Origin of the sequence: Robiginitalea sediminis, from assembly GCF_002198115.1 — a bacterium.
In the GTDB taxonomy this organism is placed as follows: domain Bacteria; phylum Bacteroidota; class Bacteroidia; order Flavobacteriales; family Flavobacteriaceae; genus Robiginitalea; species Robiginitalea sediminis.
Genome location: NZ_NGNR01000003.1, coordinates 1 through 57,305, shown reverse-complemented (window position 1 = coordinate 57,305; position 57,305 = coordinate 1). Strand labels below are relative to the sequence as shown.

Sequence of the window (57,305 nt, the reverse complement as noted above, 5' to 3'; positions counted from 1 at the left end):
CTTCCGGAAAACGTGAAGGAAGAAGCCATCAAAGCCCGTTACAACGACGGCATCCTTCGCTTCAAACTGCTCAAAAAAGCAGAGGTTGAAAAGAAAAAACCCAAAGTCATTGAGGTGGGTTAGAATTAAGCTGCTAGAGGGACTCCTTGTAAATCAGATTCCATTGTTCTTAAGCCCTCAATGTTAGGAGTCCCGGCCCGACCCCCTTCCAAGCCCTAACCGGCCCGGAAGGGGGTTGTTTATGATACTTGTCATACTTTCCGACGAAGGGGAAAGCTACCTTTAATAGATTAGGATAAAGCCATATACTGATGGGCACCCTTACCAAATACAGGTTCAGCAGGGAGGTAGACCACCTCTCCGGGCATGGGTTGGTCCTGTTGGACCCCAAGGGCTGCATCGTACAGATGAACGGGATAGCCGAGGAACTCTTTGGGTTCATGGCTTCCGAAATCAGAGGGCGGGACCTTTGGTCTTTTATAGCGGAAAAGCCCGGACAATCCCGGGGAGGCCTCAACGAGGCCCTCCACATCCTGCACACCAAGGAGGACGGGGATATCCCCGTAATCCTGCGTTTCAGTCCCTTATTGGAAACCCTGGAACACCAGTTGGTCTTTGTACGACCCCTAAAGGCCGTCTCGGATACCGACCTGCGACTTAAGGCGCAGCAAACCAAACTCAATGCCCTTCTGGAGGCTATCCCGGACAGTATCTTCATCCAGGACTACCAGGGCAATTTTCTGGGATATTACCCCCCGGTAAGCGGCGGCCTTTTCGAGGCCGGGCAAAAGATCCAGGGACAACATATGGGCGAACTTTTCCCCGAAGCCCTAACCGGACAGTTCCTGGAAGCCTTTGAGGGTATCCGGAAAGACAGGCGGGCCCGGCACCTGGAATTCAGCCTGAACGCCGGGGCCACCCATTACGAAGCCCGGCTGGTCCCCATGAACAACCACAAAATCTTATCTATTGTCCGGGAGGTGACCCATGCCAAGGAAGTCCAGAATATACTGAACCTGCGCAACAGGGCCCTGGAAGCCGCCGGAAACGGGTTTGTGATTTCGGATGCCCGGGCCCCGGACCAGCCTGTGAGCTATATCAACTCCGCCTTTACCGAAATTACCGGGTATGCCGCAGAGGAGGTTCTTGGCCGGAATTGCCGGTTCCTGCAGGGCTCCGACCGCAAACAACCGGGTATCGCCAAGATCCGCAAAAGCCTGGAACGAAACCAGCCCTGTAGTGAGGTCTTGCGGAATTACCGCAAGGACGGGAGCCTGTTCTGGAACGAGCTCACCCTGACCCCCATCCTGGACAATTCCGGGGAGGCCACACATTTCATCGGCGTTATCCGGGATGTCTCCGAAAGGGTAAACCAGGTGAGACGGAAAGACCGGATCCACCGGATCCTGGAGGAAATCACGGCAGATAAGACGCTGGGGGAAATTGCCCCGCTACTTTGCGACCTGCTACTGATGCCCCTGGGTCGGGGTACCGTACACATGCACTTGTTGCATACCCAAAAGAAGTTCCTGGAAACCCTGGCTACCCGGAGCGATGGCATTAAGGGCCCGAAATTGCCAGCGGAAATCCCCCTGGACCAGTGCCCTTACCCCGAAATCTGCGATACGGTGCTCAAAAACTGTGAAATCATCCGACGCATCCCGGATCGCAATACCCAACAGAACAGCTTTGGAAAACCGCAGCACCAGGAGGGCTTTCGGTCGCTCTGGACCTTCCCCATCCGCTCTTCCCATCAGGATGTCCTGGGCACCTTTACCCTATTGCTGTCTGCAGAGGGAAAGCCAAACAAAAAACAGCGGGAAAATATCCGGGAAGTGTTGCAATTGGCCCGGGTGGCCATTGAGCGTTATAAATCCAGGGAACGCCTGCAAAAAAGCCACAACAAACTAGAGGCCTATGCGCGGCTGCTGGAAGAACGGGTAGCAGACAGGACCCGCAGGCTGGAAGATACCGTAAGCCAGCTACGTCGTTCCAATACGAGTCTGGAAGAGCAGATAGAGTGGACCCGCGAGGCCGAACGCAAGGCCATGGCCAGTCATGCCCTGTTTGCGGCCATGGCCCGGAATTTCCCGAAAGGGGTCATTATGGTGTTTAACCCGGCCATGCAGCTGGTCCACCTGGAAGGGGAAGAACTCGAAACCATGGGGCTCTCCGGGTGGGCCTTCCAGGACCAAAACCCATCGGCCCTGCCCGGTTTCGGGGAAGCCCAGCTTGTATTGCTGGAGCGCCAAGTAACCGCTACCCTCCACGGGGGGCATATGAGTTTTGAGTTGGAACACCATGGGCAAACCTATAACGTGAATACTACCCCCCTGACCTTCAACGACCAGATTCAATGGGCCTTGCTTGTCTTTAGCAATACCACCGCACAGAAACAAACACAGCAGGAGCTCATGCGTGCCCTTAGAATAGAACAAGAACTCAACGACCTGAAATCGAGGTTTATTTCCATGGCCTCCCACGAGTTCCGGACCCCGCTGAGCGCTATCCTTTCCTCCGCAATCCTCATCGAAAAACAGAATGACCAGGGGAAGGAGTCCAAACGGGAACGCTACGTGAACCAAATCAAGAACAACGTCCGCAACCTGGTTGTTATCCTGGAGGATTTCCTATCGCTCAGCCGGGTGGAAGAAGGGGACATTGCATGCCAGGCCACATCCTTCGACCTGCTGGCACTGCTGCGCTCAGTCCTTGAAGAACTCGAGACCAGCCTGAAGGTAGGCCAGTACTTCGTGGAACATTTTTCACATGGGGACCACCAGGTGGTCCTCGACCCGAAACTCACCCGCCATATCCTGATCAATCTGCTTTCCAATGCGATCAAATACTCCCCGGAAAACGCCCCCATCCACATAGATCTGGACACGGACGACCACGGGGTAGGACTCACCATCCGCGACCGGGGGATGGGTATCCCCGAGGAGGAACAGGACCAGCTCTTCAACCGGTTTTTCAGGGCCAGGAATGCCATGAACATCCCCGGGACGGGCCTCGGCCTGCATATCGTAAAGAAATACACCGAGCTTATGTGCGGCGACATCACCTTTGAAAGTACCCCCGGCAGGGGTAGTTCCTTCCGGATCCGCCTGCCGCGGAAATTTAAATCTGTACCCGATGAAACGCATCCTGATCATTGAAGACCACGAAGATGTCCGCGAAAACACAGCGGACCTGCTCCAGCTGGCAGGCTATGCCACCCAAACCAGCCCGGACGGACGCTCCGGCCTGGACCGGGCCCGCCAATTCCGGCCGGACCTGGTCCTGTGTGATATTATGATGCCCGGGATGGACGGGTATGAAGTCCTGGAGCGCATGCAGAAAGACCCGGCAACGGCCCGGATCCCCTTTATATTCCTCACCGCCAAAACCGAAAAGGCCGATGTGCGCAAGGGGATGAACCTGGGGGCAGACGACTACCTCACCAAACCCTTCGACGAGGAGGACTTACTGAGCGCCGTGCGGTCCCGGCTGGAAAAACACGCCTTCCTGCAGCGGGAATTCACACGCGACGTGGAAGGGGTTCAGGCCTTTATGCAGGAAGCCTCGGCCTACCTGGACCTGGACCACATAGAGCGGGATTATTTCGCCCGGACCTACCAGGCCCAGGATTACCTCTTTAGGGAGGGGGATGCCGCCCACAACCTGCATTATGTAACATCCGGGCGGCTTAAATGCTACAAGACCGCCGAATCCGGGAAAGAACTGGTAAGCGGTATTTACGGAGGCGGGCAGTTTTTGGGGCAGCTTTCCCTGCTTAACCCCTCGGGCACCTATCTGGAATCTGCCTGGGTTATGGAACCGGCAGAGGTCTACTCAATACCAAAAGCAGATTTCATTCATTTGCTGGAGCACCGCCCGGAGGTTGCCCACCGCTTTATGGACCTGATCTCCGGAGACCTGATTGCCCTCAAGGAACAGCTCATCCAAATGGCCTACTGGCCGGTTAAGAACCGGGTGGCCCGGGCCCTGCTGCGGCTGAAAGAGAGCGGGGTGGCTGCACGCCCCACCAGGGACGGGATCGACATTGCCCGGGAAGACCTGGCTGGCATGGTGGGCACCGCTACCGAGACCGCCATCCGCGCCCTCTCCGAACTGCGGACCGAAGGCATTATCCGGATGGGCCGGGCGAGGGAAATCATCATTACGGACCCCACCCGCCTCAGCCGGATTGCGGAATCCTGCTGATTGCAAGTGACAAAGATCATTTTATATCCCTGGAGATTTCCAGACCTTACCTATGGTAATCCCAAAATAAGGGTGTTATGAAAACAACGGTACGCTACGACAAACGCCAGGCCGAATTCAACCAATTCGTGGCCACATGTTACCCCATCCTGGTAGAACTGCGGGAAAAGGACGACCGCAAAACCTTCAATGAGATCCTGCTCAAGGTGCTGCCGGAGGTAAAACGCTACATTACGCGGGGCCTTCGCCTGGCCCTGGCTAAAGGGGTTATATCGCACAATAAATACGACACCTACGATTTCTTCGACCAACTGATCATTGATGTCTTCGACCACCTGGAAGAGGTGCCTTCCGCAGGGCAATTCCACGCCTGGCTCTTCAAAAGGGCCGAAAAACTCCTGGAGGATATGGAGGTGGAAGAGGTCTTTGACGCCGTCTTTTACGACAACCTGGACGACTACTCCAAAGCCGAACTCGCCGAGCTGGATGAATCCTTCAGTACAGACGGCGATGGGGACCTGGTCCTGATGGGGGAAATGGACGACATTTCCTATAAAGATCACCACCACCTGCTTCGCAACATCTTCCTGGACGACGCCCATGAGGACCTGATGGCCCTCACAGAAGCGGAAAACACCCATGCCGCAGCCCAGGAACACTTGGAGAACCTACTATTCCGAATGCCCCCCCAAATGCGTTCTGTATTCGAACTGGCGCATGAGCAGGGCTTTGGCACGGCGGAAATTGCCGCCATCAAAATGCAATCCGAACACGAGGTGGAAAAACTTCTGGAGCGCACCCGCGAAATCCTGCACCTGTCCCTCAGGCGCTGGCTGGACGAACCTTAAAACCCCGAGAGCATGACCGCGACTAAAAAACTGATTGCCCGCACGGACTACCTCCTGGCTTCCGGCCTGGAAGACCTCCACCGCCAAAGCGTGGAATGGCTGGAGACCGTGGCGTTCTGGAAAGATGAAACCCGGTTTTTTGAACATATCCTGACCCAACGCAGGAAGGAAGTGTCAGAGCAACTAGCATACACGGAACTCCTGGGCAACCTGGACCGCCTCCACCAGATGTTGTACGAGTACCTCTGGGATGAAATCCGGGAACACGAACGCTTCCTAAGTCGCATTCAGAAAGGGGAAACCCGGGCAGCCGATGCCGAATTCCGGGAAGCGCACAGGAGGCTGACCGGAAAAATGGAGGTGTTCGGATCCGATTTCCGGGAATTCAAAAAAATGGTCTTTGGCTATGCCCGAAAGTGGTAAGCCTGCTCAGGCGGTTTCCTTCCCCTGCAACAAGCTGTAGGTCTGCCGCGCAATCTCCAGTTCCTCATTGGTAGGTACAATCCAAATGGAAACCCGGGAATCCGCAGCGTGTATCGCTTGCTTGCCAGAGCCAGGTGCCCGGTTGCGTTCCACATCCAGGGAAACCCCCAGAAAGGACAACCCCCGGCAGACGCGCTCCCGCATTTCTGCTGAGTGCTCCCCTATCCCCGCCGTAAAGGCCAGGGCGTCCAGGCCATCCATAGCAGCGGCATAGGCGCCAATGTATTTGCGGATGCGGTAAGCAGCCATCTCCAGGGCCAAGTCGCAGTCCGGATTCCCTTTGGCGGCGCCCTTTTCGATATCCCTCAAATCGCTGTAGCCCGTAAGCCCCTTCATCCCGCTCTCGGAATTGAGCAGCCGGCGGATGCGGGCCATATCGTACCCGAGGCCTTCCGCCAGGTACAGCACCACCCCGTGGTCGATATCCCCGCTTCTCGAGCCCATAATAAGGCCGTTGGAAGGGGTAAACCCGAGGCTGTGGTCCACGCTCCTGCCTCCCTTAATGGCCGTGGCGCTGCAACCATTGCCCAGGTGCAGGCATACGAGTTTCCCGCCTTCCGGGAGCTCAGGGGCCATTTCCCCGGCTACATACTGGTGGGAGGTGCCATGGAAACCAAATACCTGGATCTCGTGCTCCTCGAAGAGGTACTGCGGCAGGGCATAACGACGGGCATGGGGCGGGATGCTCCTGTGGAAGGCGGTATCGAAAACCGCAATCTGCAGGGCCTTCGGAAACTGGGCAGAAGCCTTGCGGATGCCTTCCAGGTTGGGCGGGTTGTGGAGGGGTGCCAGCCGGGACAGTCCTTCTATGGCTTCTGTTACCTCCTGGTCGATTACCGTAGTGCTGTTGTACCGGGTGCCCCCGTGGACCACGCGGTGCCCGACAGCTGCCACTTCGGAGGCATCGGCCAGAAACCGGTTATCCGCGTCCGTGAGCACCCCGGTGATTGCTGCGAGGGCAGCCCCATGGTCCAGGGCCTCCAGGACGCTCTTTGCTTTACGGCCTCCGGCTTCCCAGTGCAGGATGGCATCCACGGACCCGATACGCTCCACCTGACCTCTGCAGATAACCGCTTCGGAGGGCATTTGCAGGAGCTGGAACTTCAGGGAGGAACTCCCGGAATTCAGGATAAGGATTTTCTGTTCCATGGGCAGGTGCTTTGATTTAACGGTTATCGCCCTGGGCCTGGATGGCCGTAATGACCACCGTATTAAACACGTCGTCTTCCGTACACCCGCGGCTCAGGTCGTTTACGGGTTTGTTGAGTCCCTGCAGCATAGGTCCTATTGCCAGGGCACCGGTTTCCCGTTGTACGGCCTTGTAGGTATTGTTGCCCGTATTCAGGTCCGGGAACACAAAGACGGTTGCCCGCCCTGCCACCTCGGAGTTAGGGAGCTTGCTGCGCCCGACTTCCGGACTTACGGCGGCATCGTACTGGATGGGGCCTTCGATCTTCAGGTCGGGGCGCTCCCGGCGCACGATATCCGTAGCCGTACGCACCCGTTCCACATCGGCTCCCTGCCCGGAACTTCCGGAAGAATAGGAGAGCATGGCCACCCGGGGTTCGATGCCAAAGGCACTGGAGGTATCGGCAGAGGAGATGGCAATGGCCGCCAGTTCTTCGGCCGTCGGGTTGGGGTTGATGGCACAATCTCCAAAAACCACCACCCGGTCCGGGAGGCACATAAAGAAGACGGAGGAGACCAGGGAAACCCCGGGTTTAGTCTTCACGAACTGCAGGGCAGGCCGGATGGTATGCTGGGTGGTATGCACGGCCCCGGAGACCATCCCGTCCGCATCTCCCTTATAAACCATCATGGTGCCGAAATAGGAGACATCGGCCATCAGGTCCATGGCCATGGTAAGATCTACATTTTTGTGCTTTCTGAGCTCGTAGAGGGTTTGGGCGTACTCCTCAAACTGCGGGGCGTGGCGGGGGTCCAGGATCTGGATGGAATCGGGATCCAGGTCCAGCTTCATAGACCGGATCTGCTCGCGGATCTGGGCCGGGTCGCCCAGGAGGGTAAGCCGGGCCGCCCCATGGTGGATCAGGTCCCGGCTGGCCCTTAGGATACGGGGGTCGGTCCCTTCCGGCAGGACGATGTGCTTCAGATCGGACTGGGCCGTTTTCAGCAAATTGTACTGGAACATCCGGGGGGTGATCCCCTCGGCCTGGAAGGTCACCAGGCGCTGTGCCAGTTCCTCTTCCGGAACATAGGTGGCAAAATCCTTGAGAGACTGCTCAATGCGGCGGGTATTTCCGGGGTAAATACGCGGGTGGATGGACCCCACCTGGTTGGCCACGGCAAAGGTCCCCCCGGATGCCGAGACAATCGGCACCACTTCGGACAAGCCCTCGATGAGTTTGATGATGGAATCCTCCGGCAGCAGCCCCCCGGTCAGGACAATACCCGATATGTGCGGGTAATTGGCGGATTGGTGGGCCTGCAGCGCCCCCAGGATCAGGTCTGCCCGGTCTCCCGGGGTGATGACCAGGGTATGGTCGCGCAGGTGGGTCAGGTAATTGCGCAATTGCATGGCCCCTACCCCGTAATGGGCCACCTGCCGCTCCATGCCTTCCGCTCCGAAGAGGACCTTCCCTTCCACGGCCTCCACGATTTCCCGCATACTGGGGTTACCCAGGGCAGGGTTCATAGGGATGGCCGCGGTCAGCACACCTTCCGGGAGGTGTTTGGCCATGCTCTCCAGGACCAGGCCCTGGTTCTCGGGCTGTATCTTATTGGCCACCGCCATAAGGACTTCGACCCCTTTGTCCTTGAATGAGTCGCAGGCCAGGGCAAAGGAATTGGTGAATTCCTCCAGGTTTTTACCCACCCCGCTGGAGATGATAATGGTGGGGATCCCGAGGTTTTTGGCGATCAGCACATTAAAATCCCATTCGATGATCACCCCCTCGCCGGTAAAATCGGTTCCCTCCACCAACACGAAATCGAAACGCGATTCGATGCGTTTGTATTTCTCGATAATGGCGTCTACCACCTCATCCTCCTCGTTGCGGCTGCTTTTGAGGACCACCTGGCTGCGGGTACAGGCAAAGGCCTCCTCATAGGCCATAGGGATTTTGAAATGGTGGAGGATGGTCTCTATGTGGTTGTCCTTCTGCCCTTCCGGATAATCGTCAATAATCGGCCTGAAATACCCCACCCGGGCCATCCGGCCCAGAAGGAGGCGCATCAGCCCCAGGGAGACTATAGATTTGCCGCTGAAGGGCTCTATGGTAGCAATGTAAATGGCTTTGTTCATGGCAGCGGGAACAAACGGTTTTTCCGGGCACAAAGGTAGGGCATAACGCAAGGGAATAAAAGCCCGGGGGCTTCTTTGTTTCTGCGGACTACAAAGGCTTTGGCCTGATGCAGATCATTTACTCCCCCTGGCCCGGATTGTACCTTTAACACCCTAAACACCCGTAGTCATGAAATCCATCTTATACGCCACCGATTATTCCAAAGCTTCTGTTTCGGCCCTGCATTGTGCCCAGTCCCTGAGCGAAATGCTCGGTATGCGACTGGTGCTGACCCATGTCTTTGACGTCCCCAGCATCCTGGGAACCGAGTTGCAGGCGCCTTACCCGCAGTTGCATGCCGATGCCCTGATCTCAGAGCGCAAGCGACTGGAACAGTTCTACGAAGAAAACCGCAAGGAGGGTGTCAGCCCCCCCAGGTTGCATTTCGAACCCGTCGAAAACATGTCGGTGTTGTCCGGTATTATTTCCAAGGCATCCGAATGGCATGCCCGCATTATTGCCGTGGGCATGAAGGGGGAAACCCGATTGATGGAGGCCATTATGGGCGGCACAACCACGAAACTCATCGACAAAGCTCCCTGCCCGGTTCTGGCTATCCCGTCGGATTACCGGTTCGAGAAACCGGGTCGCATGGTCTATGCCACCGATTTTGAGGTGGAAGACCTCCGCGCCCTCGAAAAAGTAGTCGCCCTGGCAAGAGCCCTGGGCTCCGAAGTCCGTGTCGTACATGTCACCTCCGATATGGACGCAGGGGCTTCCCAGATGGCATGGTTCCGCTCCATGCTGCAGGAACGTACCGATTACGATAACCTGTATTTTGAATTACTGGAATCCGACAACGTGGCCCACACTCTGCAGGACTACTCCGAACACCTGCACGCCGGGCTCATCGGGATGCTGGAACGCGAACACAAAGGCGGGGTAAAACGCTGGTTCCGCAAGGACCTGGTCAAACAAATGGCCTCTGAAAGCCATATCCCCCTGCTGAGCTTCAACGAACAAAACCTGCAGACGCTTTTCTTCTGAAAACGACTGCAGGTCCTGCAGGAATCAAATCCCCTTCAGGGTGGTGCCGTGGAAAGGCCTATCCGGCTGAATGGTCGGGCATCACCAGGAAGGGGGTTTGTACATGGAACCCGACCTGGTCTATTTTCTGCCGGTGCAACACGCGTTCCAGGAAGGAGTGCCTACGGTTCATCATCACCAGCAGGTCAATGGGGTGGGTCCGGACATATTCCAGGATGGCTTCCGGGATATTCGCCGCTTCCCTTGACACAGTGCTATAGGGCAATTCTTCCAGACAGCGCTCCAGGTGTGCTTTATTGTCTTTCTGCGTATCGGTCAGCCCCCCGGGCTCGTCTATGTGAAGCAGCAGCAGGCGCGAATCCTGCAGGCGTGCCAACCGCAGCAGGGGTTTGAGGTCCTCCCGCCTGTACCGGCTCAGGTAATCGCTGGGAAACAAGATATTCCGCAGGGGGTGGAACCGGGCCTTCTCCGGGACTACCAGTACCGGGATTTCTGCCTTCCTGAGGACAAAGACCGTATTGGACCCCAAAAAGAACTGTTTGGCACCACTTGCGCCGCGGGTGCCCATAACGATAAGATCCAGGTTTTTTTGCCGGGTGAGTTCCCGGACTTCGTCCGTTAGGGTGTTGAATTCCGACAGCAATTCAAACCGGTGCCTGGGGTTGGGGAATTCCCGCCGGGCATCTTCCAGGACTTTTTCAAGCCCGGCCACGGAAAGGTCTACCCCCGCGTCCGGGATAGCACTCATTTCGGGCCCGCCCATAGCGTAATCCATGCGGTAGATGGCCGGGGAATACACATGGAGCAGGTAAAAGGTGCAGGTCTCTTCCTTGAGCAGGTGCAGGGCATAGGTTAGGGCATGCCAGGCATTATCCGAAAAATCCGTGGGAACCAGTATGTTTTTCATCGCCTTAGGTTTAGGTGCTTCAAGGTAAGACCTCCTTACGCGGTTTCCCATGACTTCCGTCAGCCCGGGTGCACAGGGTGGGATACAGACGGATTCCCTACCTTTAGGGGATGGAATTACCCACTGACCCCGGGGCACTTGCCCCCTATTTTGACCACACCCTGTTAAAGCCGGCAGCAACTGAAGCCGAGATCGAAACCCTGTGCAGGGAAGCCCTGGATTACAATTTTGGGGCGGTATGCGTTCATGGAAGCCGCGTAGAAGTTGCCGCCTCCTTCCTGGAGGGGGCCGGGCAACACCTGGCTGCCGTGGTTGGGTTCCCCCTTGGGGCCACATGCCCCGACGTAAAAGCCTATGAAGCCAGGGCCTGTCTGGCTGCGGGGGCTTCGGAGCTGGATGTGGTGGTCAACCTCGGGTGGGTTAAAGACGGGCAATGGGGACGCATTGGGGCAGAACTCGACCTGCTCCGGGAGGCAGCCGACGGCTCCTGCCTGAAACTGATCCTGGAAACCTGCTACCTGACCCGGGAGGAAAAAATCCGCCTCTGCCAGATGGCTCAAGGCTCCGGATGGGACTACGTGAAGACCTCCACGGGCTTTGGCAGTGGAGGGGCCACCCTGGCCGATGTAACGCTCATGCGTGAAACCGTGGGAGGCCACCTGGGCGTGAAAGCCTCAGGGGGGATCCGCTCCCTGGATGATGCCCTGGCATTTATTGGGGCCGGAGCTACCCGGATCGGGGCCTCGGCAGGGGTAAGCATCCTGCAGGAAGCCCGGCAGCGTATGGGGCAGGGCAGGTAAGCGGCATGACCCAAGTCATTTCAGGGTTGGCAGGAAAACTGGACCTTTCCGGCATAACCTTTAATACCCGAGTCATGGCCTTACATTTTGAACAATACGCAGCCGAAGGCAATACCTTTGTAAAGGATTACGCGAAGCATATGGGCTTCGGGAAGGATACGGATAAGGCAGGAAGAATCCTGTCTGCCATCCTGCACGCCCTCCGGGATGTAATCCCGGTAAATGAATCCCTTCAACTCATTGCCCAGTTTCCCATGTTCCTGAAAGCCGTTTATGTCAATGGCTGGTCTACCCGGAGAAAACCCGACGACATCCGCCGGATGGAAGATTTTATTGAACGGGTACGCCACCATTGCGGGGTCTCGGCCCCCGGCGACCTTGGGGAGGATGACGACCTGGTGGAGCGCTATATCGAACTTACCTTCCTCTACCTGCGCAAGTATGTCTCCCTGGGCGAACTGGAAGATGTACGGGATACCCTGCCAAAGGACCTCAAGTTCATGATCTATTCGAAAATCATGTTCTGATGGGCCGTTCAAGGCTGCAACAGTGACGAATATCATTTCGGGTTGCCCCGTAAATGACGACCTTGAACATCCGATTCTAAACCCTTCCGATCATGAAACGAACCCTCATTTTAGCCGCAGCACTCCTGGCCCTGCCCCTGGCAGCTGCCGGGCAATCCGTAAAGGAGATCAACAAACCTGTATTGGAAAATATCGACCAGGTTACCCCCTTCCATGAAGGCATGGCCGCCGTACGACAGGGGAACCGCTGGGGATTTATTAACGAACAGGGGGTGCTGGCCATTCCCTTCCGCAACGACCTGGTCTGGAATGAAAGCCCAAACCCGGGGGCGCAGGGCGTTACCTCTATTGAGTATCCCCGGTTCCGGGACGGCAGATGCCCCGTTAAGGTGGTGAAGGAAGACGGGATCCCGTTTTACGGCTATATCGATAAAACGGGAAAGATGGCCATTGAAGCCGAATACCTCAACCTGACCGAATTCAACGGGGGTATGGCCGTTGGGATTTATTTCAGGAAAACCTTCCGCGGGAAGAACAATTTCCAGCTCAACATCTACGATTACTCCTTCACGGAAGTCATCCTCAACCCCCGGGGAGACATGATCTGGCCGCTGAGCGAACGCACCAATATTATGATGGATGCCCGCCGGTACGAAAGGCCTGAGCTGCAAACCCGTATCCTGCAGCCCAACCTGGTAGCCGTTAAAACCGGGTCCCGCCAATGGGAAATCCGGAAACTGGATTTATAGAGACATGCGGCTCCATCACACCAAACACCCGGAAGCGTTTCCGGGTGTTTTTTTATGGGGTCAGGGCTAACCCGGTTGTCCTTTCCAGCAGGGCACAAAGGGCGGGTATATTGGAGGGATCAAGAAGGTTGAGGGTGCGTACCTGGCAGAGTTTTTCGACCAGGGCAGTACCTGCAAGGGTGTTGGAGGCCACTCCGGTTACCAGGTCCGGCCGCAGCCCGAAAGCCTGGATAACCCCCAGGACGGCATAGGGGTCGGAGGCACTCAGGATGGCGCATTTCACATGGTCTCGCAGAGCCTCATAGGCCAGGGAACCGTTATAGGGTTCCAGGGGCGATGCCCCGATTTCCACCACGGCCACATCTGCCGGGACCGCGGCCATCCGGCTGAGCAGTTGGACGAGCTTTTCCCTGTAAACCGCTTCCGGGCAAATGGAAGAAGGGAGTCCAACATCCACGAAATCGAATATGGCCCGGGCCCCGACATCCTTCATTGCCAGGATATCTTTGTACCTCCCGGCACCGGTTACCTTGGCAGCCACCACCCGGTAACCCGCCTGGGTAAAAAGGTGGGTTACAATCCGGGCCGATGTGGTCTTACCCGCAGACATGGAAGTCCCGTAGAACAGTACGACCGGGGTAGTAAAGGTGCGGGGCTGCACCGGCAAAACAAAATCGTCCATGGTCAGTTTGCGACCATTGCGCACCGGGTGGCCCCGGTAGACCCCCTGCATCATGGCAGGGAGGAAGACAGACTTTGAAGTGAGCTTCCCCAGCAGTCCCGCACCGGTGAGTACGTGCATCCGGCCGTCGGCCGCTATGCCCTCCCAGCTTCCGGTAGCCTCCAGGGTGGCAAACCGCTCGCCCAGGACACCTATGAGGTGTTCCCCACCTATGATGCCGCGCATCCGGCCGCTGGTAAGTTCCAGTTGCAGCTCGGTTCCGCCCGCCTCCTGGATTTCGCATACCACATAGTCGCCCCGGCCCCAATCCTCACGGGGGAGTTGGCGCACCTCAAAGGGCGAGGTTTGCAAGTCGGAAATCCGGGTAAGGGAGGTATAGATGTAGGAAGGGGTTTTCATGGGGCATGGTGGTTTTGGGGTTCCAGCAGCAACAGCATGGTGAGCAGGGCCGTCCGGACCGCCAGATCCGGGATCCGGATATGCTCGTGCAGGGCATGGGCTCCGTCTCCCGGGGTCCCCAGGCCGTCGAGGGTAGCGGTAAACTGGCTGGCCGTATTGGCATCGGACCCCCCTCCTGCAGCAGCCTGCTGCAGTTCCAGGCCCAGTTGCCCGCCGATTTCCCGGGCGCTCAGCCAAAGCCTCTGATTCCGCGGGGTGGCCTCCATGGGAGGACGGCCAAACCCGCCTTCAATCTCCAGGCGCAAGGCCGGGGCGGAGGGCCTGAGGCTCCGGATCGCAGTCTCCACTGCCCTGGCCTCCACTACAGTGGGGGCCCGGACATCCACAACTACCCGGCTTACAGGAGCTACTGTATTCGGGGATACCCCCCCTTCTATTAGGCCCACGTTTACCGTGGTCCCGCTTTGGAAATCATTCAGAGCATAGAGCTGTTGCACCAGCCCCGCCATTTCCACGATAGCATTGACCCCTTTATCCGGGTCCAGGCCCGCATGCGCCGCCCGGCCATAAACGGTAAGGGTAAACCGGGCCAGCCCCTTGCGTTGGGTTTTCAGGCGGCCTTCCGGCCCCAAAGGGGGTTCCATCACATAGGCTCGGGAAGCCAGGCGGCTAAGCCTACGGATGGCAGGGGTAGACTCCCGGCTTCCGATTTCCTCATCGGAGTTTACCAGCACCAAAGGGACAACCGCGATGGGCGCCTTGAGATCCCTGAGGCAGCGAAGGGAAAAAATCACCTGGGTAATGCCGGCCTTCATATCGTAGATCCCAGGTCCGACAAGGGTTTCCCCTTGCATCCCAATCGGCATTTCCCGCAGGGTGTCCAGGGGCCATACGGTGTCGCAGTGGCCCAGCAGCAACTGGACCGGGGCGTGCAGGCGCCTGGCCGGGTAGCGGGCATAAAGGTACCCGCCGGTTGTTCTTCCCGGGTTCCGGATAGTATAACAACCCAGTTCCCTGAAGTGACCTTCCAGCCATTCCAGGATGTGGTGCTGGGAGGGCCTGTGGGAGGAAGGGGACTCCATGCGTGCCAGCTCCGTGAGAAATGCAAGCATCTCCCCTTCCCGACTGCGTAGCCAACCGGAAACCATTTCGGCTATGGTAGAAGTCCTGTTCATCTCTTAAAGTTTTTGGGAAAGGGGAAGGCATAGGTGTCCCCGACTATGGCGAACCGGCCTTCGGCCACATAGGCCAGCAAGGGGTGCTCCCGAAGCATGGCCTGCTCATCGGCTTCGGAGATCCGAAGGTATTCGTTTCGCACATAGGCCTTGCGGATAGTACCCGTAATGAGGCTGTTGCGGCCAAACCCGTCGATGGTTTTAAAATGGTCGCATTCCAGAAGCAGGTAAGAATCCTGAAGGAAAGGGGCATCTGTCTGAGGGGCAGTCACGGTGGGCAACCAATCCAGGACCTGCTCCGATTTGGGAATCTCCCCCGAACGCCGGGTTGCGCTCAGGGATGTGATAAGGGTCTGCTCCGGGAGGGGGAAGCTTACAGTAAACACCCCATGTTGCCGGATATTGTGGTAGGTGCTGTGGTCCGGGGTACACACAAAGCCGATATAATTTCCAAAGCCCATGGGGGTAACCATGTGCTTGGGTGCCAGGTCATAGCCCTCCCCTTCCCGGGTCCCGATGACTACCAGGGGGGCTACCATATAAAAGCGCGACCAGACCGGGAGGCGGGTATCGAGCGTTTCAAAACCGGCAAGCGGGAAATCTTCCATTGTTCACGAGGGTTTCCCCAGAAGGTACAACCCAGAAGTCAGGCGCTCAATGACCTGTATCAGGGCATTAGCGGTCCCCAGGCCAACCCTTAAAGCCAATGTGCTGATACCCTTGCCCTTATAGGATTTCAATGCCCTTTTGCAATCGGGATGGCCCCTCCCGGCCGGAAAGCGGGGTACTGATTCAGGTCATTGTACCACCAGGGGGTTACTCTTACCTTTTGTCATGCCCTTGAGAAGATTACGGGCACCAATAACCCTAAAAAATCACATCATGAAAAGGTTCATTTTAGGTCTCATGTGTATCGGGTTGACCAGCCCGGCCCTGGCCCAGATTGTAAAAACGGAAGAATTATCCGAAGTAACCGTTTACGCTACCAATTACAAGTACCTCAACAGCGTGGCTTCTGATGAGCCCGCTGCCGTACCAGTCGAAATGCTGGAACGCAAAGTTGCTGCGTTCGACCTGGAGAACTCCGAATACTATGTAGACGAGTATGATTACTACCAAATTCGCTTCTACATTCCGGAAGGTAAAATCCTGGCCGCCTACGATAAAGACGGTCGTATTATCCGAACCATCGAGCGCTTTAGCGACATTGCCCTTCCGAATTCCGTGAAGGCAGCCGTCCTGGACCGATTCCCGGGGTGGGAGATTACCAAAGACCTCTACCGCGTGAATTACCACGAAGACAAAGGCGCTGTTAAAACCTACAAACTGACGCTCGAAAACGGGGATAAAAAAATCCGCGTGAAAGTAGACGACAAAGGTAACTTCCTGTAAAAAGGGTAGCTCAAAGGGCCACTCCCATCGCAAGGACCTGACTTCGGAAGGTCCCGGGGGGTATCACAAAAGGCCCCGGCCGCAAGCGGCCGGGGCCTTTTCTATGGAGCCTCTTCCCAGGAAGTGGACAGGGCGTGCACCTGACCCTCCGAAAGCACGAGCTCCCCGTCCTCCGCCCAGAACTCCAGGGTATCGAAAGGTTCTTCGGGGAAGAAGATATCCGTGAAATTAAGACGCCCGCCATTTGCAAAAATCTCAATGGAGGAAACGTCCAGAAAGACCCTCAGGTCCACACTACCCCCTTCCAGGTGCAGGGGCGCCCGGTGCGGGCCTTCGAAAAAGGCATCGGAAAAGCCCTTGGGACCACTTTCGGTCCGGTCTACGACCAGGGTATTGGTCCGAGGATCCATCCTGATCTCCAGGCGGTTCCCTTTTGTGTTTTTGAGGGTAAAACCAAAGGCCTTAGCCGTGGTGGCTTCCAGGTCTACCCGGAATTCGAGTTCGCAACGGGATGGGCGGAAATCCCCCTGAATGCTTTGAAACCCGCTTATGCGGCCGGGAAGGGCAAAACCGGAACGCCTGAGGCCGGTAACCGAAGGTACAGGTTGGGCTGCAAGTACATAGGAGCTGTCTTCCTGTACCAGTTCCAGGACGCGCGGCAGGGTCATGGCTGAACGCCATTTTTCCGTAGGGACCTGCTGGGCGTACTGCCAGTTGGACATCCACCCGATGCCCAACCTGCGACCCCATCCTACCGGGGCATTGTCCCAGGTCACAAAGGCGTAATTGTCCGCCCCGTAGTCCAGCCATTGCTGCTCCTGCGGGTCGGCCGTAAAGCGGGTGCCATCGAAATCCCCGATAAAGTAGGAGGTACCCGTTCCCCCATTGGGCCCTTGCTGCTGGATACTGACGAGCAAAACCCATTTTTCCTCCTGCTGGCCGGGGATACGCATAGGAAAAAGGTCCGGGCACTCCCACAGGCGGGTATCCCCGGGAATGCCGAATTCGGAGAGGTATGCCCAATCTTTGAGGTTATCCGAACCGTAGAACCGTACCCGGTCGTAGACGGCCAGGGCCATGATCCATTTCTCGCTTTGCCCGTGCCAGACGATTTTGGGATCCCGGAAATCTCGGATTCCGGTATCGTTTCGCAATACCGGGTTGCCGCTATACTTGGTCCAGGTGCGTCCATTGTCCAGGCTGTAGGCCAGGCTTTGGTTCTGGAAATCGCTACGCCCGGCCCGCTCCCCTTCCGGGTCGTGGTGGGTAAAGGCTGCCACCACGGGCGGGGTATCTTCCTGCCCGAAGCCCGAGGTGTTGTCGTAATCCACCACGGCGCTGCCCGAAAATATGTACCCCAGGGAATCCGGGTAGAGGGATACCGGGAGATGCTCCCACCGGATCAGGTCCGAGGAAACGGCATGCCCCCAGTGCATGGGCCCCCAAACGGTGCTGTCCGGGTAGTACTGGTAGTGCAGGTGGTATTCCCCGTCCTGGTAATACATCCCGTTCGGGTCGTTCATCCAGTGGGCCGGGGGGGTGAAATGATACCGGGGGCGGTGGGGTTCCTCCAATGGCCCGGGAGATTCTCCGGTTTCCCCGCAGGAGGATAGCAGGCTAATGCCCGCAAGGGTCCATAAAACAACTTTTTTCATTGGGCTTCTAATTGTGAGAGATGCTGGTCAATTGCCCCGAGCAGGCGTTCGGTTCGCCCGAGGATATTCTCCCAGGCAGGCATTATCCCAATCACCACCAATACGATTTCGCCCATGGCGTAAATCAGGTAGCGGCTTATCCGGTTTCCGGAAAGCAGGCGCCTGCGGATGGAACGGAAAATTCGAAGCATGGCTGGGTCGATTCTGCCTAAATGTACAGCATTTTTACAGTGTATGTCGCAAGGGACCCTGCTTCGAATCGGAAAAATCAAAAAGGGCGGGCGGTCATTTCTATTGTGACCGCCCGCCCGCATAGCTCCAATTGGGGAAGGATCGCACGGATCAGGGCCGCTGCCAGAGCAGGGGCCTGAGGACCTTCCATTCCTTCAGGACCAGGATCATATTGATCAGCAACAACCCCCCGGTCTGCAGGAGCTCCCCCTTGGCCTCCGGTTCCAGGAATACGTGGAAGAGGAAGATATGCAGGGTAATAGGGAGCAGTAGTACCGCCCCCGCAAAGGCCGGGTATTGCAACACCAGGAGGATGCCGAACATCAGTTCGCAAACCCCCAGGACCTGCCAGAAGTAGCCGGTTTGCTTGGCCCCGCTGATGTAGAGGATTTTCTGGAGCGTACTTTCCTGGCCTGGAGCTGTAAACCGGGCCGCCTTCTCCACCACCTCTACCGGTTGTGGCATGGGCTGGCCGAATTTGTCGAGGCCGCCGTAAATCATCATCCCACCCAATACCAGACGCAGGACGATAAAGAGCAATCGGGCCACGCTCATTGGGCCAGGGTCATTTCCCCCTGGTTGGGGTTATAGACATAACGGAAGGTATACACCCGCGACTCATCCGTAAACGGGTCGGGCTGGGCCGGAGCGTCCCGGTAGTAGCTGAGGATTTCCACCTTGGCATACCGGCCGTCGTGGGTGCGGAATACCAGGATCTTACCCGGGATGGGGTTGATGGTAAAGGTGGCCGGGTTGTAATTGTACCAGCCGTTGCCGCTCCCGGTGGGGATGGCATAGGCGCCCGGGGCATCCTGCGCAAATGTCAGGCCCTCAGCCGAGGTGATTTCGGCAAAGGTCCCGTCCTGGATGGCTGCCCCGCCATTGCCGTTTCGCTCGGGTTCGTCTGCCGTACCGGTAGGGGCGCCACCGTTAACCGCCAGGGTGGTCCCCCTGAAGGCAATATCCCATTCCGTTTCACTCTCGGTTACCTGCCCTGTGGCAAAACTGAATTTGGTGAACGGGCCACCCTCAGGTTCTCCCTGGCTCCCGGTCTGAGGGGCTTCCAGGTTGGAAAAGGTCTCGGCCACCAGTTGGGAGAGCACCGTAAAGCCCCCGGAGGAGGTCCGGGTGACCCCGTTTGCCGTTACCCGGATTTCCCCGGAAGCGGCACCCGCGGGAACCGATACCACGATCCGGGTTTCCGAAACGGAAACCACGGGGGCCGCTACCCCGCCAATGGTCACGCTTACTTCGGATGGGTCGGAAGGGAAACCGCTACCGGTTAACGTTACCTCCGTACCCGGGGCTCCGGTTTCCGGGCTATAGGCTAACAGGGCAAATTCCGGCGCATCTGCATCGTCGCTGCAGGAGGCCAGGGTCAGCAGGGAAAGGAATAAGAAAAAGAGAGTTCTTGGGGTTTTCATAGTTGCTTGTTTTAAGAATTATAGTTGAATAGATAGTCTCGTAAAAAGCTGGATGCCCGGGTTGAGGAAAACTTCCGTGTCCTGCGCCGCCAGGGGGTTGGTGCCGCGGAAATCCAGGAGGTTATTGGCCCCCACCTGCCATTGGTACCTTTTCAGGAAGGTCTTGCCCAGTGCCAGGTTGACCAGGGCATAGCCGCGGACAAAGCTGCCATCTGTGATATCGAGCAGGTCATTTCCGTTGAGGTCTGCCAACCCGAACCGGCTTCGGTAGGTCACCCGTAGGTTGGCAAAGGCGTCCCACCGGGGAACTTCCCCGAAGGCCCTGAAATTAAGGGTGTGGCGGGAGCGGTTTTCCAGGCCGAAATAGTCCCCTTCCTCCAGGCGAACAGCCTCGAGGGTCCCGGGGTCCCGGGCAAAGACGCGGCCCTGTTCCACGGCATCCCTTTTGTCCTTGTCGAAGGCCAACAGGTACTGGTAACCGGCGTTTAACCGGAGCCCGGGCCATGGGCGGAGCTGCAGGTCCACCTCGGCCCCCTGGGTATAGACCCGGTCCCGATTGAGATAGCCAAAGACGTTCTGGCCGTTGGTCTTGGAGGCCAGGATCCGCGTGTCGATCAGGTTGCGGAAATCGTTGCGGAACAGGTTTACCTCCCCGGTAAGGATCCCTTTCCGGTATCGGAACCCCGCATTGTAGCCCACCGAGCGTTCGGCCTGGAGCGGAATCCCCAGTTCGGAGCGGGCTACCGCCAGGCTGGCCAGTTCGCCCCGGTCCTCGAGGCGCTGGATGCCGCGCACCTCGGCCTCCTTCCCCAAGACCGAATACCCACCCCCGGAAGCGTTGGTAAAATCCAGAAACAGCTGGCGAAAATCCGGGGCTTTAAAACCACTGCCAACAGAGGCCTTCAGAGCCAGGTGATCGGTGATATCATACCGGGCAGAAAACTTGGGGCTCAGCTGGGAGGCGTACACGCTGTGGTGGTCGAAGCGGGCTCCGGCAATGAGATTCAGCCGGGGTACCGGCCTGAAGTCGAGCTGTGAAAAAAGGTATTGGGAGTTAAAGGATACCTGCCCGTCGAACAGGCTGCGGTCCAGGCGCTCAAAGGCATATCCCGCCCCGGCAATGAGTTGGAACGGGCCTTTAAAATCGTAGGTAAACCGGATTTCCGGGCGCAACAGGCGTTGGTCGAAGTCGTTGTCCAGGCGCTGGGTTTCGTCTATGGGGTCCACCGTTTCTTCGGTGGTGGTATACCGGGTATAATAGAGCTCATACTGCCATTCGGACCGCTCCCCAACATGATGAGTAGCGCGGAGCAGGCTATTGAAATCCGTTTCTTCGCTGGTACCGGGGTCCACGTCGAACTCCTGGGCAAAGTACCGGGTGGAAACCAAAAGGTCCAGGGTTTTCCCGATCTCCGACCTGACCCTCCCGCCCAGGGTATAATTATAGAAGGGATTAACCGTCTGCTGCTGGTCTGCGGGGGCTAGGTCGTAGCCGTCGGTACTGAGGCGGTCCGCAAAGAAGGAGACCCCGGTTTTTCCGTATTTCCGCCCCAGGTTAACGCTGGTATTCTGGTTGTTGAAGGTAGCTGCACGATGGGAAATGCTACCCCGTATGCGCTCCAAATCGGGCTCCTCAGTAATAATATTGATGACCCCGCCGAGGGCCTCGGATCCGAATAAACTGGAAGAAGGTCCCTTAACCACCTCAATCTGCGCCACGTTGCCCAGGGCGAAACGGCTTAAATCCAGGTTCCCGGAACTTCGGCCCACCGCAGGGACCCCGTCTATGAGGATCAGGACGTAATCGGAGGCGACCCCCTGGATCTGCACCCCCTCCCCCCCGCCAATAGTGGCGTCCGGAGTCATGACAATACCGGTTTGTTCGGCCATGATTTCGTTGAGGCGGGTGACCCCCGTGCGTTCGATCTGCGCCTTGGGGATAAGGGTAACGGGCAGTGGCAGGGAGGACAGTTGCCGGTAGGTGCGCGTCGCGCTGATAACCACCTCTTCCAGGTCCTGCGTTGGGAAGGAGTCCGATACCTGCCGGGGTAGCTCCTGACCCGAAAGGGGCAACAGGAATAAGCCGGCAAAAAATAAGGCGATTTTATTTTTATTTAGACTCATTCTAATTAGTTTTGTGCAAATATATATTCTTTTTATTTAGTCCAATTAAGTTTAACACAAACCTTTTAACAGCAATGAGACCATCGTTTTTTACCCTTGCACTGCTCCTGGGGACCTGCGCGGCCACAGCCCAGGACCTCAAGGATCAGGACCGTTCCGCCATCCTCGACATGTGCGGTTGCTACGAAGTGGATTTCCGGTACACCGAAACCTTTTCCCCGGACCCCGACTACGAAAAACACCCGGACTACCAGGCCAGCGGCCTGGAGTGGGTTACCCCGATTGAAGCAAGGGATAACTACATCTCCCTCCAACACCTCCTCCTGGTGGGCGGGCAAAACGTAATCAAACACTGGCGGCAGGATTGGGAATACGAAAGCCTGGCTCCTTTTGAATATACCGGCCCTTCTACCTGGCAGGTCCCCCAGCCGGCAGCAACGCCTGTCCGCGGGAGCTGGACCCAGAAAGTATACCAGGTAGACGACAGCCCCCGGTACGCCGGTACCGCCACGTGGATCCACGAAGACGGACGCCATTATTGGGAAGACAAGGCCCCTTCCCCCCTCCCCCGCCGGGAGTACACCAAGCGGTCCGATTACGACCTGATGGTACGGGGCAACCGGCACGAAATCACCGATTCCGGGTGGGTACACGAACAGGACAATGAAAAAATCCGCCAGGACACTGAGACCGGCCGCACCCTTATTGCAGAGGAAAAAGGGCGCAATACCTACCGGAAGGTGGACGATACCCGTTGCCTGGCCGCTGCCCAATGGTGGGAAGACCATAAGGCCTTCTGGGCCGGGGTGCGCCAGGCTTGGGACCAGGTACTTCGCCAGCCCGGGCAGCTCGTTCTACGCCGCCAGGTGGACGGGAAGCCCCTGCATGAGCATATGGGAGCCCTCGAGGCGCGCAATGCCTCCCAAACCGAAATAGAAGCCGTTATACGGTCCTTTGTGGATTCCCGTACCGATGGCGGGCAAACCGGCCGTTAGCCCCCAGGGCCTCCCTCCTCGGAAATAAACCTTGAAAAACAGGCTGCCTGACCCAGATCATGGTGCAGGTGGCCTGTTCTTTTTTCCTTTGCCCAAAACCGTAAACATGGCCTGGTTGGTTGTTTTGGCGCTCCTGTTGGCACTGTTGGGATATCTCCTGCTGATGCCCCTGGATCTCAAGGCAGATACGGCCACCCACAGGTTGGAACTCCGGGTCGGACATCTGGCCCGGGCGTGTCTGGAAGACGATGCAGAGGAAATCGTTCACGTTAAACTCCACGTACCCTTTGCGAGCTTTTGCTGGCGCCCGACAGACCTGATGCGGATGCGGATGAGACGCCGGCGACAAAAATCCAAAAAAAAGGCCCATGGCTCCAGAATTACCCTGAACTGGATCCGGTTGCTCCGGAGTTTCCGGGTGCGGTATTTCAGCTGGGACCTCGATACGGGTGATCCGGTCTGGAACGCCAAACTCTACCCGGTGGCCTTCCTGCTCCAGACAAGGGGGATGGGGGTCCGGGTGAATTTCTGGCACTACAACCGCCTGGCCTTTCGCATCACGAACCGACCTGTATACCTATTAAAATCAATTGTTAACCCATAAACCTTTTATCATGGAAATGCACTATGAAGAACTCCTTGGAAAGGTTACCGATTTCCTGAAATCGGAAGCCAAAACGGAAACGGTAGTGGGTGAACCCTTTAAACTGGGTGAATTCACCTGCGTACCGGTCATTAAAGTAGGCCTCGGATTCGGCTCCGGAGGCGGAGAGGGCAATGCGCCCAAAAAAGGCATGGGCCAGGGCCTTGGCGCTGGCGGTGGTGTGGGCATAGAGCCCATGGGATTCCTGGTAACCCACAAGGAGAACATCTCCTTCCTGGAAGCCGGAAAAGCCCACGGTTTGTCCGCAGCCTTTGAAAAAGTTCCGGAATTGATCGACAAATGGGCCGATATCCGCCGGAAAGAAAAAGAAGCCGAATTGGTTTAAACCCCGGCTCTTGTGAAAGTGGGCGGCCCCGGTCGGGGCCGCCCCCCGTTTAATCCCCATCAGAACACCTATGAAAACGGCCATTTACTTCTCAGGAAAATACGGGAGTACGCGCCAATACGCCACCTGGTTGCATCAGGCCACCGGGTATCCCGTATTCGATGTTGCCGCACCAGCCCCGGATCATTCCGGGTTTGAGCGGCTCATCCTGGGCACTTCCATTATAGTGGGTGCCCCTACCGTAAAAAAGTGGCTTGCGTCCCATTGGGAAACCATCCGGGAAAAACCCATCCTGCTGTTTACCGTTTCGGGAACGCCCCCCGGGCACCCCGACCTGGATACCTGGCTCGAGCGGCACCTGCCCCATGAGATGCGCAGTGCTATGGATGTGGTGGCCCTCAGGGGCAGGCTGGACCTCTCTGCGCTGCCCTTCTGGCTGCGGTGGATGCTCCGGCTGGCCGGCAAAGCCAACCAGGACCCCGAAGCCGGCAGGCGCATGCGGGAAGGCTTCGATTATATGGACAAGGCCAGCCTGGAACCCATACTCCAGTGGGCGGGCATAGAGGCGCAAACCAGCTAAGCGCATACAACGCAAGGGTTTGCCGGGCCCGGAGGAAAACACTACCTTGGAAGGAGCACAATCCTATAACCGTCCTTCCACCATGAAAAAATTGCGCAAAGAAGACATCCGTCAGGAGGTATTCGACCTCTATGACGCCTATGCACATAACCAGATCAGCCGCCGGCAGTTTATGGACAAACTGTCCACTTACGCCGTAGGCGGGATTACCGTAATGTCCCTGATGAGTTTTATCATGCCGGACTATGTGAACAAGTTACAGGTCCGCCAGGACGACCCCAGGCTACACACGGAGTACATCACGTACGAATCTGCCAAGGGCGGGGGCTCCATAAAAGGATTGCTGGCGCGTCCGGCTGCCGCGGAAGGCCCCCTTCCCGGGATTGTGGTTGTCCACGAAAACCGCGGGCTCAACCCCCATATCGAAGATGTCTGCCGCCGGGCAGCCCTGGCCGGCTACATGGCCCTGGCACCTGATGCCCTTACGCCACTGGGCGGGTACCCTGGCAATGACGACGACGGTCGTACCCTGCAACGCGAACGGGACCGGGATGAGATGCTCGAAGACTTTATCGCTGCCTTCCGGTACCTGGACACCCACCCGGGCTGTACCGGGAAGGTGGGCGTGGTCGGGTTCTGTTTTGGGGGGTGGATCTCCAATATGATGGCCGCCCGCCTGCCGGAACTCGACGCTGCCGTCCCCTTTTACGGGGGGCAGGCCCCGGAGGAAATGGTTCCTGGCATCCAGGCGCCCCTGCTTTTGCAGTATGCAGGGCTGGATGAACGGGTCAACGCCGGGTGGCCGGCCTACGAGGCAGCCCTCAAAGCCAATAACAAGGTGTACACCGCCCATATCTACCCGGACGTCAACCACGGCTTCCACAACGATACCACCCCGCGCTACGACGAGGCGGCAGCCAAGCTGGCGTGGGAACGGACCATTGCTTTCTTCGATACACATCTGAAATAAGGGGCATTGGAAGAGATCCCAATGAACACCGGGCCCATGCCGGGTATCTTCCTGCCAGCCGATCCCTTCCTAAAGACGATCGTCCGGTTTGTTGCGTTTTTGGAATTTCCCGCAGCAGACCCGGGGCTGCATATTAGCCTGTTTCCGAATTGCACCACAAACCTCAGCATCACTTTAAAGGGGGGTGTGGTCCTGGGAAACCGCCAGGCCAAGGGCAATTTTGCCTCCACTTCCTGCCTGAGTCCCATGGTGCTGGACCGGAGCCAATCTATAAGCATGTTAAACGTGCAGTTCGAGCCCTTTGGCCTACATGCCCTTCTTGGGCTACCCATGGATGAATTTGCCGACAAGCTCCCTGACCTGGACATCCTTTTTAAGGCATCCCACCTGGAGTCCCTGTACAACCAGGTTGCGGATGCCCCGAATCCTGCCGTAGCGGTCAGGGCTGTGGAAGAATTCCTGGTTAAAGCGTCCCGGGGCGTGTTGCCGGACACCCGGATCACCACAGGGGTGCGTTTGCTGCAGGGTGAGTCACGACCGGCCATGGACCGGTTGAGCCATACGCTATGCCTCAGCAACCGGGGGGTGCGAAAGCTTTTCAACAAAACCCTGGGCACATCCCCAAAACAGTACGCCAACCTGGCCCGCTTTAACCAGGCCATCCGAAAGATTGCCCTACAGCCCCGGATGCCGCTGACACAAATTGCGTACGACCTGGGGTATTTCGACCAGTCGCATTTCAATCGGGAATTCAAAAGATACTCGGGCATAACCCCAAAGGCCTTTAACAAACTCCCCGCCAAGAGTACCGAATTTTACAATTTTATCCCGGAAGGTCCCATTACCTTTGGTATGACATAAACTTCAGCTATATGAAAGCTTTAAGCCACTTCCCAATGAGATGCGCCTTGCTAATTGGGCTGTCCCTCTTGCCATTTGTTCGGGCAACAAGCCAGTCGGAGCCCTATACGGGGCCCATCATCGATATGCATGTCCATGCTTACCAGGAGCCTTCTCCCATTCTCGGAAAGCAGTTCACCAACTCGCTTACCGGCATTACCTATTCTGCCGTCCCCAGCCTGGAAGCTCACAAAGCCTGGACCTTCGCCAAGATGGCGGAACACCGTATTGTAAAGGCTGTTGTAAACTACGACCCGGAGTGGGAAGCGGAGGACCCCGAGCGCATCCTTTTAGGTAGGGGTTCCGGGGACCTGGAAACCCTCAGGCGCGGCTTTATGTCCGGAGAACTCCAGGTGATGGCAGAAATGACCGCCTACTATAGCGGGGTGCAGGCAGACGATGCCGAACTGGACCCGTATTTTGAACTGGCCGAAACCCTGGAGGTGCCGGTGGGCTACCATATTTATCCGGGTGGACCTCCCGGGGCGCTGTATGCAGGCTATTCCGGGGTGCGGGCCGAAAACGCCCACCCCATGCAAATCGAGCGGGTGCTGGTGGCCCACCCGAAATTGAAAATCTACATCATGCATGCCGGGTGGCCCTACCTGGAAGACATGAAGGCTCTGATGTACGCCCACCCGCAGCTCTATGTGGACCTGGGGGTCATCAACTGGGGGTTGCCGAAGGCAGAATTCCACAGCTTCCTCAAAGGGCTTATGGACGCCGGTTTCGGCAAGCGCATTATGTATGGGACCGACCAGATGGTCTTCCAGGGCGCCTTCGACCAGGCCATTGCCAACATCAACAGCGCGCCATTTCTGTCCCTGGAACAAAAAGCTGATATCTTCTACAACAATGCAGCCACATTCCTCGGGCTGAGTCCGGAGGAGATCGAAAAGCACCACTTGCAGGCAGGGAAAAAGTAGAGAAGCAGAGGTTAAAGCTTGAAAGAGAAGCCCTCTTCCACCTTTCTGTCGTACTTGTCCTTGTCGAAGGTATACAGGTAAGCGCCTTTGCGCGCCACGGTCATGTCCTTCTCGTCGAGACGGATAAGCACGTCCAGGGATTTGAACTTGTTGATAAAGTTGCGCTTGTCCAGCTCCTTGTCCAGGATGCATTCATAGAGGGTTTGAAGCTGCCGCATGGTAAATTTGTCCGGCAGGAGCTCAAAACCAATTGGCATGGTCAGGGCCCTGCGGCGCAGGCGGGCCACTGCCTTGGCCACCATCTTGTTGTGGTCGAATATCAGGTCCGGGGCATCGCTGAGGGGAAACCACCTGGCTGTTTCGAGCTGTACGCCTTCAAACTGATGAGATGCCACATCTATCAGGGCAAAATAGGCAACCGAAATCGTACGCTGCCCGGGGTCCCTGTCTACCTTGCTGTAGGTGTAGAGCTGTTCCATATAGATGTCGCCCAGCCCGGTGAGGTTCTGCAAAACGCGGGTGGCCGCCTGGTCCAGGTCCTCGGCCTTCTTCATGAACCCGCCTATGAGCGACCATTTGCCCATTTCAGGTTCCATGTTGCGGCGTACCAGCAGTATCTTAAGTTCCCCGTTGTCGAAACCGAAAATAATACAGTCTACTGCCAGCAGTACCTTATCCTCAGACTTATAGTATTTTAATCCCATGCGATGGTCGTATACAAGGTATGGGTGGCACCAGGGTAACCTCCCATGACCTTTACGGCCAATATAGCAAAATGATCCTGCATCCGCACTTTCGCGCAGGAAAATTTGGAGGGAACCCATTCTTTGCTTACATTTAAAATGTATCAAATACACTTAAGGAGAGACTTGTTCAGCTTTCTGAATCCGTAGCTCATTTTGAATTAGTATTTTTCAGTTTAGTTAACTTCCTGAAGCCGTGGTCTTTCCACGGCTTCTACCTTCAAAAAACCTCCACTTATGGGCATACGAAAATGGGGTTATACCCTGGGGGCCACCCTATCCATATTAATGGCTTCCGGCCAGGAAACGACCCGGATAACCCTGTCGGACGGGCCCGGGAAAACCGTCATCAGCCGGCATATCTACGGCCACTTCGCCGAACACCTTGGCCGGTGCATCTACGGAGGGTTTTATGTGGGGGAGCAAAGCCCCATCCCCAATACGGCAGGGGTGCGAAACGACATCGTGCAGGCCCTGCGGGACCTGGACATCCCCAACCTCCGCTGGCCCGGGGGCTGTTTTGCAGACACCTACCACTGGAAGGATGGCATCGGTCCCAAAGCCGGGCGCCCCACAATTGTGAATACCTGGTGGGGCGGGGTCACGGAAGACAACAGCTTTGGTACCCACGAATTCCTCAACCTTTGCGAACTACTGGAGACGGAACCCTATATTTCCGGGAACGTGGGCAGTGGCACGGTACAGGAACTGGCAGACTGGGTGCAATACACCAATTTTAACGGCACCAGCCCCATGTCGGACCTCCGGGCTAAAAATGGACGCGAAACCCCGTGGGGGGTGAAATACTGGGGTATTGGCAACGAGGCCTGGGGCTGTGGCGGGCATATGCGCCCCGAATACTATGCCGACATCTACCGGCAATACGCCACCTTTATGTCCGATGCCGGGATGGAAGGCGGTATTTATAAAATCGCCTCTGGCGCTAGCGATGCAGACTACAACTGGACGGAGGTCCTGATGCGGGACATCCCGCACCGCATGCTCAATGCCGTAGCCCTGCACCACTATTCGGTGATCGACTGGTCGGCCAAAAGTTCCTCCACCCGGTTTACAGAAACCGACTACTTCAAAACCATGCAGAAATCCTGGCTCATGGATGAACTTATCCGCGAGCATTCCGCCATCATGGACCGGTACGATCCGGAGGGGAAGGTAGATCTGATCGTCGATGAATGGGGAGGCTGGTACGACGTGGTAGACGGGACCAACCCCGGGTTCCTTTTCCAGCAAAACACCATGCGCGATGCCATGATTGCCGGGATGGTGCTCAACATTTTCAACAACCACGCACGGCGCGTTAAAATGGCCAACCTGGCCCAGACGGTCAATGTCCTGCAGGCGGTTATCCTGACCGAAGAGGAAAAAATGCTCCTGACCCCAACCTACCATGTGATGCGCATGTATAAGGTGCACCAGGATGCCACCTTGCTCCCGGTGGAGTTTGATGCCCCCTCCTATAGCATGGGGGAGGAATCCTTGCCCGCCCTGTCGGTTTCGGCTTCCAGGTCTGAGAACGGGGCCATGAGTCTCTCCTTGGTGAACATCCACGCCTCCGAGGCCCAGAAGGTGGAAATAGACCTCTCCGGGCAAGGGGTTTCAGGTTTTACTGCCGAAATCCTGTCGTCTGACAACCTCCAGGACCACAATACCTTTGAGGACCCCGAAAACATAAAACCAAAAGCCTTTACGGATTTCAAGCTCCAAAATGGGGTGCTCCGGATGGAACTCCCGCCGTTTTCCGTAATAGTCCTGACTTCCGAATAGGCATGAAAACGTATACCCTCGGCCTGGACTTTGGTACCGACTCGGTTCGGGCCGTATTGGTGGATACCGATACGGGCACCGAACAGGCGGCCGCTGTATTTCATTACCCCAGGTGGGCCAAAGGACTCTATTGCCATGCGCCTTCCAACCGCTATCGGCAGCACCCCCTGGACCACCTGGAAGGGATGGAAGCGACCGTCCGCAGCGTTATGGAGCAAAGCGGGGTCCCGAAAGCCAGCGTTAAAGGGCTATGCGTGGATACCACCGGCTCCTCCCCCCTCCCCGTTACCCGGGAAGGAACCCCCCTGGCTTTGACCGAGACGTTTTCGGAAAACCCGAATGCCATGGTCGTCCTGTGGAAAGACCATACGGCCCTGGCCGAGGCAGAAGCCATCAACAACCTGGCGAGGGTGTGGGATGGCCCGGACTTCACGCAGTTTGTGGGCGGGATTTATTCCTCGGAATGGTTCTGGGCCAAAATCATGCATATCACGGCTACAGACCCGGATGTTGGGGAAGCCGCCTGGAGTTGGATGGAACACTGCGACCTGATGACCTACCTCCTGGTAGGCGGTGGCGACCTGCAATCCTTTAAACACAGCCGCTGCGCTGCCGGCCACAAGGCGATGTGGCACGAGTCCTGGGGCGGGCTCCCGTCCAAGGCCTTCCTGGATGCCCTGCACCCCGGCCTGGGCAGCCTCCGGGATCGCCTTTACACCCATTCCCATACTTCCGATGAAAGCGCCGGCGGATTGTGCCCCGAGTGGGCCGGGAGGCTGGGGCTGAACCCCGGCATCGCCGTGGCCGTGGGTACCTTCGATGCCCATGCGGGGGCTGTGGGAGCCGGAATCGGGCCGCATGCGCTGGTGCGGGTCATGGGCACCTCCACCTGCGATATCATGGTAAGCGATGCCCCGGAACTGGCGACGAAAGCCGTCCGCGGTATTTGCGGACAGGTTAACGGGTCGGTCATCCCCGGGAAAATTGGGCTGGAAGCCGGGCAGTCGGCCTTTGGCGACCTTTTGGCCTGGTTCGGGGGCGTGGTGGCCTGGCCCCTGGAACACCTGGTGTATAACCACCCTGTACTGGATGAATCCCAACGCCTCGCCCTGAGGGAAGACCTGGAGCATAACCTGTTGGAGGAGCTCTCCCGCGCTGCCGAAGCAATCCCATTGGAGGAAGCCATCCCCATTGCCCTGGACTGGATCAACGGGCGCCGCAGCCCGGATGCCCACCAGGGGCTCCAAAGTGCCATGGCCTGCCTCAGCCTGGGCAGTTCGGCCCCCCATATTTTCCTGGCTCTGGTGCACGCCATTTGTTTCGGTTCCAAAAAGATTGTAGACCGCTTCGAGGAGGAAGGGGTCCGGATAGACCAGGTCATCGGCATTGGAGGGGTGGCCCGCAAATCGTCTCTGATCATGCAGACCCTGGCCGACGTCCTGGACCGGCCCATCCGGGTAGCCGCCTCCGACCATGCACCTGCCCTGGGGGCTGCCATTTACGCTGCCGTGGCGGCAGGTATATACCCCGATGTGGGCACTGCAGCAGCGCGGATGGGTAGCCCCATCGAAAAACAATACAGCCCAAGGCCGAAGGCCGCGGCCACCCTCAAAGACCGCATGAAGCACTACGAGCAACTGGGGGCGCTTGCCGCCTCCCTGACCCAAAATTCCTGAATGATGGCATTTCCCTATTCCGAACTGCGCGAAGCCTGTTACCAGGCCAATATGGAACTCCAGGCCAGGGGGCTTGTGCTTCGCACTTTTGGAAACGTAAGCGCGGCGGACCGCGACAAAGGGGTCTTTGCCATTAAACCCAGTGGGGTACCCTATCCGGAGCTCAGGCCTTCGGACATGGTGGTGGTGGATTTCGACAATACGGTGGTAGACGGGCACCTGAGGCCTTCCTCGGATACCCCCACCCACAGCCTCTTGTACAAAAGCTGGGAAGACCTGGGCGGGATTGCACACTGCCACGCCACCTATTCAGTGGCCTGGGCGCAAGCCCTGAAAGACATCCCTATTTTGGGGACCACCCATGCAGACCATCTTACGACGGACATCCCATGTACCCCGCCTATGGAAGACCGGCTGATCCGGGGAGACTACGAACACAATACCGGGGTTCAGATCCTGGAGTGTTTCCGGGACCGAAACCTGGACCCGCGGGAAGTGGAAATGGTCCTCGTGGGCAGCCATGGGCCCTTCGCCTGGGGAGAAGACCCCCTGAAGGCCGTCTACAACAGTGAGGTCCTGGAGGCCATTGCCCGTATGGCGAGCCTTACCCTGCAACTCAACCCGGGGGTTCCCCGGTTGAAAGAAACCCTGATCCAAAAACACTACGACCGCAAACACGGCCCGGGCGCCTATTACGGTCAGCAAAAACCCAATTCATGATACCCGAAACACCCGAAATCTGGTGGGTAACCGGCAGCCAGCACCTTTACGGACCAGAAACCCTGGAAAAAGTAAAGGCGCACTCCGAAACCATGGTGAAACAGTGGAACGCCAGTGGGCGGTTCCCCTTCCGGATTGTTTTTAAAGGCGTCCTGACCCATACGGAAGCCATTACGGAAAGGTGCCAACAGGCTAACGCAACCCCATCCTGCGTGGGCCTGCTGGCGTGGATGCACACCTTCTCCCCGTCCAAGATGTGGATGCAGGGCATCCGCCTGCTGGATAAACCCCTCTGCCATTTACACACGCAGTTCCACACGGAAATCCCCTGGGGGGAGATCGATATGGATTTTATGAACCTCAACCAGGCAGCACACGGGGACCGCGAATTCGGCTATATGCTGACTCACCTGAACAAGGCCCGGAAAACCGTTGTGGGCCACTGGGAAGACCCTGAGGTCATGGGCAGGGTGGCGGTCTGGAGCCGGGCGGCCTATGGTTGCGAAGCGCTGCGCGGCCTGAAAGTGGCCCGGATCGGAGACAATATGCGGCAGGTTGCCGTGACCGAAGGCGACAAGGTTGCCGCCCAGTTGAAATTCGGGATGTCCGTGGAAGCCTACGACACTGACGACCTGCTGGGGTGTATGCCAGGGGAGGGATCTTCGGCAATTGAAGACCTGGCGGCCCTTTATGAGGCCGAATATGAGGTGTCTCCCGAACTGAAACGCGGGGGTGCGCGCCATGACGCCCTGCTTGAAGCGGCCCGTATAGAGCTGGGCATCAGACAGTTTATGCAGACCGGTGGCTTTGGCGCCATCACCGACACCTTCGAGAACCTTGGCGGTTTGAGGCAGCTCCCGGGAATAGCGGTGCAGCGGCTTATGGCAGATGGTTACGGGTTCGCAGCCGAAGGGGACTGGAAAACAGCCGGGCTGCTCTATGCCATGAAAACCATGGCAAGGGGCCTGGAAGGCGGGACCTCTTTTATGGAAGATTACACCTACCACTTCGAAGGGGGCAAAGGCTATGTGCTGGGCTCCCATATGCTTGAAATCTGCCCGAGTATCGCGGCGGGAAAACCGAGTTGTGAAATCCACCCCCTGGCCATCGGAAACAGGGAAGACCCGGTGCGCCTGGTCTTTACTGCCGGGGCCGGCCCGGCCCTGAATGCCAGTTTGGTGGACCTGGGCGGGCGATTCCGCCTGCTGGCCAACCAGGTCATGGCCCTTCCCCCAAGGGAAGCCCTCCCCAACCTGCCCACCCCCAGGGCTTTCTGGGAGCCCCTGCCGGACCTGAAGACATCTGCCGGTTGCTGGCTGGCGGGTGGGGGTTCGCACCATACGGTATATACCCAGGCCCTAACCCTGGAGTATTTGGAGGATTTCGCCGATTTTTTCGATATTGAACTCCTGTGCATCGATGCACAGACCCGGCTTGCGGATTTTAATACCCGCCTGAGGGCCAACGCGGCCTATTTCGGCAGGAAACAACCTTAATGGCAATGACCCGGAACATGAGAAGAATCGCATCCCCTGGAATCCTCCTGCTGCTTTTGTTGGGCGGCCTGGCTTTGGGTTGCCAGGGCAAGCAAAAAAAGGCAGATACGGAAAATTCAATGGCTAAGAAACAACCGCCCCCCGGTATAGAAACATCCTTTTTCGGACACTTCCCTGCAGGCGGGCAGGTAATGCGTTACCGCCTGCGAAACGCCAACGGCATGGAGGTGGATATCCTCAATTACGGCGGGATCATTACCCGGTGGACCGCCCCGGACCGGAACGGGAACTACCAGGATGTGGTCATCGGCTTCGACCGTATGGCCCCGTACCTGCAGCGGCATCCTTACTTCGGGGCTCTCATAGGAAGGTACGGGAACCGCATTGCAAAGGGTACCTTTACCCTGGAGGGGAACACCTATTCCCTGGCACGCAACAACGGGGAGAACCACCTCCACGGTGGGGAAAACGGTTTCGACCGCGTCCTGTGGGAAGCCCAGAACGAAACCCGGGGGGATACCCTGATACTTCACCTGGACTATCTGAGCCCGGACGGGGAGGAAGGCTACCCCGGCAACCTCAAAACCCGGGTCACCTACCGCCTGGCTCCGGACAATACCCTTGTAGTGGACTACCAGGCGACTACAGATGCGCCCACCGTGGTTAACCTGACCCAGCACACCTATTTCAACCTTTCCGGCGATTTTACCCGGGATATCACCGACCACGAACTCACCCTCGATGCCCCGGCCTATTTGCCTGTGGACGACGGCCTGATCCCCACCGGAGAGCAACGCCCGGTGGTCGGGACGCCTTTTGACTTTACCGCTGCCAAGGCCATCGGGAGGGATATCGATGCCGAAGACCCTCAGTTGGGCGTTGGCGGCGGGTACGACCACTGCTGGGTCCTGCGTGAGGACCGGGATATAAGTAACGCAGCTGCTACGGCTTACCACCCGGAAAGCGGAAGGGTCCTGGAGGTCCTAACAGAAGAACCGGGCATCCAGGTCTACACCTCTAATTTCCTGGATGGCAGCCTGCCTGCCAAGGGCGGGGGCTACTACCCCTTCCGTGCCGGGCTGTGCCTGGAAACCCAGCACTTCCCGGACTCACCCAACCGCCCGGAGTTCCCCTCCACACGGTTGGACCCGGGGCAAACCTACCATACGCGTACCTCATTCCGGTTTTCAACCCGATAACAACCCCTGCCCATGCAAATGCTCGATTCCCTCGACTGGATTACCATCTCGGTTTATTTCCTGATCCTGCTCGGTATAGCCATATGGGTTATCCGGCGTAAGAAGGAAAATACCGAGGACTATTTCCTGGCCGGCCGCAATGTGGGGTGGTTTGTAGTAGGCGCCTCCATTTTTGCCTCCAACATCGGCTCCGAACACGTGGTGGGACTGGCGGGGACAGGCGCCAGCAATAAACTCCCCATGCTGATCTATGAAATCCATGCCTGGATCGTACTGCTGCTGGGATGGGTGTTCCTGCCCTTTTATTCCCGGGCCGGGGTCTTTACCATGCCGGAATTCCTCGAAAAGCGCTTCGATGCCCGCAGCCGGTGGATCCTCTCCATCTTTTCCATAGCAGCCTACGTTCTGACCAAAATCTCGGTTACCATCTACGCCGGGGGGGTAGTGGTTTCTGCCCTGCTGGGAATCGATTTCTGGACCGGTGCCATCGCTACCGTAATCCTAACAGGCATCTACACCGTCCTGGGCGGGATGCGGGCCGTTGTTTATACCGAAACCCTACAGGCCGTTGTCCTGGTTCTCGGGGCGGCCGCCCTGACCGCCATTGGCCTGGACCACGTGGGCGGGTGGGAGAGCATGAAACAGACCGTTACCCCGGAATACCTTAACATGTGGCGCAGCGCCCAGGACCCGGACTTTCCCTGGCCCTGGCTGGTCATTGCCAGTACGGTAGTGGGTATCTGGTACTGGTGTACGGACCAGTATATCGTACAGCGTGCCCTGACGGCCAGGAACCTAAAGGAGGCCCGCAGGGGTACGATCTTCGGGGCCCTGCTGAAACTCATGCCCGTTTTCCTGTTCCTGATTCCCGGGGTCATTGCCCTGACCCTGAAGATGCGGGGCGAGCTCCATTGGGACAGCCCGGACCAGGCTTTTCCCGTTTTAATGAGCAATTTGCTTCCCTCAGGCCTCAGGGGGCTGGTAGCCGCAGGCCTCCTGGCTGCCCTGATGAGTAGTCTGGCCTCGGTCTTCAATTCGTGTTCCACGCTGTTCACGGTGGATATTTATAAGAAATTACGGCCAAATGCCCCCGAAAAGAAACTGGTGCGTACCGGGCAGATTGCCACGGGTATCGTGGTACTTATCGGCATTGTCTGGATCCCGATCATGGCCAATATCTCCGGGGTTTTATACGAGTACCTGCAGAGTGTGCAATCCTATATCTCCCCCCCTATTGCCGCGGTATTCCTGCTTGGGATTTTCTATAAGCGCATCAATGCCCAGGGGGCTTTTGTGACCCTTATTTCCGGGTTTGTTATCGCCGCCCTTCGCATTGGCCTGGAACTGGCTAAGGATTCTTTTGCGCCCGGCAGCCTGCTCCACACCCTGGGGGACACCAACTTCCTAATCTTCGCCTCCTGGTTTTTCCTGTTCTGCATGGCCTTGCTGGTGGTGGTGAGCCTGCTGACCCCTGCCCCCTCGGAAGCCCAGGTCCGGAACCTTACCTATGCCACCATTACCCCGGAGGAGCGGCAGCGCAACAAAAGCAGCTATAACTGGAAGGATATCGTGGTCTCCGCTATCATCGTGGCCATTGTGATCGGGGTAATGGTGACCTTTAACGGGGAATAAACCAAGATTGAGTGAGGCCTGAAAGGGTCTTGCAGGGAGGCCGTTTATCTTGTACCCGGGTGGGAGGGATTCCACCCCCCCAATTTTATCCCTGCTCAAGCCGTTTTCCTCCTAAACGAAGGCGAGGGAACAACTAATTATACCACACCGCATACTTCTGCCGCCGGAGTTGCAGGGCCAGTCGGGCTTCCATGGCCAGGGCTTCTTCCCGCGTTTTCATCGGGGGGATGTGGTTGTAAAGCGAAGGCCTGAGGTACATCCCATAGCGTTCCACCAGCTTTGCCGACAATTTGTGCCCTTTCCGGTTCACATACCCCGTTTTATGCTGGGCAAACCGCTCCCTGGGGTCCTTGCTGGTCATCCCCACGTACAGGCATTGCAACACCCCGTTAAACTGGGGGTTGGCCTCCCGGAAACGCCGGTCTTCGGTGTACACCCGTTTGGAGAGTTCAATGACGTAGACGCGGTACATGCTTCAGGTGGATTTGTGGCCAGGAGTCTCTCGGCACTGGCAAGATACTATACGTTGATAAAATGACCCGCAGCCCTATTGCACTGTTTCGGGGAATTCCCTAATATCAGGATCGCAAAACCTAACCAACCCTTTTTCGTTTAACAATAAAAACCAAGAACACGATGAAAAAACCAAAATTATTATTGTTGGCTGCAGCTGCCCTGTTGGTGGCGTGCCAGTCCGAGGACGTCAACGAGAACCCCACGGCCACCTATGCGTTGGGGGAACTTAAAATGGTAGAGGTAGACATCCCTGGCGTGGACGGATTGAAAGGCAACGGTTTCCAGGCAAGCAAGGGCAAGAATCTGAAAGGCGCTGCCACCCAGATCAATCAGATGCTGGAACCTTATGGGGTGCAACTGGAGAAAATGGAGTATTATTCCATAGATGGTGCCGGGAAAACGGTTTTCTTTTCGGACCGTGGCAACAAGCAACTATCCTCAGACTATGTGCCCAATGACCCCAGGAACCTGGGAGGGCTTGCCGTACCGTATCTTATAGACGGCACCCAACTCAACACCGCATCCGGATTTAATACGCTGCAGCCCATTGTGGATGTCATGGACACCTGGGCCAATGTAACCTGTTCCAGTGGTCTGGATATCCCCTTTGGAGGGGTTTCAGGGGCAGACATTGGGTTTGTTTCGAATGTTTTCTTTGGTTTTGGCGGAAGCAACGGGTTCTTCCCCGGGGTAATCGTGCATGCCGGAACCCTGCCCAAAGCGTTTTTTGATGCCATCGCACCGGGAGGAGGTAATGGTATCCTCGGGGTTACCTTCACCCTGACCTGGACAGATGATATCAACGGCGACGGCAAAGGCGATGTGGCCATAAAAGAAATCTACTATAATGACGCCTTTAACTGGCAGGATCGGGTGGCTACCGGCACCGGGATAGACTTCCAGACCGTGGCCCTGCACGAGGTGGGCCATGCCCTGAGCCAGGCACACTTCGGAAAACTCTCGCGTACAGAGGCCAACGGCAAACTACACTTCTCCCCCCGTGCCCTCATGAACGCCGGGTACACCGGGGTTAATCGGGTGGTGGAAAAAACCGACCAGGCCGGCCACTGCAGCAATTGGAGTAACTGGCCCAACAACTAATCCGGAAACGGCACCAACACCAAGCCCCTCAATTGAGGGGCTTTTTTTAGGTCCATTCCGCATCCAGCCCGCGCAAGGCCTCTTCCAGCTGTTCCCTGCCCTGGGGGTCCAGGATCTCCCCGTTGATTTTGAATTTTCCGCCCGGATGGTGCAGGATGAAGTCTCCCGCAAATTTCCGGATATGGGTGATCTTAGAAAGGGTTACCGATTTGCCAAACGGCCCGTTTATCTTCAGAATCCCCTCTGCCAAAGTTAAATACTTGAAATGCCACATGTAGAGGAAGGTGAGCAGGTACGCGCCAGAAATCACGAACCAGCCATAGTCGATCCAATTCACCTTCTCGCTAAACCAGACCTGGCCGAAACCCCACAGTAGCCAAAGCACTCCTGTGCCGAGGTTGACGTAAAGCATTCGTTTGCGATACGGAAATGTCAAAGCTTCCCTTTCCATTATGACGTAATATATCCATAAACCTGGTAAACAAACAACGCCACCCCTGCAACCACCAGATAGGTGTTCGCCGCCTTGTAAAAGGACTCATAAGTCTTGTGCCCCTGCCATTGCCGGATGAGGAACACAATCGGGATTAGGGCTGCTACCTGCCCCAGCTCCACCCCGAGGTTAAAGCACAGGATTTTGGCCAGGAACCCATCGGCGCCTATATCGAAGGACTGCAGGCGGGTGGACAGGCCAAAGCCATGGATAAGGCCAAAGAGGAATACCATGGCCAGTAAATTGGGCGACTTGCTCCCAAAGCCGCCCAGGTTTTCGAACCCCTTATAGCATACGCTCAGGGCAATCACAGCATCCACAAGGTGCTCATCGGCCCGGATTCCCAAATAGGTGGCCCCGGTAAGGGTGATGCTGTGTCCTATGGTGAAAACAGTGATGAAGAGCAGGATATCCCGGTACCCCTTCAGGTAAAAAATAACCCCGGCCAGAAATAGTAGGTGGTCGTATCCGGTTACCATGTGCTTGGCCCCTACCCAGATATAGGCCAGCAGGCCTCCCGCATCCAGTACAGCCTGGTCCGAGGCATCCACTCCGTGTGCCAGCAGGGTGAGGGGCACAAATACAAGGAAAAGGGTCAGAAGCGCTTTCAAACTGTCAGCGGGTTATTTCTTGCGTCGGAACCAAAAAAACAGCACTACCAACAACACCAGGCTGCCAATCCAAAAGACGGTAGCCGGGAAGCCATCTGAGTCCGCGTGCTCGTGCCCGCCATCGTCGTGGCTGTGCCCCTGGCCCACCCCAAAGGCGAGGGTGGCCCAATTGGAAATATGTGTGTAGCCCTCCTGCTGGGTGGTAACCATCCGGATGGTGCGCAAGTACCAGGCCCCTTCTTCGGAAAGGGTAAAACGGATAATCCCCTGTTCATCGGTACGGTGCTCTTCAATGCCGGCATGCGAATGGGTTTCCCCTCCCTCGGAGGGGTGCTCGTGGTCTGCAGCCTCCCCGTGGGAATGCGCCTCGGACTGGTATCCGACGTAAACCAACTGGTTGGCCAGGGGTTCCCCCTCCCACAGCAGGCGAACCGCCAGTTCATGGCCCGGGTGCAGGTCGTATGGGTTTTCCAGGGGGATAAACTCCAACGGATACCCCAGGGGGGTATTCCAGTCCTTCGTACGCTCGTCCCCTACCTGAAACAGCACTTTAACATGCTTGCTGTACTCCTCTACGGCATCCTCCTCCAGGAGGCCTCCTTCCCTGCGCTGCTCCAGCATATCCAACACCCCGTCATGCTCCAGATAATCGTTAAAAGCCTCCGCTTCCAATTCGATCTTCCGGGGGTGGATGGAAACCCCCGCCACCCAGGTACCCGGGGCACCTGTGGTCAGGTGGAGCAGGGTTGCTCCATCCTTCTCGCTCCACTGGGCAGAATCCACAGCAGTTCGCACCCCATTCCCCAAAAGGCTTGCATCCCGCATGCGGGAACGGTCAATGGCATTCTCACTTTTGTCGTAGGTACCGTTGAACAGCTGAATGGTCGCCTCCGTGTTGGGCTCCAGGAAGTAGGTATCGAGCTTGAGGAACATGTCGTGGCTGCAAAACAGCAACAACCCCAGCAGGGGAAATATGTACTTTCTCATCTTTGTAGGTCTCTTTGCTGCAATATCGGAATATCACCCCTAAAATATAAGGCTTGCCCCTGTTAAAATCGGCTTCGCCGGAGGCTTTCAGGAAACTGGATAGCTCCACAATCCGAACGGGAGATTTTATTGTCAATTATACCAAAGGCACCCTTGGTTTCTCGGGCGTCCATCCGGTCCAAACGGCAAGGGTCACCAGGATATGCGCCAGGTAATAGGTGGGCAGGATCAGAAAATCCCAATCCGTATAGGCCATAAATTCCCGGAATGCGATCAGGGTATCCGAAAAGAGGATCAGGGCAATCCCGCCAACAAAAAGATTCCGTGAAAGACCTTTGGGCATAATCCCCCAGGCGGCCCCCATCGAGAAACAGGACACAAAGAGGTAAGCCAGGGCAGACCACATCAGGACCGGGTCCGAAATGCCCCCGTAGAGGGAGGTAAAGAAAAATACCAGGTACCCGCCGCAGAACAGGAGGGTAACCGGCCAGTGCAACCGGCCGTGGTAAATGGCATACCCCAGGTACCCGAGGTGGGCCAGGAAGAAAAAACCGATCCCGAAAACAAACATCATCCCGCTCCCGTCCCGGTGGGACAGGAAATAGTCCCCAATAATAGAATAGAGGAACGCCCCAGCCACCATCCAGAGATCTGCCCGTTTAAAGCCCCCGGGCGCCATCAGTACCAGCATAACCAGGATCCCTATGCCGGCCGAACCGGATTTAAACAGGAATTCTCCGGTGCTAAAAGCCAGGCCGGCGGTTATCAACTGGCCTGCTACAAGGGCTCCGATCAACGTCTTATTCGGTTTCATAGGCGGTTATTTTTGGCTTTTCGGGCCATGGTTTTAAAAGTTACCCCTTGCGGACAAATTCACTCTTGAGGGCCATGGCGCCAAAGCCGTCAATTTTACAATCGATGTTGTGGTCTCCTTCCACCAGGCGGATGTTCTTTACCTTGGTTCCCACCTTAACGGGGCCGGAAGCGCCCTTTACGGGCAAATCCCTGATCACGATAACCGTGTCCCCATCCTGGAGGAGGTTTCCGTTGGAATCCCGCACCTGAGGGCCGGATGCCTCGGCTACTGCAGCAGGGTCCCATTCGTGCCCGCACTCGGGGCAGGCATACAGGTCTTCGCGGGAAAAATATCCGTAGGGGGATTCGCATCGCGGGCAGGGGAGCATGGTATCGGACATGATTCTGTTCTTGGTTTTGGTTGTTATTTCAGGCCCTTGCGAAGGGCCTCCTGCATGGGGGGCGGGAGCTGTAAATCCCGCACGGCCCGCTCCGGGGTAGGGTACAGCAGGAGCAAGGCAATCCAGAGAGCCAGGGCCACCCCCAGATACGCGGCGTTCCCGGAAGTGCCATAGGCCGAAAGTGCCAGAAAGCCAGGGGCTTCCAAAAGGGCATACCGGGTAAGGCAGGCCGACAGGTACCCGTTCATCCGGGCCTGCAGGGTTTCCAATTTTGTAACAGCGCTGAGTTGCTGGCGGAATACCACCGACCCCGCAAGAATCCCACCCATCGCCAACAGGGGTATCCCATACGGGAACAGGTAATCCATTTGCCCCCAGGCCATCTCCGCACCCCCAACCCTGTTGAACTGCACCAGGCCAAAAATGGTCAGGCCGGCCAGCAGCGCCAGGTGGATGATACGGTGTGTACGAAAAAAGCCCTTGGGAGAAAATTCGGAGGAGGCGGGTTCCATGGCAGGATAGGTTGGTTGGATAAAGATAGGGGATTCTTGCTCATTGTATACCGATTCTGTCGCAGATGAAACTGGTATACATCTGCATCCGCGGCTGTAAACTTGACCCCGGCTGAAGTAAGGGATCTCCAAAACAGTTAGGCTGCGCTTGTGATCCAAAGTGGGACCACTACTGCAAATAATCAAACCCCGCAGCCCCTTTCGGGCCTGCTGTGTTTTTTTCATTTCAAGAGAAAGCTCGAACAAGTTTGGTTGGATTACAGGCTGCGCCTGTGATCCAAAGTGGGGCCGCGGCTGCAAATAGACAAACCCCGCAGTCCCTTGCGGGCCTGCTGTGTTTTTTCATTTCCGGAGAAAGCTCAAACGAGTTTGGCTTTCTCTTGAAATGAAAAAACCCCGCAACTTTCGTTGCGGGGTTTTCTGCTTGATGTGGGCCCTGTTGGATTCGAACCAACGACCCCCTGCTTGTAAGGCAGGTGCTCTGAACCAACTGAGCTAAGAGCCCGTAAAGGGTGTGCAAATATAGAATCGTTTTTTGGTTCCCAAAAGAAAAAAAGAAAAAATCAGAGGACTTCGGCTACCGTAAAGGTACTGCCTCCTACGAAGATGAGGTCCTCGGGTTCGGCTGCGGAAAGGGCGGCGGAGTAGGCCTCTGGGATGGTGCTGAAACGTCTGTATTTCAGGCCTTCTGCTTCCAGGGCATCGGCAAGGCTTTCCACAGGCATCCCCCGGGGAATCCCCATGGGGGCAATATGGAAAAGGGCATCGGCAGGCAGCAGGGGCAGGATCTTATCCAGGGGCTTGCCCTTAACAAAGGCCAGGACAAAATACAGGTGGCGGTACTGTTGGGCCGAGAGCTGATTCATCACCAGCTCCAGGCCTTCGATGTTGTGAGCGGTATCGCAGAGGACGCGTGGGTGTTCCTGCAGGATCTGCCAGCGCCCCATCAGGCCGGTGTTCTGCTGCACGTGCATCAGCCCTTTGGAGATGTGCGTATGGGAAACGGCAAACCCCTGCAAGGCCTGCAGGGTAGCCAGCACGCCTTTGATGTTCTTCTGCTGGTAGGCCCCCAGGAGGGAAACCGGGTACTCCGGCCAGGTGTGCTGGTCGGCGAATGTAATTGGGGCCTCCTGGCCGGCGGCCACTTCCCGGAAAACATCGGCCACCCCGGGCTGGGTCTCGCTGACCACGACCGGGATACCTTTTTTGATAATCCCCGCTTTTTCCCGGGCTATCTTCAGCAGGTCGTCGCCCAGGAATTCCATGTGGTCCATCCCGATATTGGTGATAAGGCTCACCATGGGGGTAATGATATTGGTGGCATCCAGGCGGCCGCCCAGGCCCACCTCCACCACAGCGACATCCACTTCCTCCCGGGCAAAGCGGGCATAGGCCATACCAACGGTAAGTTCAAAAAAAGAAAGGCCCGCTGCTTCTATATAGGCTTTGTTTTCCTCTATAAAACCGGTCACAAAGTCCTCGGAAACAGGGTTCCCGTTAATGCGGATTCGTTCCCGGAAATCCTTCAGGTGGGGGGAGGTATACAGCCCCACTCTGTACCCGGCTTCCTGCAGGACAGATGCCAGCATATGGCTGCTGGAACCCTTGCCATTGGTCCCGGCTACGTGGATGCTTTTAAATTGCTGGTGCGGGTGGCCCAGGTGGGCCGAGAAAGCGCGGATAGGCTCCAGTTTTCCGCTGTAGGCTGCGGCGCCTCTTTGCTGGTACATGGGAAGCCTGGCGAACATCCACTCCAGCGTCTGGCTGTAATCCATTTATTGCCCCAGTTTGAAATTAACCACCACAAAACCCACCTGTCGGGCAGGTGCGTTGGAATCCAAATTCCACTTGTGGAGGAAAGCTGTCTTGCGGGCAGGTTCCAACAGGCAGGGGTGGTTGTTGGTGGTACCCCGTACCCCCGGGGTGGCCTCCACTACCCGTCCGTTGCGGTCTACTGTAATCTTGACCACCACGCGCCCTTCCTGGTTGCAGTCCTGCTGCACCTTGCCGTTGCTCACCAAAGACCTGCCGCTAAGGCCGTATCCGCTGGTACCGCTCCCGGTACCCGGTGCCCCGTAATAGGTCGTGGCATAGGGGTCGCCTCCCGGCTGGCCTTTGTCCCCGGGACGGTTGTCGTCCCCTTCACTGCCCTCGGCAGTGCCCTCAGAGGTATTCAGCCCGCCCATCATAGCGTCCAGTTCCCGCTTTTTGGCTTCCTGTTCGCGGCGGATTCGTTCGGCTTCGGCCTGCCGCTCCTGCTCGCGCCGGGCCTCTTCCTCCCGCGCCTTTCGGGGGGCCTCTTCGGCGCGTTTCTGAGCTTCCTCTTCCGGGTTGATTTTTACCGATTCCTCCGTGTCCTGTGTCAGGACATTTTCCGTGGGGGCCTCGGTGGCGGCGGGGGTGGGGTCCACTTCCGGCTCGGTTACCGGTTCGGGCTCGGACACTTCGGGCTCTTCCGCGGGCTCAGGTTGCTGGCGGCGTACCGGTTCCAGGGGCTGGGTATCGCCCATACCGAATTCCATGGTGCCCAGGTTTACGGTAATCCCGCTTTCCTCCGGCGGGTCCATATAGGTAAGTCCGATGTAAAAAAGCAACAGGACAAGTGCGCTCAACAGGAGGGTGGTGAGCGTAAAGGACTTCTTCTTGTGCTTGGTATCTAACAGCGCCATCAGTTGGGACGCACTGCCAGGATCACTTTGTACTGGTTACGGTTGGCGATATCCATCACACGCACGGCTTCCTTGATTGCCACGCTCTCCTCGGCCCGCAGTATAATAGTCGGGTTTTCCTGATCCTTCAGCGCCTTTTTTAGTTCAATTTCAATGTATTCTCCGTTAATCTGCTGGTTGTTCACAAAATACTGCAGGTCCCGGTTAATGGTAACCGAAACATTCTGGGTATTCGTGGATTTTCCCCTTGCCTTGGGTAGCAGCAGATCCAGGGCATTGGGCGAGTTGGCGGTCAGCATAAAAAAGATGAGCAACAAGAATACGATGTCCGTCATGGAGGACATGCTGAATTCCGGGCTGATCTTGTTGCGTCCTTTCAGTTTCATGGGAAGGGTCTTAAACGGGTTCGCTCAAAAGGTCGAGGAACTCCACGGCGTTGGCTTCCATCTTGTGGACCACCTTGTCGGTGCGGTTCACCAGGTGGTTGTAGCCCACATAGGCGATAATGCCCACTACCAGGCCTGCAACCGTGGTAGTCATGGCCGTATAGATCCCGGAGGCCAGGGCCCCCATTTCAGCCTGTCCGCCACTGGTTGCCATCTGGTGGAAGGCCAGGATCATCCCGATAACGGTCCCCAGAAACCCGATCATGGGTGCGGCACCGGCTACGGTGGCCAGCACGCTGACGTTCTTTTCCAGCTTGTATACCTCCAAGGTCCCGGCGTTTTCTATGGCCGTATTGATCGTATCCAGGGGTTTGCCGATATGGGATATTCCCTTCTCGGTAAGTCGGGCTACGGGGCTGTCGGTTTGGGCGCAGAGGATCTTGGCCGCCTCCAGCTTACCCCCCATCACGTGGTCCCGGATCTGGTTCATGAAATTCTTGTCGATCTTGGAAGCCGCCTTGATGGCGAGCAGCCGCTCGAAGTAGATGTACATGGCCACGGCCAGCATCACAAACAGCACGGAGATGATCACGATACTTCCGGTACCCCCGTTAAAGATCAGGTCGATTACAGACAGGGTTTTCTCCTCGGACGCGATTTCACCCAGCTGGGTGTCGTCCATGGCATCCTGAAACAAGAGCATAGGTTCTCAGTTAAATGTTGCTACTAATAACGGGGTTTTGGGTTTTTAAGTATCCCCCTTGCAAAATTATACGTTCAGCACAAAGTCGCGTAGCAGGATAAAAGTAACGGCGCCCGCCAGGAAGCCCGCGAGGGCCAGCCAGGCAATCTTGCGCAGGTACCAGAAGAAATCGATTTTCTCCATCCCCATAGCCACAACCCCGGCGGCGGAACCAATGATGAGCATACTGCCCCCGGTCCCGGCAGAGTAGGCGATAAAGTGCCACAGCGGGTTATCCAGTTCTGCGGAGAACATCCCCATACTGGCCGCTACCAGAGGTACGTTATCGATTACAGCAGACCCCGCCCCAAGCAGGAGTACTACGATATCTGTGTTGGGGATGGCCTCGTTGAGGCTTTCGGCATAGTGGAACAGGTATCCGAGCGACTCCAGGGCGGCAACGGCTAAAAGGATACCCAGGAAAAAGAGGATACTGGGCAGCTCGATTTTCGACAGGGAGGCATGCACCGGGCTGTGGGAGGCATGGGCATCGCTCTCTTCCTTGTCTACCGAGGAGATGCTGAATTTGGCACTGCTGTAGATTTCCGCAAAGGTAGCCACCACGGCCAGGGAGAGCATCATCCCCACATAGGGAGGCAGGTGGGTAATGGTCTTGAAAAACGGCACAAAAACAATAGCCCCGAGGCCCAGGTAGAGCATGACCGGGCCGTACTTGGATTTGGGCTTGTCCTCATCGGTCATGCCGGATTCCAGCTGGCCTGAGAAGACCTTGCTCCTGCTGGCGATAAAAGTGGGCACCAGGGTACACATGATGGAGGGCAGCAATACGTGCTCGATGAGCGACAGGGCGGAGACCTTGTTGGCAATCCAGAGCATGGTGGTGGTAACGTCCCCTATGGGCGACCAGGCACCCCCGGCGTTGGCGTTTATGATGATAAGACCTGCAAACCAGAGGCGGGCCTCCCGGTCCTTGATTACCTTTTGAAGGATGGTAACCAGGACGATGGTTGCCGTAAGGTTGTCGATAATGGCAGAGAGGATAAAGGCCAGGATGGAAAACATCCACAACAGCTTGCGCTTGCTCCGCGTGCGTATGTATCCCTTAATGGTGGCGAAGCCGTCGAAGTAGTCGATGATCTCCACAATGGTCATGGCCCCCAGCAGGAAGACCAGTATTTCTGCGGTCTTGCCCAAATGGTGAAGCAGGATTTCATCCAGGTGCGTGGGCTCCAGCTCCTTGAGCTCCGCATTGACCTCGAACACCGGCAGGTGCGCCAGGGCAATTACCGCCCAGAGGATGGCCATCATGGCCAGGGCGGGGATGAGTTTGTCTATTTTCAGATTGTGCTCCAGGGTAATGGCCAGGTATCCGACCAGAAAAATGATGATAATAAGGGTTTCCATGGATAGGTTCGTTTTAGACGAGTTGGTTAAGTGCTATCTCAAATGCCGTTTGGCTGACATTCTTTCCTGTTGGATTTTGCTTAAATATATTCAAAATTGCCCTTTTTATGGTCTGGGAAGTGTCATTAAAAATGGAAGCATCGTCCATCGCCACCCGGTGCTCCATAAAGTAGGCAAAAACGCGGGCCATGCCACAATTGGAGATAAAATCCGGTATTAGGCTGACGCGCTGGTCGGTATGCTCCATAATGGGCCCGAAAAAGATCTCCCGGTCCGCAAACGGGACGTTGGCCCCGCAGCTGACCACTTCGAGCCCGGTGCGGATCAGGGTGTCGATCTGCTCCAGGGTAACCAGGCGTGAAGCCGCACAGGGCGCAAAGATCTCCGCCTGCATTTCCCAGACTTTTCGGTTCATCTCTTCGAAGGGGATCAGCTGGTCGGCTACCAGGGCGTTGCCCTTTTTCTTCCGGAACAGCTCTACGATTTCCTCAAAGGAGAAGCCCTCTGGGTTCATCACCCCCCCGGTGCGGTCTATGATCCCCACAACGCGGGCCCCCATCTTGGAGAGATAAAAGGCCGCAGCCCCGCCCACATTGCCGAAGCCCTGTACAATGGCGCGCTTTCCCTTTACATCCCCCCCATGGATCTCGTAGTAGTGGCGCACGGCCTCGGCTACGCCAAAACCGGTAATCATATCCGCCACCGTGTATTTCTTGGACAGGTCCGGGGAGTAATCCGGGCTTTCCAGGACCTTGATCACCCCCATCCGCAACTGGCCGATCCTGTTGATCTTATCGGCCTCGGAGGGCCGGAAATGCCCGTTGAACACCCCTTCCTGCGGGTGCCAGACCCCGGCATCCTCAGTGATGGGGATCACCTCGTGGGTTTCGTCCACGTTCAGGTCCCCCCCTGTGCCATAATAGGATTTCAGCAAGGGCGCCACCGCGTGGTACCAGCGCTCCAGGACACCGCGTTTACGGGGGTCGTCCGGGTTAAAATTAATCCCGGATTTGGCACCGCCTATGGGCGGGCCGGAAACGGTGAATTTCACCTCCATGGTCTTGGCCAGGGAGAGCACCTCATTTTCGTCAAGGCCTTCCCGCATGCGGGTTCCCCCTCCGGCTGCACCCCCCCTTAGGGAGTTGATAACCGCCCAGCCTTCGGCCTCGGTTTCCGGATCCTTCCAGTGGAAAACAATCTCAGGAGCCTTGTTTTCGTACCGCTCCAGCAGTTCTTTCATCAGCATATCCGATGGTTTTTCGGTGGGCCCGGTTCGGGACAGGCCGGAAACAAATATAGGAATTACACCAACCCTGAACCCAAAATTCTCAGGGGAGGGGGCTGGAAATGGGTGCGAATGCCCCTTTAAATATTCGCAATACACCCTCGGTTTTATTGAATTTCTTGTAAGCAGGTGCTATCTTTGCAGTACTTCATTGACAGAATCACAATACCCTATGAACTTCACCCTGACCGAAGAACAACGCATGGTGCAGCAGGCTGCCCGCGATTTTGCACAAACCGAGCTCCTTCCGGGAGTCATCGAACGGGACGAGAAACAGGAATTCCCTGCAGAGGCTGTTCGCAAAATGGGCGAATTGGGCTTTATGGGGATGATGGTGGACCCGCAATACGGCGGCAGCGGCCTGGATACCCTTTCCTACGTCCTGGTTATGGAGGAACTCTCCAAGGTAGACGCCTCGGCCTCCGTTGTGGTATCGGTCAACAATTCCCTGGTATGCTGGGGCCTGGAGACCTATGGGAATGAGGAGCAAAAAGCCAAGTACCTCACACGCCTGGCCACTGGGGAGATCATCGGGGCCTTCTGCCTTTCCGAGCCGGAAGCCGGAAGTGATGCCACCTCCCAGAAAACCACGGCCCTGGATAAAGGGGACCACTATGTACTGAACGGCACCAAAAACTGGATTACCAATGGCTCCAGCGCCGATGTGTACCTGGTTATTGCCCAGACCTATCCGGAAAAAGGCCACAAGGGCATCAACGCCCTTATTGTGGAGAAAGGCATGCCCGGGTTTGAGATCGGGCCGAAGGAACAGAAGATGGGGATTCGCGGCAGCGACACCCACTCCCTGATCTTTAACGACGTGATTGTACCCAAGGAAAACCGGATTGGCGAAGACGGCTTCGGCTTCAAATTCGCCATGAAGACCCTGGCAGGAGGCCGTATCGGCATTGCCGCGCAAGCCCTCGGTATTGCCGCCGGGGCTTACGACCTGGCCCGCTCCTATTCCAAACAGCGCAAGGCCTTCGGTACGGAAATAGCCAACCACCAGGCCATTGCCTTTAAACTGGCCGACATGCACACCCAGATCGAGGCCGCCCGCATGCTGGTCTATCGTTCCGCTATGGATAAGGACACGGGCGGGGATTACGACCTCTCCGGGGCCATGGCCAAACTCTATGCCTCTGAGGTAGCCATGCAAACCGCTGTGGAAGCTGTCCAGATCCATGGAGGCAACGGGTACGTTAAGGAGTACCATGTGGAACGCCTGATGCGGGATGCCAAGATCACACAGATCTACGAAGGCACCTCGGAAATACAGCGCATCGTGATTTCAAGGAGCATTCTGCGCGACTAAATCCGGAATCCGGGTTATTGCACCCCTTTTTTTCGCTGCTATTTCCGGCAAAAGCATTTCTCTTTGAAACAGTACCCCCTGCATTTTAGGGGTTACAACCCTAATCTCATGTCCTTGAAGTAAAACACCCCCTTAAGGAGCCATGAATCCCACCCGGAAAGGCTGTGCGTTACGGTATCGCTAATTCCCCCCGCTTCATTTTTTCAAATTCCGAATAATTGAACGTTTTTTTATAAACGCTGAATTTTTTTCAGGATATCACAAATTCCCTTGAATTTATGATACCGTTTATGCTATTTTTGAGCGAATCGTGCAATCCGAATTCACGTGTATTCCCTTTGTATACAAGGGGTTGACTAAGGATCGGAAGGCACACGCTTAAAGCAGCAACTATGAAAGAGCAGGGCCTGTACCTCCCCGAATTTGAGCACGACAATTGCGGCGCCGGATTTATCTGTAGCCTGAAAGGCCGCAAGTCCAATGACATTATCCATAAAGCCCTGGAAATCCTCGAGAAACTCGAGCACCGCGGTGCGGTAAGCGCCGATGGGAAAACGGGGGACGGGGCAGGGATCCTGATCGATATCCCCCATGAATTCTTTACCAAGGTATGCGGGTTTGACCTCCCGGAACCCGGGCAGTATGCCGTGGCCAATGTTTTCCTGCCACAGCGGGAGAACCAGCGCGCCTTTTGTACGGACTTGCTGGAGCAGCAGTTCCGCGCCCAGGGCCTCGAACTGCTGGGGTGGCGGGATGTTCCCGTCAACCGCCGGGTGCCGGGGCGTATCGCGGCGGAAACCGAGCCGTTTGTAAAACAGGTCTTTATAGGCAAAGGGGTGTCGGAATCGGACTTCGATTTTAACCGAAGGCTCTTTGTGGCCCGCAAGGTTACCGAGCATGCGGTTATCGACTCCAAGCTATCCGAGCGGGGATATTTTTATGTTCCCAGCCTCTCCACGCGGATCATCATCTTTAAGGGGCTTTTGATGCCCATGGATATTAAACTGTACTATAAGGACCTGATGGACCCCAGGGTGGTTACCCGTCTGGCCCTGGTACACCAGCGGTTCTCGACCAACACCTTTCCCACCTGGGATTTGGCCCAGCCCTTCCGCTACATGTGCCACAACGGGGAAATCAACACCCTCAGGGGAAATGTCTCCCGCATGCGCTCCCGGGAGGAGCTTATGGAAAGCGATTGGTTCGGGGACGACATTAAAGCCATCCTCCCGGTAATCCTGCCCGGGAAATCGGACTCGGCTACCATGGATATGGTGGTGGAGCTGCTGCTGATGACCGGCCGTTCCCTGCCGGAAGTCATGATGATGCTGGTGCCGGAAGCCTGGGAGAAAAACCCGGACATGTCCGATTCCAAAAAAGCCTTTTACGAATTCAATTCCTGCCTGATGGAACCCTGGGACGGACCGGCCTCCATCCCCTTTACAGACGGCAACTACATAGGGGCTGTCCTGGACCGAAACGGCCTGAGGCCCTCCCGGTACTCGGTAACCAAGGACGGCTACGTGGTCATGTCCTCGGAAACCGGGGTCCTGGATTTGGAGCCCGAGAATATAGAATTCCACGGCAGACTGGAGCCGGGTCGGATGTTCCTGGTCAATATGGAAGAGGGGCGAATCGTAAACGACGAGGAAATCAAAGAAGAAATTGCCGGAAGGTACCCGTACCGGGAATGGCTCAACAAGAACCTGGTCCACCTCAGGGATATTCCCTACCGGGATTGCCCGCTCTTTCTGGGAGAGGTCTCCCTGGAAAAACGCAAAGCCGCCTTCGGCTATACCCAGGAGGACATCAATACCATTATCCTGCCCATGAGCAAGGCCGGGAAGGAGCCCATCGGGTCTATGGGCTCGGATACCCCCATTGCCGTGCTCTCGGAACGCCCTCAGCTGATCTACAATTACTTCAAGCAACTCTTCGCCCAGGTGACCAACCCACCCCTGGACGGGATTCGCGAAGAGCTGATCTGCGACATCAGCCTTACACTGGGAAGCGACCAGAATCTTTTTGAAATCAACCCCCTGCACTGCCGCAAACTCAAGATCCAGAACCCGGTTATTTCCAAGGAGGACCTGGACAAAATCAAGAACTACGACAGCAGCCCGGATTACAAGGTAGTGTCCATCCCCATGCTCTACGAGGTGAACCGGGGGCACAACGGTTTGGAAGACGCCCTGGAAGACATCCTGGCCCAGGCCTGCGACGCCATCGACCAGGAGGCCAATATCATCATCCTCTCGGACCGCAGCGTGAGCCCCACCATGGCGCCCATCCCGGCCCTGCTGGCGACCTCCTTTGTAAACAGCGGCCTTCGGAAAATGGGCAAACGCTCCAAACTCAGTATTATCGTGGAGTCTGCAGAACCGAGGGAAGTGCACCATTTTGCCCTGTTGTTCGGATTCGGGGCCAGCGCCATCAACCCCTACCTGGTCAATGAGATCATCGCGGAGCAGATCGAGGAGCAGAACCTGACTGACATCAACTTTGAGGAGGCCATTGCCCATTACAACAAGGCCATTGGCAAGGGTATCCTGAAGGTTATGAACAAAATCGGGATTTCCACCCTGAACTCCTACCGGGGGTCGCAGCTCTTTGAGTGCATCGGCCTGAACAAGGCCTTGGTGGAAAAATACTTCCCCACCACCCCGACCCGTATCCAGGGAATCGGGCTTTACGAACTGGAAAAGGAAGTGGCCCTGCGCCACCACAACGCATTCGACCGCAAAGACCTGGCGGCCAAACTCGACCTGGAGATAGGCGGGGAATACCGCTGGCGCCGGGACGGGGAAAAACACATGTTCAACCCCCTTACTATTGCCAAACTCCAGAAGGCAGTCCGCCAGAATGAACCTAGCACCTACAAGGAATACGCCGAGCTGGTAAACGAGCAGTCCCGCCACCTGATGACGATCCGCGGGCTGTTTGAATTCTCGAACTACGACCCCATCCCGCTGGAAGAAGTGGAGCCCTGGACCGAGATCGTAAAACGCTTCAAGACCGGAGCCATGTCCTACGGGTCCATCAGCAAGGAAGCCCACGAAAACCTGGCCATAGCCATGAACCGTATCGGAGGCAAGAGCAACTCCGGGGAAGGGGGCGAAGACGCCGAGCGGTTCTACCGCAGCCAGACCGGCGACTGGAAGAACAGCGCCATCAAGCAGGTGGCCTCCGGGCGCTTTGGCGTGACCTCCAACTACCTCTCCAACGCCCAGGAAATCCAGATAAAAATGGCCCAGGGCGCCAAACCGGGCGAAGGGGGGCAACTCCCGGGGCCGAAAGTAAACCCCTCCATCGCCAAAACACGGAATTCAACGCCCTATGTGGGTCTGATTTCCCCTCCCCCACACCACGATATTTACTCTATAGAGGACCTCTCTCAACTGATTTACGACCTGAAATCGGCCAACCGGGAGGCCCGGATCAATGTGAAGCTCGTTTCCGAAGTTGGGGTGGGCACCGTTGCGGCAGGGGTTTCCAAGGCCAAGGCCGATGTGATCCTTATATCGGGCCACGACGGAGGTACCGGGGCCTCGCCCCTGACCTCCCTGAAACACGCCGGTCTTCCCTGGGAACTCGGGATTTCCGAGGCACAGCAAACCCTGGTGATGAACGACCTGCGCAACCGGGTAGTCCTGGAATGCGACGGCCAGCTCAAAACCGGCCGGGACGTGGCCATTGCCTGCCTGCTGGGCGCCGAGGAATTTGGCTTTGCCACCGCACCCCTGGTGGCCTCCGGGTGTATCATGATGCGCGTGTGCCATCTGAATACCTGCCCGGTGGGGATTGCCACGCAGAACCCGGAACTCCGCAAAAAGTTCAAGGGCAAACCCGAGCATGTGGTCAATTATATGTATTTCGTGGCCGAGGAGCTGCGGCAGATCATGGCCAAACTCGGCTTCAGGACCGTTAATGAAATGGTGGGGCAGGTGCAGAAACTGGACCGGCGCAAAGCCATTGAGCACTACAAGGCACGGGGCCTGGACCTGAGTCCCATCCTCCACCAGGTAGCGGTACCCAAGGGCACCAAATTCTACAATACCACTTCACAGAAGCACAACATAGAAGCCTCCATAGAATTCGATATTATCGAAAAGGCGCACCCGGCCCTGTTCCGGAAGGAAAAAACCAGCCTGGATTTCCCCATCCACAATACCGATAGGGCGGTGGGAGCCATTATCAGTAATGAAATCTCGAAGATCTACGGGGCGGAAGGCCTGCCCGATAACACCCTCAGGCTGAATTTCACCGGTTCGGCGGGACAGAGTTTCGGGGCTTTCGCCACGCGCGGCCTTACGATGGTCGTAAACGGGAATACCAATGACTACCTCGGGAAAGGGCTCTCCGGAGCGCGCCTGGTGATCAAGGTACCCGGCGGGTCTACCCTGAAGCCGGAAGAGAATATCATTACGGGGAATGTATGCCTCTATGGGGCAACCTCAGGGGAAGCCTACATCAACGGCAAGGCCGGCGAACGCTTTTGTGTACGCAATTCCGGAGCCAGGGCCGTAGTAGAGGGGATCGGAGACCATGGCTGTGAATACATGACCGGGGGTATTGCCGTGATCCTCGGCAAGGTAGGGCGGAACTTCGGGGCCGGGATGAGCGGCGGGATTGCCTATGTACTGGACCAAGATGGAAGTTTCAGGAAAAAATGCAACCTGGAGACCCTTAACCTGCTCCCGGTGGAAGAGGACGCCGATGTAGCCGAGCTCAGGGGGCTGGTAGAGAACCACTACAATGCCACCTTCAGCCCACTGGCCCAGGAAATCCTGGAAAAATGGGAAAGTTACCTGCCGAAATTCGTAAAGGTATTCCCGGAAGAATACCGACAGGCACTCATACGATTGGAAAACGAACAGATAGAAACGATTTAAGATGGGCAAGATTACCGGATTTATGGAATACGAGCGCAAGGTGGAAGCCTATGCGCCGGTGGAGGACCGCCTGAAGCATTACCGCGAATTCACCAAACCCCTCCGGGAAAAGGAGATGCGGGACCAGGGCGCACGCTGTATGGATTGCGGAATCCCCTTCTGCCACAGCGGTTGCCCCCTGGGCAACCTTATCCCGGACTTCAACGACGCGGTGTATAAGGGCAAATGGGAGCAGGCTGCTAAAATCCTGCATTCCACCAACAACTTTCCCGAATTTACGGGCAGGCTGTGCCCCGCCCCGTGTGAGGAGGCCTGCGTCCTGGGCATTAACGAGGATCCGGTGAGTATAGAGAATATCGAAAAACAGATTGTGGAAACCGCTTTTGCCAAGGGGTGGGTCAAGGCCGAACCCCCGGCCCAGCGGAGCGGCATGAAAGTAGCCGTTATTGGTTCCGGCCCTTCCGGACTGGCCGCAGCCCAGCAACTGAACCGCGCCGGTCACCAGGTTACCGTTTTCGAACGGGATGAAAAACCCGGGGGCCTACTGCGTTTTGGTATCCCGGATTTCAAGATGGAAAAGCAGGTAATAGACCGCAGGTTGGACATCCTAATGGAGGAAGGTATCGAATTTAAATGCGGGGTTGAAGTAGGGAAAGACGTGAGTGCAGCCCAGCTACGGGAGGAATTTGACGCCCTCCTGCTGTGCGGCGGGGCCACAGTCCGCCGGACACTTCCCATCCCGGGAGCGGATCTGAAAGGGGTGGTACAAGCCATGGATTTCCTCTCCCAAAACAACCGCAAGGTGGCCGATAGCCCGTACAAAGGGGCCTCCCTGGATGCAGGCGGCAAGGATGTGATTGTCATTGGTGGCGGGGATACCGGTTCGGATTGCATCGGGACTTCTCTGCGGCAAGGGGCACGTTCCGTGTCTAATTTTGAAATTATGGGAAAACCACCGGTGGGGCGTCCGGAGAACCAACCCTGGCCTTTCTGGCCCATGCGGCTGCGCACCAGTTCCTCCCATAAGGAGGGGGCCGAGCGCTTCTTTAGCATTTCCACCAAAGCTTTTAAGGGCGATGCCGATGGAAACCTGAAAAGCCTGGTAACCGTGGAGGTGGAATGGAAGCAAAAACCCGGAGGCAGGCCTTCACTGGTAGAGCTGGAAGGCACGGAAAAGGAATGGCCCTGCGACCTGGCCCTTCTGGCCCTTGGTTTTACAGGCTCTGAAACAACCATTGCCGATGAATTAGGTCTTGACCTGGACCCCAGGACCAACATCAAAGCTCCAGCAACGGATTATCAGACGAATGTCCAGGGGGTGTTTGTTGCCGGGGACCAGCGCCGCGGTCAATCCCTGATCGTCTGGGCCATATCCGAGGGCAGGCAGGCCGCACACCATATAGATACCTATTTGACGGGCAGTTCGCAGCTGCCGCTGAAGGGGGAGGGAGACCTTCCGAGGATCTGAGGATTAGCTATAGGTTTCTAAAGAAAGGCCACGCGAAAGCGTGGCTTTTTTTAGTACCTTCTAAGGGCACAACCTAAACCCTTCACAATGAAAACAACCAACCATCCCATCTCAAGGTATGCCTTGGCCTGGCTGCTGGTTCCCGTACTAATCAGCTGCAAAAACGATCCCAAGCCCGAATCAAATAACACTGCGGAGCCCCTTCCCGAACCCAAAATCGTTTCGGTTACTACACGCTCCATGGAATTCATAGGAGCAGACACCATCACTTCCGGGTGGAATACTTTCGTATATGAAAACCTGTCTACCGAACCGCACTTTATCCTGTTGGACAAATACCCCGAAGGGGTTACTATCGACAATACGATACGCGAAGTAGCCCCGGCTTTTGAAGCCGGAATGGCCCAGATCATGGAAGGCAACATGGACGCTGCCATGGAAGCTTTTGGCACCTTGCCCGAGTGGTTCTCCCAGGTGGTATTTTCCGGGGGGACCGGATTGATTTCGCCTAAGCAAACAGCCATTACTACGGTAAAACTACTCCCGGGCTATTACATTATGGAGTGCTATGTCCGGATGCCGGACGGGCGGTTCCATACCTCTATGGGTATGGCCAAGGAATTTATCGTGACTGAAGAAGACAGCGGCCTGGAACCACCCGAGTACGATATTATGATCGATATAAGCAGGCAGAGCGGGATAAGCTGGAACGGGAAGCCAAGGGCCGGGAAAACCGTATTCCGGGTGGAATATGTAGACCAGACGGTACATGAACACTTTGTAGGGCACGACGTGAACCTGGTTGCCGTAGCACCGGGAGCAGACCTGGATGCCCTGGAAGCCTGGATGAACTGGGCTACGCCGGAAGGGCTGATGAGCTCTACCCTCCCTGATGGATTTACCTTCCTGGGCGGGACGAACGATGCCCCCATGGGTAGCATCCTGTATTTCGAGGCAGAGCTGAAACCCGGCACGTATGCACTGATTGCAGAAGTGCCCGAAAGCCGGAAAAAAGGGATGCTAAAGACCTTTATTGTAGATTGAGGGCCTGAACCCCCTTTGCAACGGGAGGGGGTATCTTCCCCCCGGGGGCGGGGCGTGGTGTTTGCCTTTTGCAGTGCCTCCGGGTAGTTTGGTTTCGGGGGCGGGGGTGTGCCCCATCTGCCTTGGGTTTCTACCAAAACAAAAGCCCCCCACCTGGCTGTGAAGGGCTACCTGTATCCAATAAAAAACCCCGAAGTAGAGCGAAGCTCACTTCGGGG

At 56.7% G+C, this 57,305-nt stretch carries 53 protein-coding genes and 1 tRNA gene (1 of these 54 running past the window's edge); 28 read left to right on the top strand and 26 right to left on the bottom strand.

The genetic code is table 11. The features are described from left to right. The 5 genes from CA832_RS10010 to CA832_RS09990 form a co-directional block, all read left to right on the top strand. On the top strand, positions 1-123 hold the 3' end of the coding sequence (locus tag CA832_RS10010) for an Hsp20/alpha crystallin family protein (RefSeq protein ID WP_088341487.1). Its footprint begins 339 nt before the window's first position; only the last 123 of its 462 coding nucleotides appear in the window; its start codon lies off the left edge, out of view; its stop codon occupies positions 121-123. Between the two features lie 188 nt (positions 124-311). Beyond that, entirely contained in the window at positions 312-3,158 is a 2,847-nt protein-coding gene (locus CA832_RS10005) for a PAS domain S-box protein (RefSeq protein WP_088341486.1), read from the top strand. Continuing rightward, positions 3,136-4,206, top strand: coding sequence for a response regulator (locus CA832_RS10000; RefSeq protein ID WP_088341485.1), 1,071 nt, complete (start codon positions 3,136-3,138; stop codon positions 4,204-4,206). The genes CA832_RS10005 and CA832_RS10000 overlap by 23 nt, the downstream gene beginning before the upstream one ends. A gap of 77 nt (positions 4,207-4,283) precedes the next feature. Continuing rightward, positions 4,284-5,054, top strand: coding sequence for a sigma-70 RNA polymerase sigma factor region 4 domain-containing protein (locus CA832_RS09995; protein WP_088341484.1), 771 nt, complete (start codon positions 4,284-4,286; stop codon positions 5,052-5,054). A 12-nt stretch (positions 5,055-5,066) separates the two neighbouring features. Further along, the gene (locus tag CA832_RS09990; RefSeq protein WP_088341483.1) at positions 5,067-5,477 is read left to right on the top strand and encodes a hypothetical protein; all 411 of its coding nucleotides are present in this window, start codon (positions 5,067-5,069) and stop codon (positions 5,475-5,477) included. A gap of 6 nt (positions 5,478-5,483) precedes the next feature. On the opposite strand, the gene CA832_RS09985 is transcribed toward CA832_RS09990, so the two are convergent. Then, entirely contained in the window at positions 5,484-6,686 is a 1,203-nt protein-coding gene (locus CA832_RS09985; RefSeq protein ID WP_088341482.1) for an acetate/propionate family kinase, read from the bottom strand. Positions 6,687-6,702: 16 nt separating this feature from the next. After that, on the bottom strand, positions 6,703-8,802 hold the full coding sequence (gene pta / locus CA832_RS09980; RefSeq protein ID WP_088341481.1) for a phosphate acetyltransferase: 2,100 nt from the start codon (positions 8,800-8,802) through the stop codon (positions 6,703-6,705). Positions 8,803-8,971: 169 nt separating this feature from the next. On the opposite strand from pta, the gene CA832_RS09975 reads away from it, so the two are divergent. Continuing rightward, the gene (locus CA832_RS09975) at positions 8,972-9,829 is read left to right on the top strand and encodes a universal stress protein (protein WP_088341480.1); all 858 of its coding nucleotides are present in this window, start codon (positions 8,972-8,974) and stop codon (positions 9,827-9,829) included. A 58-nt stretch (positions 9,830-9,887) separates the two neighbouring features. Here the strand turns inward: CA832_RS09975 and CA832_RS09970 are convergent, their stop codons facing one another. Continuing rightward, positions 9,888-10,736 carry a universal stress protein gene (locus tag CA832_RS09970; protein WP_088341479.1) on the bottom strand — a complete coding sequence of 283 codons (849 nt, stop codon included), beginning with the start codon at positions 10,734-10,736 and terminating at the stop codon, positions 9,888-9,890. Between the two features lie 110 nt (positions 10,737-10,846). Here CA832_RS09970 and deoC point away from each other — a divergent pair, with 110 nt between their 5' ends. The 3 genes from deoC to CA832_RS09955 all read left to right on the top strand — a co-directional run bounded on the left by deoC (position 10,847) and on the right by CA832_RS09955 (position 12,812). Next, positions 10,847-11,536 carry a deoxyribose-phosphate aldolase gene (gene deoC, locus CA832_RS09965; protein ID WP_088341478.1) on the top strand — a complete coding sequence of 230 codons (690 nt, stop codon included), beginning with the start codon at positions 10,847-10,849 and terminating at the stop codon, positions 11,534-11,536. A gap of 74 nt (positions 11,537-11,610) precedes the next feature. Next, on the top strand, positions 11,611-12,063 hold the full coding sequence (locus CA832_RS09960; protein WP_088341946.1) for a DUF2267 domain-containing protein: 453 nt from the start codon (positions 11,611-11,613) through the stop codon (positions 12,061-12,063). 92 nt (positions 12,064-12,155) lie between these two features. After that, a complete protein-coding gene (locus CA832_RS09955) occupies positions 12,156-12,812 on the top strand; it encodes a WG repeat-containing protein (RefSeq protein WP_088341477.1) in 657 nt (218 codons plus the stop codon). 52 nt (positions 12,813-12,864) lie between these two features. Here CA832_RS09955 and CA832_RS09950 read toward each other — a convergent pair whose 3' ends face one another. From CA832_RS09950 to CA832_RS09940, 3 genes are read right to left on the bottom strand one after another with little or no spacing between them, the layout of a single operon-like run. Further along, positions 12,865-13,893 (bottom strand): hypothetical protein, encoded by a 1,029-nt coding sequence (locus CA832_RS09950; protein ID WP_088341476.1) that lies wholly within the window; start codon positions 13,891-13,893, stop codon positions 12,865-12,867. Further along, positions 13,890-15,068 carry a M20 family metallopeptidase gene (locus CA832_RS09945; protein WP_088341475.1) on the bottom strand — a complete coding sequence of 393 codons (1,179 nt, stop codon included), beginning with the start codon at positions 15,066-15,068 and terminating at the stop codon, positions 13,890-13,892. The genes CA832_RS09950 and CA832_RS09945 overlap by 4 nt, the downstream gene beginning before the upstream one ends. Further along, entirely contained in the window at positions 15,065-15,676 is a 612-nt protein-coding gene (locus tag CA832_RS09940; protein WP_088341474.1) for a flavin reductase, read from the bottom strand. Before CA832_RS09940 ends, CA832_RS09945 begins: the two co-directional genes overlap by 4 nt. Positions 15,677-15,950: 274 nt before the next feature. On the opposite strand from CA832_RS09940, the gene CA832_RS09935 reads away from it, so the two are divergent. Then, positions 15,951-16,460, top strand: a complete 510-nt coding sequence (locus CA832_RS09935; protein ID WP_088341473.1) for a nicotinate-nucleotide adenylyltransferase — start codon at positions 15,951-15,953, stop codon at positions 16,458-16,460. 101 nt (positions 16,461-16,561) lie between these two features. Here the strand turns inward: CA832_RS09935 and CA832_RS09930 are convergent, their stop codons facing one another. From CA832_RS09930 to CA832_RS09910, 5 genes are all read right to left on the bottom strand, one after another. Continuing rightward, positions 16,562-18,115, bottom strand: coding sequence for a glycoside hydrolase family 32 protein (locus CA832_RS09930; protein ID WP_233131783.1), 1,554 nt, complete (start codon positions 18,113-18,115; stop codon positions 16,562-16,564). Further along, positions 18,112-18,306: a hypothetical protein gene (locus CA832_RS09925; RefSeq protein ID WP_088341471.1), complete on the bottom strand. Its 195-nt coding sequence runs from the start codon at positions 18,304-18,306 to the stop codon at positions 18,112-18,114. Before CA832_RS09925 ends, CA832_RS09930 begins: the two co-directional genes overlap by 4 nt. A 151-nt stretch (positions 18,307-18,457) precedes the next feature. Beyond that, positions 18,458-18,901: a DoxX family membrane protein gene (locus CA832_RS09920; RefSeq protein WP_088341470.1), complete on the bottom strand. Its 444-nt coding sequence runs from the start codon at positions 18,899-18,901 to the stop codon at positions 18,458-18,460. Then, positions 18,898-19,770 (bottom strand): IPT/TIG domain-containing protein, encoded by an 873-nt coding sequence (locus CA832_RS09915; protein ID WP_088341469.1) that lies wholly within the window; start codon positions 19,768-19,770, stop codon positions 18,898-18,900. The genes CA832_RS09920 and CA832_RS09915 overlap by 4 nt, the downstream gene beginning before the upstream one ends. Positions 19,771-19,788: 18 nt before the next feature. Next, entirely contained in the window at positions 19,789-21,894 is a 2,106-nt protein-coding gene (locus CA832_RS09910; protein WP_088341468.1) for a TonB-dependent receptor plug domain-containing protein, read from the bottom strand. Between the two features lie 74 nt (positions 21,895-21,968). Between CA832_RS09910 and CA832_RS09905 the strand changes: the two genes are divergently transcribed. From CA832_RS09905 to CA832_RS09875, 7 genes are all read left to right on the top strand, one after another. Beyond that, positions 21,969-22,889, top strand: coding sequence for a DUF6607 family protein (locus CA832_RS09905; RefSeq protein ID WP_088341467.1), 921 nt, complete (start codon positions 21,969-21,971; stop codon positions 22,887-22,889). 106 nt (positions 22,890-22,995) lie between these two features. Continuing rightward, complete coding sequence (locus CA832_RS09900) at positions 22,996-23,493, top strand: hypothetical protein (protein ID WP_143542368.1); 498 nt, start codon at positions 22,996-22,998, stop codon at positions 23,491-23,493. A 10-nt stretch (positions 23,494-23,503) separates the two neighbouring features. Beyond that, the gene (locus CA832_RS09895) at positions 23,504-23,878 is read left to right on the top strand and encodes a GerW family sporulation protein (RefSeq protein WP_088341465.1); all 375 of its coding nucleotides are present in this window, start codon (positions 23,504-23,506) and stop codon (positions 23,876-23,878) included. A 70-nt stretch (positions 23,879-23,948) separates the two neighbouring features. Next, complete coding sequence (locus CA832_RS09890) at positions 23,949-24,458, top strand: flavodoxin domain-containing protein (protein WP_088341464.1); 510 nt, start codon at positions 23,949-23,951, stop codon at positions 24,456-24,458. 82 nt (positions 24,459-24,540) lie between these two features. Continuing rightward, entirely contained in the window at positions 24,541-25,428 is an 888-nt protein-coding gene (locus CA832_RS09885; protein WP_088341463.1) for a dienelactone hydrolase family protein, read from the top strand. A 36-nt stretch (positions 25,429-25,464) separates the two neighbouring features. After that, entirely contained in the window at positions 25,465-26,289 is an 825-nt protein-coding gene (locus tag CA832_RS09880) for a helix-turn-helix domain-containing protein (protein ID WP_158211916.1), read from the top strand. Between the two features lie 35 nt (positions 26,290-26,324). Beyond that, the gene (locus CA832_RS09875; RefSeq protein WP_158211915.1) at positions 26,325-27,254 is read left to right on the top strand and encodes an amidohydrolase family protein; all 930 of its coding nucleotides are present in this window, start codon (positions 26,325-26,327) and stop codon (positions 27,252-27,254) included. A gap of 11 nt (positions 27,255-27,265) precedes the next feature. On the opposite strand, the gene CA832_RS09870 is transcribed toward CA832_RS09875, so the two are convergent. Continuing rightward, complete coding sequence (locus CA832_RS09870; RefSeq protein WP_088341460.1) at positions 27,266-27,958, bottom strand: NUDIX hydrolase; 693 nt, start codon at positions 27,956-27,958, stop codon at positions 27,266-27,268. A 276-nt stretch (positions 27,959-28,234) separates the two neighbouring features. Between CA832_RS09870 and CA832_RS09865 the strand changes: the two genes are divergently transcribed. Genes CA832_RS09865 through CA832_RS09840 form a run of 6 tightly spaced genes read left to right on the top strand, consistent with a single transcriptional unit; the run spans position 28,235 to position 36,505 of the window. After that, a complete protein-coding gene (locus tag CA832_RS09865; protein ID WP_088341459.1) occupies positions 28,235-29,782 on the top strand; it encodes an alpha-N-arabinofuranosidase in 1,548 nt (515 codons plus the stop codon). Positions 29,783-29,784: 2 nt separating this feature from the next. Next, positions 29,785-31,458: a ribulokinase gene (locus CA832_RS09860; RefSeq protein ID WP_088341458.1), complete on the top strand. Its 1,674-nt coding sequence runs from the start codon at positions 29,785-29,787 to the stop codon at positions 31,456-31,458. Between the two features lie 3 nt (positions 31,459-31,461). Continuing rightward, positions 31,462-32,178: an L-ribulose-5-phosphate 4-epimerase gene (locus CA832_RS09855; RefSeq protein ID WP_088341945.1), complete on the top strand. Its 717-nt coding sequence runs from the start codon at positions 31,462-31,464 to the stop codon at positions 32,176-32,178. Continuing rightward, on the top strand, positions 32,175-33,674 hold the full coding sequence (gene araA, locus CA832_RS09850) for an L-arabinose isomerase (protein ID WP_088341457.1): 1,500 nt from the start codon (positions 32,175-32,177) through the stop codon (positions 33,672-33,674). The genes CA832_RS09855 and araA overlap by 4 nt, the downstream gene beginning before the upstream one ends. A 17-nt stretch (positions 33,675-33,691) precedes the next feature. Next, positions 33,692-34,873, top strand: coding sequence for an aldose epimerase family protein (locus CA832_RS09845; protein WP_088341944.1), 1,182 nt, complete (start codon positions 33,692-33,694; stop codon positions 34,871-34,873). Between the two features lie 12 nt (positions 34,874-34,885). Further along, positions 34,886-36,505 carry a sodium:solute symporter gene (locus CA832_RS09840; RefSeq protein WP_088341456.1) on the top strand — a complete coding sequence of 540 codons (1,620 nt, stop codon included), beginning with the start codon at positions 34,886-34,888 and terminating at the stop codon, positions 36,503-36,505. Positions 36,506-36,638: 133 nt separating this feature from the next. On the opposite strand, the gene CA832_RS09835 is transcribed toward CA832_RS09840, so the two are convergent. After that, positions 36,639-36,977 (bottom strand): ribose-5-phosphate isomerase, encoded by a 339-nt coding sequence (locus CA832_RS09835; RefSeq protein ID WP_088341455.1) that lies wholly within the window; start codon positions 36,975-36,977, stop codon positions 36,639-36,641. A gap of 164 nt (positions 36,978-37,141) precedes the next feature. On the opposite strand from CA832_RS09835, the gene CA832_RS09830 reads away from it, so the two are divergent. Continuing rightward, positions 37,142-38,122 carry a M10 family metallopeptidase domain-containing protein gene (locus tag CA832_RS09830; protein WP_088341454.1) on the top strand — a complete coding sequence of 327 codons (981 nt, stop codon included), beginning with the start codon at positions 37,142-37,144 and terminating at the stop codon, positions 38,120-38,122. Positions 38,123-38,168: 46 nt separating this feature from the next. Here CA832_RS09830 and CA832_RS09825 read toward each other — a convergent pair whose 3' ends face one another. The 13 genes from CA832_RS09825 to CA832_RS09765 all read right to left on the bottom strand — a co-directional run bounded on the left by CA832_RS09825 (position 38,169) and on the right by CA832_RS09765 (position 48,323). Then, positions 38,169-38,534, bottom strand: coding sequence for a hypothetical protein (locus CA832_RS09825; protein WP_088341453.1), 366 nt, complete (start codon positions 38,532-38,534; stop codon positions 38,169-38,171). Positions 38,535-38,572: 38 nt separating this feature from the next. After that, positions 38,573-39,226 carry a HupE/UreJ family protein gene (locus CA832_RS09820; RefSeq protein WP_088341452.1) on the bottom strand — a complete coding sequence of 218 codons (654 nt, stop codon included), beginning with the start codon at positions 39,224-39,226 and terminating at the stop codon, positions 38,573-38,575. 12 nt (positions 39,227-39,238) lie between these two features. Continuing rightward, on the bottom strand, positions 39,239-40,213 hold the full coding sequence (locus CA832_RS09815; protein ID WP_088341451.1) for a DUF4198 domain-containing protein: 975 nt from the start codon (positions 40,211-40,213) through the stop codon (positions 39,239-39,241). Positions 40,214-40,349: 136 nt separating this feature from the next. Then, positions 40,350-41,027 carry a lysoplasmalogenase family protein gene (locus tag CA832_RS09810; protein WP_088341450.1) on the bottom strand — a complete coding sequence of 226 codons (678 nt, stop codon included), beginning with the start codon at positions 41,025-41,027 and terminating at the stop codon, positions 40,350-40,352. Positions 41,028-41,067: 40 nt separating this feature from the next. Beyond that, complete coding sequence (locus CA832_RS09805; protein ID WP_088341449.1) at positions 41,068-41,409, bottom strand: zinc ribbon domain-containing protein YjdM; 342 nt, start codon at positions 41,407-41,409, stop codon at positions 41,068-41,070. Positions 41,410-41,432: 23 nt separating this feature from the next. Next, on the bottom strand, positions 41,433-41,921 hold the full coding sequence (locus tag CA832_RS09800; protein WP_088341448.1) for a hypothetical protein: 489 nt from the start codon (positions 41,919-41,921) through the stop codon (positions 41,433-41,435). A 430-nt stretch (positions 41,922-42,351) separates the two neighbouring features. After that, positions 42,352-42,426 (bottom strand) — tRNA-Val (locus CA832_RS09795). Positions 42,427-42,484: 58 nt separating this feature from the next. Continuing rightward, positions 42,485-43,696 (bottom strand): bifunctional folylpolyglutamate synthase/dihydrofolate synthase, encoded by a 1,212-nt coding sequence (locus tag CA832_RS09790; RefSeq protein WP_088341447.1) that lies wholly within the window; start codon positions 43,694-43,696, stop codon positions 42,485-42,487. Next, a complete protein-coding gene (locus tag CA832_RS09785; RefSeq protein WP_088341446.1) occupies positions 43,697-44,590 on the bottom strand; it encodes an energy transducer TonB in 894 nt (297 codons plus the stop codon). Continuing rightward, positions 44,590-44,976: an ExbD/TolR family protein gene (locus CA832_RS09780; RefSeq protein WP_088341445.1), complete on the bottom strand. Its 387-nt coding sequence runs from the start codon at positions 44,974-44,976 to the stop codon at positions 44,590-44,592. Before CA832_RS09780 ends, CA832_RS09785 begins: the two co-directional genes overlap by 1 nt. Positions 44,977-44,986: 10 nt before the next feature. Next, positions 44,987-45,679: a MotA/TolQ/ExbB proton channel family protein gene (locus CA832_RS09775; RefSeq protein WP_088341444.1), complete on the bottom strand. Its 693-nt coding sequence runs from the start codon at positions 45,677-45,679 to the stop codon at positions 44,987-44,989. A gap of 66 nt (positions 45,680-45,745) precedes the next feature. After that, entirely contained in the window at positions 45,746-47,083 is a 1,338-nt protein-coding gene (nhaD, locus tag CA832_RS09770) for a sodium:proton antiporter NhaD (protein WP_088341443.1), read from the bottom strand. Positions 47,084-47,096: 13 nt separating this feature from the next. Beyond that, a complete protein-coding gene (locus tag CA832_RS09765) occupies positions 47,097-48,323 on the bottom strand; it encodes a Glu/Leu/Phe/Val dehydrogenase dimerization domain-containing protein (protein ID WP_088341942.1) in 1,227 nt (408 codons plus the stop codon). A gap of 217 nt (positions 48,324-48,540) precedes the next feature. On the opposite strand from CA832_RS09765, the gene CA832_RS09760 reads away from it, so the two are divergent. The 4 genes from CA832_RS09760 (at position 48,541) to CA832_RS09745 (ending at position 57,087) form a co-directional block, all read left to right on the top strand. Further along, entirely contained in the window at positions 48,541-49,683 is a 1,143-nt protein-coding gene (locus CA832_RS09760; protein WP_088341442.1) for an acyl-CoA dehydrogenase family protein, read from the top strand. A 392-nt stretch (positions 49,684-50,075) separates the two neighbouring features. Further along, on the top strand, positions 50,076-54,575 hold the full coding sequence (gene gltB, locus CA832_RS09755; protein ID WP_088341441.1) for a glutamate synthase large subunit: 4,500 nt from the start codon (positions 50,076-50,078) through the stop codon (positions 54,573-54,575). A 1-nt stretch (position 54,576) separates the two neighbouring features. After that, positions 54,577-56,043, top strand: a complete 1,467-nt coding sequence (locus CA832_RS09750; protein ID WP_088341440.1) for a glutamate synthase subunit beta — start codon at positions 54,577-54,579, stop codon at positions 56,041-56,043. Positions 56,044-56,130: 87 nt separating this feature from the next. After that, positions 56,131-57,087: a hypothetical protein gene (locus CA832_RS09745; protein WP_233131782.1), complete on the top strand. Its 957-nt coding sequence runs from the start codon at positions 56,131-56,133 to the stop codon at positions 57,085-57,087. The last annotated feature ends 218 nt before the right edge of the window (positions 57,088-57,305 follow it).

What these genes read in the sequence shown, in the direction of transcription:
- gltB (WP_088341441.1), top strand. Translation starts at nt 50,076, where the DNA reads ATGAAAGAGCAGGGCCTGTACCTCCCCGAATTTGAGCACGACAATTGC.
- CA832_RS09765 (WP_088341942.1), bottom strand. Translation starts at nt 48,323, where the DNA reads ATGAAAGAACTGCTGGAGCGGTACGAAAACAAGGCTCCTGAGATTGTT.
- CA832_RS09995 (WP_088341484.1), top strand. Translation starts at nt 4,284, where the DNA reads ATGAAAACAACGGTACGCTACGACAAACGCCAGGCCGAATTCAACCAA.
- CA832_RS09760 (WP_088341442.1), top strand. Translation starts at nt 48,541, where the DNA reads ATGAACTTCACCCTGACCGAAGAACAACGCATGGTGCAGCAGGCTGCC.
- CA832_RS09860 (WP_088341458.1), top strand. Translation starts at nt 29,785, where the DNA reads ATGAAAACGTATACCCTCGGCCTGGACTTTGGTACCGACTCGGTTCGG.
- CA832_RS09920 (WP_088341470.1), bottom strand. Translation starts at nt 18,901, where the DNA reads ATGAGCGTGGCCCGATTGCTCTTTATCGTCCTGCGTCTGGTATTGGGT.
- CA832_RS09845 (WP_088341944.1), top strand. Translation starts at nt 33,692, where the DNA reads ATGAGAAGAATCGCATCCCCTGGAATCCTCCTGCTGCTTTTGTTGGGC.
- CA832_RS09825 (WP_088341453.1), bottom strand. Translation starts at nt 38,534, where the DNA reads ATGCTTTACGTCAACCTCGGCACAGGAGTGCTTTGGCTACTGTGGGGT.
- CA832_RS09810 (WP_088341450.1), bottom strand. Translation starts at nt 41,027, where the DNA reads ATGAAACCGAATAAGACGTTGATCGGAGCCCTTGTAGCAGGCCAGTTG.
- CA832_RS09855 (WP_088341945.1), top strand. Translation starts at nt 31,462, where the DNA reads ATGGCATTTCCCTATTCCGAACTGCGCGAAGCCTGTTACCAGGCCAAT.
- CA832_RS09775 (WP_088341444.1), bottom strand. Translation starts at nt 45,679, where the DNA reads ATGCTCTTGTTTCAGGATGCCATGGACGACACCCAGCTGGGTGAAATC.
- CA832_RS09830 (WP_088341454.1), top strand. Translation starts at nt 37,142, where the DNA reads ATGAAAAAACCAAAATTATTATTGTTGGCTGCAGCTGCCCTGTTGGTG.
- CA832_RS09960 (WP_088341946.1), top strand. Translation starts at nt 11,611, where the DNA reads ATGGCCTTACATTTTGAACAATACGCAGCCGAAGGCAATACCTTTGTA.
- CA832_RS09950 (WP_088341476.1), bottom strand. Translation starts at nt 13,893, where the DNA reads ATGAAAACCCCTTCCTACATCTATACCTCCCTTACCCGGATTTCCGAC.
- CA832_RS09805 (WP_088341449.1), bottom strand. Translation starts at nt 41,409, where the DNA reads ATGTCCGATACCATGCTCCCCTGCCCGCGATGCGAATCCCCCTACGGA.
- CA832_RS09910 (WP_088341468.1), bottom strand. Translation starts at nt 21,894, where the DNA reads ATGAGTCTAAATAAAAATAAAATCGCCTTATTTTTTGCCGGCTTATTC.
- CA832_RS09900 (WP_143542368.1), top strand. Translation starts at nt 22,996, where the DNA reads ATGGCCTGGTTGGTTGTTTTGGCGCTCCTGTTGGCACTGTTGGGATAT.
- CA832_RS09890 (WP_088341464.1), top strand. Translation starts at nt 23,949, where the DNA reads ATGAAAACGGCCATTTACTTCTCAGGAAAATACGGGAGTACGCGCCAA.
- CA832_RS09785 (WP_088341446.1), bottom strand. Translation starts at nt 44,590, where the DNA reads ATGGCGCTGTTAGATACCAAGCACAAGAAGAAGTCCTTTACGCTCACC.
- CA832_RS09940 (WP_088341474.1), bottom strand. Translation starts at nt 15,676, where the DNA reads ATGGAAGATTTCCCGCTTGCCGGTTTTGAAACGCTCGATACCCGCCTC.
- CA832_RS09870 (WP_088341460.1), bottom strand. Translation starts at nt 27,958, where the DNA reads ATGGGATTAAAATACTATAAGTCTGAGGATAAGGTACTGCTGGCAGTA.
- CA832_RS09975 (WP_088341480.1), top strand. Translation starts at nt 8,972, where the DNA reads ATGAAATCCATCTTATACGCCACCGATTATTCCAAAGCTTCTGTTTCG.
- CA832_RS09865 (WP_088341459.1), top strand. Translation starts at nt 28,235, where the DNA reads ATGGGCATACGAAAATGGGGTTATACCCTGGGGGCCACCCTATCCATA.
- CA832_RS09840 (WP_088341456.1), top strand. Translation starts at nt 34,886, where the DNA reads ATGCAAATGCTCGATTCCCTCGACTGGATTACCATCTCGGTTTATTTC.
- CA832_RS09955 (WP_088341477.1), top strand. Translation starts at nt 12,156, where the DNA reads ATGAAACGAACCCTCATTTTAGCCGCAGCACTCCTGGCCCTGCCCCTG.
- CA832_RS09835 (WP_088341455.1), bottom strand. Translation starts at nt 36,977, where the DNA reads ATGTACCGCGTCTACGTCATTGAACTCTCCAAACGGGTGTACACCGAA.
- CA832_RS09930 (WP_233131783.1), bottom strand. Translation starts at nt 18,115, where the DNA reads ATGAAAAAAGTTGTTTTATGGACCCTTGCGGGCATTAGCCTGCTATCC.
- CA832_RS09985 (WP_088341482.1), bottom strand. Translation starts at nt 6,686, where the DNA reads ATGGAACAGAAAATCCTTATCCTGAATTCCGGGAGTTCCTCCCTGAAG.
- araA (WP_088341457.1), top strand. Translation starts at nt 32,175, where the DNA reads ATGATACCCGAAACACCCGAAATCTGGTGGGTAACCGGCAGCCAGCAC.
- CA832_RS09895 (WP_088341465.1), top strand. Translation starts at nt 23,504, where the DNA reads ATGGAAATGCACTATGAAGAACTCCTTGGAAAGGTTACCGATTTCCTG.
- CA832_RS10005 (WP_088341486.1), top strand. Translation starts at nt 312, where the DNA reads ATGGGCACCCTTACCAAATACAGGTTCAGCAGGGAGGTAGACCACCTC.
- CA832_RS09935 (WP_088341473.1), top strand. Translation starts at nt 15,951, where the DNA reads ATGAAAAGGTTCATTTTAGGTCTCATGTGTATCGGGTTGACCAGCCCG.
- pta (WP_088341481.1), bottom strand. Translation starts at nt 8,802, where the DNA reads ATGAACAAAGCCATTTACATTGCTACCATAGAGCCCTTCAGCGGCAAA.
- CA832_RS09945 (WP_088341475.1), bottom strand. Translation starts at nt 15,068, where the DNA reads ATGAACAGGACTTCTACCATAGCCGAAATGGTTTCCGGTTGGCTACGC.
- CA832_RS09815 (WP_088341451.1), bottom strand. Translation starts at nt 40,213, where the DNA reads ATGAGAAAGTACATATTTCCCCTGCTGGGGTTGTTGCTGTTTTGCAGC.
- CA832_RS09915 (WP_088341469.1), bottom strand. Translation starts at nt 19,770, where the DNA reads ATGAAAACCCCAAGAACTCTCTTTTTCTTATTCCTTTCCCTGCTGACC.
- nhaD (WP_088341443.1), bottom strand. Translation starts at nt 47,083, where the DNA reads ATGGAAACCCTTATTATCATCATTTTTCTGGTCGGATACCTGGCCATT.
- CA832_RS09880 (WP_158211916.1), top strand. Translation starts at nt 25,465, where the DNA reads ATGCCGGGTATCTTCCTGCCAGCCGATCCCTTCCTAAAGACGATCGTC.
- CA832_RS09780 (WP_088341445.1), bottom strand. Translation starts at nt 44,976, where the DNA reads ATGAAACTGAAAGGACGCAACAAGATCAGCCCGGAATTCAGCATGTCC.
- CA832_RS09800 (WP_088341448.1), bottom strand. Translation starts at nt 41,921, where the DNA reads ATGGAACCCGCCTCCTCCGAATTTTCTCCCAAGGGCTTTTTTCGTACA.
- CA832_RS09990 (WP_088341483.1), top strand. Translation starts at nt 5,067, where the DNA reads ATGACCGCGACTAAAAAACTGATTGCCCGCACGGACTACCTCCTGGCT.
- CA832_RS10000 (WP_088341485.1), top strand. Translation starts at nt 3,136, where the DNA reads ATGAAACGCATCCTGATCATTGAAGACCACGAAGATGTCCGCGAAAAC.
- CA832_RS09970 (WP_088341479.1), bottom strand. Translation starts at nt 10,736, where the DNA reads ATGAAAAACATACTGGTTCCCACGGATTTTTCGGATAATGCCTGGCAT.
- CA832_RS09790 (WP_088341447.1), bottom strand. Translation starts at nt 43,696, where the DNA reads ATGGATTACAGCCAGACGCTGGAGTGGATGTTCGCCAGGCTTCCCATG.
- CA832_RS09745 (WP_233131782.1), top strand. Translation starts at nt 56,131, where the DNA reads ATGAAAACAACCAACCATCCCATCTCAAGGTATGCCTTGGCCTGGCTG.
- CA832_RS09750 (WP_088341440.1), top strand. Translation starts at nt 54,577, where the DNA reads ATGGGCAAGATTACCGGATTTATGGAATACGAGCGCAAGGTGGAAGCC.
- CA832_RS09925 (WP_088341471.1), bottom strand. Translation starts at nt 18,306, where the DNA reads ATGCTTCGAATTTTCCGTTCCATCCGCAGGCGCCTGCTTTCCGGAAAC.
- CA832_RS09875 (WP_158211915.1), top strand. Translation starts at nt 26,325, where the DNA reads ATGAGATGCGCCTTGCTAATTGGGCTGTCCCTCTTGCCATTTGTTCGG.
- CA832_RS09885 (WP_088341463.1), top strand. Translation starts at nt 24,541, where the DNA reads ATGAAAAAATTGCGCAAAGAAGACATCCGTCAGGAGGTATTCGACCTC.
- deoC (WP_088341478.1), top strand. Translation starts at nt 10,847, where the DNA reads ATGGAATTACCCACTGACCCCGGGGCACTTGCCCCCTATTTTGACCAC.
- CA832_RS09905 (WP_088341467.1), top strand. Translation starts at nt 21,969, where the DNA reads ATGAGACCATCGTTTTTTACCCTTGCACTGCTCCTGGGGACCTGCGCG.